This is a genomic window from Vibrio sp. 10N.222.52.C12, from assembly GCF_041474215.1.
Lineage (GTDB): Bacteria > Pseudomonadota > Gammaproteobacteria > Enterobacterales > Vibrionaceae > Vibrio > Vibrio crassostreae_C.
In genome coordinates, this window is the sequence record NZ_JBFRTR010000091.1 from 1 (window position 1) to 57,671 (window position 57,671).

A 57,671-nucleotide genomic window follows, 5' to 3' on the forward strand; every position below is an offset into this window, starting at 1 on the left:
TCATCATCAGTTGACCTTCCCACTGCGTATCCCACAGATCGCCCCAGTTTTTAACTGAAGACTTGTCTAGCATGTCTGAGTTGATACCAATACCCGTCGCACCCCAGATGTATGGGATTGAGTAGTTGTTATTTGGGTCAAATGGCTTATCTAAGTAATTTGGATCCAAATCTGCAAAGTGGCTTAGCTTGGTTTTATCAAGCTCTTGAAGCATGCCTTCTTTACGCATCTTAGAAACGAAGTAAGTAGAAGGAACCACTAAGTCGTAACCCGTACCTTGAGTTTTTAACTTAGCGTACATGCTTTCGTTAGACTCATAAGTTGAGTAGTAGACTTTAATGCCCGTCTCTTCTGTGAAGTCTTCTAGTACTTCATTTGGAATATATTCAGACCAGTTGTAAAAATACAGTTCTTGGTCAGCTGCGAAAGAGGGTGTAGAAAGTAAAGTAGCAGCACACAATGCGCCGGTATACAGTGTTTTTTTCATTACTGTTCCGTTCATTTGTTTGATTTGGAGCTGGGTAGTGAACCCAAGGTAAAGGATTTCGAAAAATCGCGCTATATTATAGCAGCGATATAATAAAATAGGCAGCCTAAGCTGCCTATTCATTGATATTCTTATTTTTAACTTATTGATTATCTACGTTGACCTGTTAAGTAAACTGGTTACTTAGCCACAGTTAGATAATAAGCTAAATTACTGACCTGCTTTAAGTTTCATGAAGTAATCTTCGTACTTCACTGTCTTATCGCCAACCGCAGCTTGCCATTCAACACGATCAAGGTCTTCTTGCGATGGGAATAGCGCAGGGCTATCTTTGAACTTCTCGTTAGACGCTTTAACGGCCGTTAGGTAGCCTGTGTCACGAGAAATTTGCTCAGCAATTTCAGGGCGAAGTAGGAAATCAATCATCTTATGAGCTGCTTCTACGTTTACCGCACCAGAGCTAATCGCAAAGTTATCAACCCAACCGATACCGCCTTCTTTAGGGAAAACCAGTTTGATTGGTAGACCTTCGTTTTGCGCTGCAGCAGCAGAACCGTTCCACAGCATACCAAGACCCACTTCACCAGACATGTAAGGCGCGCCTGGGTTGTCTGAGTTAAATACTAGAACGTTTGGCATAAGCTTTTGTAGCTCAGCGTACGCTTCGTCGATCTCTTTTTCGTTGGTTGTGTTACCAGAGTAACCTAACTTACGCAGTGCGATGTGGAACACTTCACGAGTGTCGTCCATCATCATCAGTTGACCTTCAAGCTCTGGCTTCCATAGATCAGCCCAGCTTTGGAAATCTTCTGGATCGTACATGTCAGTGTTAACAGCAAGACCTGTGATCGCAACTACGTGTGGAATAGAGTAGTCGTTGCTTGGGTCGTACGGCTTATCTAGATAGTTAGTATCTAGATTCTTGAAGTTGTTCAGCTTAGTTTTGTCGATCTTTTGTAGCATACCTTCGTCACGCATCTTAGATACGAAGTAAGTCGACGGCACAACTAGGTCATAGCCTTTGTTGTGTGTTTTTAGCTTTGCGTACAGGGTTTCGTTCGACTCGTAAGTCGAGTAGATCACCTTGATACCAGTTTCATCAGTGAACTGTTCTAGAATCTCACTGTTGATGTAAGGTCCCCAATTCATGAATACCAATTCTTTGTTATCTTTTGCAAATGATGGTGCAGATAACATTGAAAGCGCACATGCACTACCAGCTAATAGAGTAGCCCATTTTTTCATTGACGTTAGCTCCAAACTAAACGTTGCCCGAAGGCAGTAGATAGAAAAACAGAATGGCAATTTACCATTCTGTTTATGATTAACACTTTTTTTGAACTTGAAGTCTCTTAACTTCTTAATCAAGCCAGTCTCTATATAGAGTAGGAGACTTACTTGATTTTTTCTCTCGCTAATGACTGAGAAATGATCACCAGTATTAACGACACCACTAACATCACTGTTGCTAGGGCGTTTACCTCAGGAGAGATACCCACTTTAACCATTGAGTAAATCTTCAGTGGTAAGATTTCATACGTTGGGCCGGTTACGAAAGAGCTAATGATTACATCGTCCAAAGACAGAGTGAAGCTCAATAACCAACCCGCAGCAACCGCTGGCTTAGCAAGAGGCAGAATGATCTGTTTTAGAATCGTCCATTCACTTGCACCTAAGTCTTTTGCTGCTTCTAGCATCTTCACATCAAAGCCATTCAAGCGACTGTATACCGTTACTACAACAAACGGTAGACAGAAGGTAATGTGAGCAGCAAGTAGGGTAAAGAACCCAAGTTGAACACCCATTACCAAGAATAGCGCAAGAAGCGAAATCGCCATTACGATATCTGGAGACATCATTACGATGAACAGCATGCCATTTACGATGCCTTTACCTTTAAATTGGTAACGGAATAGGGCTACTGCTGTAAGGCTCCCGACAATCGTTGCGGCTGTTGCTGAGAACACCGCTACGTTGATCGAGTGCCACGCAGCCTGCATTAGGCTGTCGTTGTTAATAAGCGCGTCATACCATTTAGTGGTGAAGCCACCCCATTTCATACCAAACTTATTGGCATTAAACGAGTTAGCGATCAATACGATAATAGGTAGGTATAGAAAGGCGTATACCAGCGCCATAAAGCTGAACTTAACTGTGCGCCCCATTAGTCTAGCTCCACTTTCTTGTTCAATAGCTTACCTGCTCGGTAGTAGGCATACAGCATCACAGCCATTGCCATGGTCAGTGCGATACTCGTCGCTGCGCCAAACGGCCAGTCTCGAGCGTTGAGCACTTGGCTCTTAATCACGTTACCAATCAATAGGTTCTTAGCTCCGCCTAATAGGTCAGAGATGTAGAACATACCTAACGCTGGCAGTAGCACTAACAAACAGCCGCCAATAATGCCCGGCATTGTTAGTGGTAGTACTACTTTCAATAGCGTTTGCAGTTTGTTCGCACCTAAATCTTTAGCCGCTTCTAAATACGTATCGTCCAGTTTTTCAATCGCTGAATACAGCGGCAGAATCATAAACGGAAGTAGGATGTACACTAAACCGATCATTACTGCGGTTTCTGAGTACATGATACGTAGCGGTTTATCAATGATATCTAACGCTAACAAGCTTTTGTTCAAGACACCTTGCGTACCCAGTACAATTTTTAATCCGTATGTACGAATCAAAGAGTTCGTCCAGAATGGTACTATCACTAGGAACAACATGATTGGACGCCACTTCGCCGGCATTTTTGCCACGATGTAAGCGAATGGGTAACCAATAATCAAACAAAGTAGGGTTGCGACAATTGCCATATAGAAAGAGTGCATCAACACTTTAAAATACAGCGGGTCAGCCAAACGCACGTAGTTATCGAGAGTGAAGGTCATCTCGATCAAGTTCGCTTCATCACGAGTTAAGAAGCTAGTACCAATGATCATGATGTTTGGAATCATCACGAACAACACTAACCAACCTGTGATTAAAGCAACAATTGCGTTTTGTAAATTAAACTTCTTGCTCATCTTCTAATACCACTTCCCAGCTCTCAACCCAAGTTACTGCAACTTTTTGGCCCAGTGAGTGATCAACATCAGGGTCATCTTCGTTGAAGAATTCGCTAACCATGACACGCATACCAGATTCAAGTTCTACGACTGAATCTAATGTCATGCCTTTATAGGTTCGCTCGACAATGTGGCCAACAATACCGCGTTGCTCTGACTCTTTAATTTCTTCGATTCGAAGATCTTCAGGGCGAAGCAATACTTGCAGTTTTTGACCCGGTGTTACGTCTTTATCGTGATAGATAATGGACTCTTCACCTTCGATTGTCGCAACAATGCGTTTTTCATCTTGACGAGATTTCGCTGTCGCTTCGAATACGTTAATTTCACCAATGAAACGCGCTACAAATAGGTTCTTAGGCTCTTCGTAGATCTCTCTTGGTGTTCCGTCTTGTTCAATCACGCCATCACGCATAACAATAATACGGTCAGACATAGACAGCGCCTCTTCTTGGTCATGCGTTACAAAAATGAACGTGATACCAAGTTGGCGTTGTAATTGTTTCAGCTCGATTTGCATCTGTTTACGTAGTTTGTAATCCAGAGCAGATAGAGATTCATCCAACAAAAGAACTTTAGGCTTATTAACGACAGCACGAGCGATTGCGATACGTTGCTGTTGACCACCAGATAGCTGGTGTGGCTTTCGTTGTGCCATTTGTTCTAGGCGCACCATTTTCAAAGCATCCATTACACGAGGTTCAATCTCGCTGTTTGGAACTTTCTGCATGCGTAAGCCAAATGCCACATTGTCGAAAACGGTCATATGCGGGAATAGGGCATAGCTTTGGAATACAGTGTTTACATGCCTTTGTTCAGCAGGAACTTGGGTTACGTTTTGTTCAGCTAATAGTATTTGACCACTATCTGCCGTTTCAAAACCCGCAATCATTCTTAGCACGGTTGTTTTACCACAACCTGATGGGCCTAAAATCGTGAGAAACTCACCATGATTTACGTTTAAATCCAGATTGCCGATGACTTCCTTACCATCGAAACTTTTACTGATGCCAGTTAGCTGTACTACTGGCTTTCCTACTGATTTTTTAGCGTTCAACGTCTGTTTTTCTCCACCTTGGTTCTATTTGAGACCTGTTGCTATACACCTTTAAGGCGCGCATCATAATCACCAAAAACGTGAATTCAAAGCATTTTTTACCTTTCGAAGATAAAAAATTTCGCAGGTAAAAGTAAACATCCTTTACCATACTGTTATTTACTGGGTCTACACCCTAACAAGTGTCTAATTATTAACCATTAAGACGCAAAAGCAAGCCTTGTTACAGATTCATATTTTAGTTTGTATCCGACATATGAGTATAATGAAGGTAATTTTTTATCAATAAGTTAGGTGGCTTCGCTTAATCGGCACACCTAGGTATCAATATGAACAACGACATCGAAAAAGATTTTAATTTGGGCGGTAGTATCAACCGTGCACTTTCTGGCGATTATGAGCTCAAAGCAACGGCTGTATTCCAAGAAGCTTGGAAACATACGATAAGTCACTTTCTTTCGTTTTCCCCAGCGATTATTGCTTTGATGTTTGTGCAGCTCGCTATCTTTTATATCGCACTAAAACTACAGCTTGGTGATCCTGCGGTTATCTTGGATGCGGTTATCGACCCAGAGTCGTTCACGCCACAAATCGTTGAATCGATTTTTATTGCGAACTTTAGCTATGAAGTGATCAGCGCGCCTATCTATGCCGGTATCTGTTTAATGGCAATGAGCCACGCCGCTGGCCTACAAACCAAAGTACGCCACATCGGTAAAGGTTTGCAGTTTACGGTTCCGGTTATTCTAGTGACTTTGTTTAGCCTAATGCTTCAAGGCATCGCAGGTATGATTCTGCCGTTCTTGTCTATCTACTTCTCACTGGCGTTCAGCCATTCGATTCTGCTGATTTGTGATAAGAAAGTGCCGCCAATGCAATCGCTGCTGCTTTCTCTGCGTGCTGTCAACAAAAAAATCTTCACCGTTGCTTCTATCTACCTATTAGTAATGCTGATGTTCATCGTCGCGGCAATGATGTACGGCATTGGCCTTATCTTCGTTTTACCTTTCTTCTTCCACGTGAAAGGGATTCTTTACCGCGAGATGTTTGGCATTAAACTCAAACTGATCGCGTCAGACAGACCAAAGAGCGACGACGACCACAACGGTAGCAACAATAAAGACCCACAGGTATTCGATGCATAACAACTCTAAATTAAGCGCAAGTAAATCACTTGCGCTAAAAGTGACAGCATTAGCCTTAGTTGGCTCGATCTCGTTAGTTGGCCCAATGCTTTACCAACAAGAAGAAGAGCGCAGGCGAGCGGGGCAAAAGGCTTCAGACTCAGAGCAAAACTTTGGTGACTTGACCGTCTCTTCTGATAAGCCAGATTTCGCAGCGATTGAAGATGTAAATAAAAAGAAAGACACCTTCTTTTCTTATCTTCGCCCAAGTATCAACATCGAAAACAAGCGAATCACCAAAGAACGTGCGTTTCTAACCAAGCTTTCAGAGACGGGGTTGAACAATGTTGACTCTGAAGACGCGTCATACGCAAAGAGACTAGGGAAGCTGTATAGCCTGCCTGTACCTTCATCGGGCTTAGATGACGCTTGGCTGAAAGAAATGTTGAATCGTGTAAACGTGCTACCTGAAGCGCTTGTGTTAACTCAGGCGGCCAATGAATCAGCTTGGGGTACATCTCGTTTCGCCACTAAAGCAAATAACTATTTTGGACACTGGTGTTACACCAAAGGTTGTGGCCTTGTTCCGCTACAACGTAACGAAGGTAGCTCTCATGAAGTCGCAACATTCTCTTCAAGCCAAGAATCCGTACATCGGTATTTCATGAACCTTAATCGTAATCGTGCTTACGCCGATCTAAGAGTGATTCGTGCAAAACTTGATGCGCAAGGTGATGATCTTTTAACAACTGCAACGGCGACAGAGCTCACCAATGGCTTGTTAAAATATTCTGAGCGAGGTTCCGACTATGTGACTGATTTACAAGCTATGATCCGTCACAACGAGGTATACTGGAAAAAGTAACTCATTTTGATACCAACTTGGTTGCCTTCGATAGTCGGCTTATACCAGTAATATCACAAAAAGAGCAGCTCATTGGCTGCTCTTTCTATTTATAAACGCTCAACTTCGACAAGATTATAATAATGAAAAAGACAGCACTCGCTTTATTAGCCTCATTAAGCCTTGGGGTTTCTCTTCCTGCTTCAGCGCAAGAATACATGTTCACGTATTCTAAGCTTTATACTCAGCTGAAAAACAACACCAAAGAAGGGCATGATGATGTCAAAGTTGCGGTCTTCTTTGTTGATCAACAAGCTCAGCAAACCTGTCACATCAGCAAAGCTTGGATGGAAAAAGAAGAGCACTACGAAGAGCTAAAAGTCTCTCCGGCCAATGAACTGCTTCTACCGGTAGATCAAAACCTACGCTCAGCAAACCCTCTTATCTTTGTACAAACTCAAGAACAGGAATGTGCGTATTCTTTTGTGGTGATGACTCAAGAGCCTTTAGCTGGCACAGTAGAAGTTGCACAGATAGAAAACCTATTGCCACAGATGCAGGCGATGCTTGAAGACGTCAGCGGTATGTTCTCTGGTTGGTTCACGCCAGATATCCAAGGGTTAACGCTAGAGTTCGCTAATAAGCTGGAAGGCAACATCGAGCTTTCAAATGGCAAGCAACTACCAATCAAAGAAGGACGTGCGAAATTCACCTTAGAAGAACTGAATGGAAGTGACAGCATCACGTTGCCAGAACCAACAGTTCGCGTATTGCCGTACATTCCCGCGCAATAATTTTTAACAGAATCATTGTTAGTGAAGTAAAAGCTTAGCGGAATCATTCCCCTAAGCTTTTACGACATATCTTAAAGCAGCCTCATCGAATTAGAGCAGGCTGCTTTTCTTTATCTATGATACCAACCGAGAGCTTGTGAAGCCGCGTTTCTCTGCCGTTTAGGCGCTTATCGAACAATAAAAGCAGAATCTTTCTATTACTCAGCTTGTTTATCCGGCCGTTACTATTTCAACATCAAATAAAAATCCGTATAATCCACGCCCTAAAACAGTCCCACTAGCAATCTACAGTCGGTAATACGACGGTGTGAGAGTCGCAATGAACCAAAACGATAATAGAAAAGAAACACTTGAATTCAACAAACTTCAGAAACGTCTGAGAAGAAATGTTGGAAATGCCATCATCGACTACAACATGATCGAAGAGAATGACGTAGTAATGGCATGTATTAGTGGCGGTAAAGATTCATTTGCGATGTTAGATATTTTGCTACGTTTACGTGAAGCAGCACCGATCAAATTTGATGTTGTGGCAGTAAACCTAGATCAAAAACAACCTGAGTTCCCTGAACACATTCTTCCTGAGTACTTTGAAACGCTGAACATTCCTTACTACATCGTAGATAAAGACACGTATTCAGTGGTTAAAGAGAAAGTGCCAGAAGGTAAAACAACGTGTGGCCTATGTTCTCGTCTTCGTCGTGGTACTTTGTACTCATTCGCAGAGAAGATTGGTGCAACTAAGATCGCTCTGGGTCACCACCTAGACGACATCGTTGAGACCATGTTCCTAAACATGTTCCACGGTGCGCGCTTAAAGGCTATGCCACCAAAGCTTCGTTCAGATGATGGTCGTAACGTTGTTATTCGTCCACTGACTTACTGTCGTGAAACGGACCTAATCAAATACGCAGAACATAAAGAGTTCCCAATCATTCCTTGTAACCTATGTGGCTCTCAAGAGAATCTACAGCGTCAGAACATTAAAGCGATGCTAATTGATTGGGATAAGAAAACGCCAGGTCGTGTTGAGAAGATCTTCAAGTCAATCCAGAACGTAAGTCCAAGCCAACTGGCTGACCGCGAGCTGTTTGACTTCGTGAACCTTCCACTAGACCGTAGTGAAGACCGCAAAGCGTACGAATTCGAAGAAGCTGAAATTTCATCTTCTAACATCGATGAGTCAATGTTCATCGACGTAACGAACGTATAATAAGAATAATCGTTGTAGAGCAATAGATGCGCCTACAACAGACAAACAAAAACGCCTCAAGCAATGCTTGAGGCGTTTTTTTATAAGTTAAACTATCCCTGACCTAACCTTTCGAAAGGTTAGGGTCTAGTGGGCTGACGTAACCAGACGGTTTAAGAGCCAACACATCACAGTTAATCTTATCGATAACATGTTCCGCGGTATTACCAATAAACACGGCAGACAAGCCAGTACGACCCGTTGTACCCAGAATCACCATCGCAGCGTTATTTTCAGAAGCGACGCGAGGAATAACATCTTCTGGCAAGCCTTGTTCAACCACAGTTTGTTCTTCACACATACCGTGCTTCTGGCGCAATGCTTTCATTGCCGTTAAATGATGGCCACGAACCGCATCGGTATAAGACGTTGGATCAAACTCTGGCAGTTCAATGGTAATATTCGCAGGCGTCACAGGGTAGGCATTCACCAAGAACGGTTCCGCATCCAAACGACCGGTGATCTCTAGCAATCTGTCGACCATCGTATCGTTAAGCTCTAAATGAGCTTCTGTTTCAGAACCTACATGAACTGAAGCAAAAATCTTCGCGTGATCTGGCCAGAAATCGTTTTTAACCAATAGCACTGGGCTAGGGCACTTTCTCAATAAATGCCAATCGGTTGGAGTAAAGATGACAGATTCCAAGGTATCGTGCTTACGCGTGCCTTTGATTAAGATGTCGTGCTCACCACTGTAAACCTCGGCAATGATCGCTTCGTATGGGCGGTTGTGCCAAACCACTTGTACATTAAATTCAATAGAATCATCTAGGTAAGGTTCTGCGACTTTATTCATCCAAATTTCGCGTTGATGAATTACGCCTTTGCGCATTGCGTCTCTTTCATCGATAGAGAGCATAGATGTCATTTCATACGAGAAGTCGTATATCGACAAAAAGAAAGTGATGTGGCTTGTTGAGGTGCTTTTCTTAGCAAGTTGGATAGCACGAACTAGAGCAGGTTGCTCATCGTGATTAATGTCTGCGACAACTAAAATTTTGTTATAGATACTCATAACTAAGCCTACTTTTCAGACCGAACATATAAATAATGTAGCGTAGTTATGGAGAGATTAAGAGAAATATAAGAGGTTTTAAGAGAGAAACATGATGTAGCTCATTATTGAACTACATCATTGATATCTAGACTATTCTTTTGAAACGCCAGCAAGTTCCATCAACGCATCGTGATCTTCGATAGTGATATATTTGCCTTTAACGCTCAAGATGTCTGCTTTTTGGAAACGGCCTAGAAGACGGCTAATTGTTTCAACAGTCAAACCAAGGTAGTTACCAATATCACCACGAGTCATCGTTAGGCGGAACTCACGCGGGCTGAAGCCACGTTGAGAGAAGCGAGTAGAAAGGTTGTAAAGGAATGCAGCAAGGCGCTCTTCCGCGTTCTTCTTAGAAAGAAGCAGAATCATTTCTTGGTCACCTTTAATCTCATTACTCATCAGGCGCATAATTTGCTGACGCAATTTAGGCATTTTTCCTGATAGGTCATCAAGAATCTCATATGGGATTTCACATACCATAGAAGTTTCTAGCGCTTGTGCGAAACTAGGGTGTTGGTCACCAGTAATCGCATCGAAGCCAACAAGATCGCCCGCTAGGTGGAACGCAGTAATCTGCTCATCACCTTGCTCAGTAATCGTGTAGCTCTTGATCGTTCCAGAGCGAATAGCATATAGAGATTTAAGCTCGTCACCGGCTTTAAATAACTCTTGGCCTTTTTGAATAGGCTTTTTTCTCTCAATGATCTGATCAAGTTGATCGAGTTCAGATTCATTCAAAGTAAACGGAATACAGAGCTGGCTAATACTACAATCCTGGCAATGGATCGCACAGCCACCAGACTGAACACGTTTCGTCACAGGCTTTTCAGAAATCATAACAATCTTTCACTATTTGATATACGTCAATATTTTAGCATTCCTTTATCCAGTTGGGTAGTAAAAAAACCGGATTTAAAGAATGGCTATACGGTATAAATAATGAGCTGTAGTGCCATATAACCGGTATAGAAACCGTAAATGAGGATTAAAATTGCGCCTAGTTGGCGAAATAAGTCAGCTTGTTGCAGTTTCTTGAGGAAATTAGCACCCATACCAACCGTCAGCATCGCTGGGAGCGTCCCTAAACCGAAAGCAAGCATGATACCGGCACCGTTGTACCAACTTCCTGATACGGCCGCCCACGTAAGCATTGAGTAAACTAAGCCACATGGTAGCCAACCCCAAATAAAGCCAAACGGCAAAGCGTGGCTAGGGTGCTTCAAGGGTAGAAATGATTTACCTAAAGGAGAGATATAACGCCATAGCTTCTGTCCGACTTTTTCAAAGAACAACAAGCCGAACCACCATTTACCGATATACAACCCTAAGACGATCATGAAGCCAGCAGCAAATAATCGCAGCCAACCTAGCAGAGCGTTAAAATCGCTTAGCTGACCTATCGAAGAGATTGCACCGCCAATCACACCGCCAATCACGGCATAACTTAGCAAGCGCCCTAGGTTATAAAGTAGGGGAATAACAGGGGAAGGTTTACTGTTGCCAATCGAAAGAAGCGACGCAATACCACCACACATTCCCATGCAGTGACCTGCGCCGATCAATCCAACAACAAAGGCTCCGATCCAATCAGGCGTCATCGTTCTTTTTGTCTACGTTAGTTTGGCTCTCGCCGTTAGCTTTCTCATTCTTGACAGGTTTGCTATCAGAATGGTTGTGAGCCTTTTCGTCTTCATCAAACAGAATGTTGTGACCTTGACGTTCTAGGTCTTCAAACTGTTCGCTCTTCACCGCCCATAGAAAAATACCAACAGCGATGCACACCAGAACAATCGCAATGGGGATCAGAATGTATAAACTTTCCATTATTTACCTTGCTCTTTTAAAAGCCTTAACGAGTTAGACACAACAATAATAGAGCTGGCAGACATGCCCACAACGGCAATGTATGGAGCAACCAAACCCGCAACGGCCAATGGAAGGATGAGTAGGTTGTATCCCAATGACCATGCTAGGTTTTCACGAATTATCTTACGCGTTTTTAACGCCAAAGTACGCGACTTAAGTAATCTATCGAGCTTATCACCCAATAACACCATATCTGCAGAGGCTTTCGCCACATCGGTACCGCCGCCCATAGCAACTGAAAGGTGAGCACCCGCAAGAATAGGGGCATCGTTAATACCATCGCCAACCATCATTGTGATGTCACTTGCATCTCGAGAATTCAGGTAAGCAAGTTTATCTTCAGGTTTCGCGTTAGCAACAATATCAGTAATACCGATCTCTTCAGCAACAGGCTTCGCGTTAATCAAAGAGTCGCCAGTCAGCAGCGTTGTTTTGATGCCCGCTTCTTTAAATTGCTTAATAAACTCGATGCTTTCTTTGCGAATCGGATCTTCATAAGTAAATGTCGCGATATGGCGACCAGCCAATGACAGGTAGATACCGTTGCTTTCGGAAGGCTGAGATTCACCAAGAATGAACTCACTACTACCGATTGCTACTTCTTGACCATTCCACTCACCAGTAATACCTGAACCAATTACGTTATTGACAGACTCTACTTCGATATCATCTGAAATATGAGACTTGAACGCTTTAGCGATAGGGTGGTTAGCGTGTTGTTCCAGGCTCGCCGCTACTTTGAGACAAGTGTCTTTATCAAGTTCAGCGAAGGTTTCAACTTGGCTGATACGAATATCACCCTCAGTCAATGTGCCTGTTTTATCGATGATCAAGTGATTTACTTTGCACAAGGTTTCGAATACGTGGCCTTTGCGCAGCAAAATACCGAAGTTACCCATGCGAGAAGTGGAACAGGTAATCGCCGTCGGTGTTGCAAGTGACAGAGCACAAGGACACGTTGCGACCAATACCGAAAGCATGATCCAGAAAGCGTCTTCTGGTCGTGTTTGGTGCCAGTAAAACCAAGTGCCGAATGAGATGATTAAGATAACCGCAACAAAGTATCGAGCCACAACATCAGCAATTTCTGCAATGCGAGGTTTAGACAGTTGCGCTTCGTCTTGCAGGCGAACGATGTTGGAAATCACCGAATCCGCTTTTGATGTCATCACTTCCAGTTCAAACGACTCATCACCATTCAATGTACCAGCGTAGACAGTATCGCCTTCGTTTTTGACCACATGGATAGATTCGCCAGTCAGCATCGATTCATCGATATGAACTCTGCCAGACAATACTTTGCCATCGGCAGGAATGTGCTCACCCGGTAGAACGCGAATTTGGTCGCCAACTTTTAAGGTTTTGACTGGAACTTGTTCGCCATCTAACGTTGTTGCCATAGCAGGAACGAGCTTAAGCAGGTTACCACTAGCAGCGGCGGCTTTACGACGAGCGCGCATTTCAAGGAAACGACCAAGCAGTAGGAAGAAGGTAAACATCGAGATAGATTCGAAGAAGACTTCACCTTTCTCTGTCAACGTTGCGACCAAACTTGCAACGTAGGCAAACAAAAGAGCGATCGACACAGGTACATCCATACCCAATGTTCGACCTTTGAGGCTACGCCACGCGTTGATATAGAAAGGCAATGCAGAGTAGAGCAGAACCGGTGTTGCAAAGATTAAGCTCACCCAACGGAAGTAGCTTTTGAATTCGGGCTCAAGGTTACCAAAGACTTCAAGATAAAGCGCAACAGCCAGCATCATGACTTGCATGGTCGCCAAACCAGCAACACCAAGACGATAGAGATAGTTTTTCATCGAGCGATGATAGGCGGCTTCTTGTTGATCGGCTTCAAAAGGTGCAGCTTTGTAACCTAGTGTATGTATTGCCGATAACAACTCGCTAAGTTTCACTTGCGTATTATCCCAGCTAAGCAAAGCACGATTAGTGGTTGTATTTACACGAATACTGCCAACACCATGTTTTGAGGATACTTGCTTCTCAATCAGCCATGCACAGGCAGCACAAGACACACCATCAAGTGACAGCGTCACTTCTGAGGTGTTTTCTGAGTTACGAACGAACTCTAATTGAACATCTTCATTATCATAATGACTGAGTGCTAGAAGTTGCTCTGGCACGAGATCAGCTTTCTCAGCTGGAGCGGTGCGGTATTGATAATAAGAAACCAAACCGCTATCAACGATGGTCTGAGCTACGGTCTCGCAGCCCGGACAACACATCTTACGAGCCGATCCTAGAATCTCAACTTCAAAATCCGTTTCCGCTGGTACATCTTCACCGCAGTGATAACAGGATTCACACATAAGATTTAATTCGTTAGTTGAGTAGGTGTATCAATAGGAAAGTTCATGCGGCCTTGCACCAACCATTCAGAGTCATGCGGAGATAGTTCAATAAACCATGGACCTTGCATTTCGTGGTCTAGAGTCAGCGTATAGTTACCCTTCGCATCAGCAGTAAGAAGCTGCGTGAAATCGCGGTCAGGCAATGTTCTGTGCACGAACATAGCGTTAATAGCAGGGAAGTGGTCAAGCTTACCTTTGTCGAGAGTAATGACAACTGAGTTACCTTTCTCGTTAACGGTAGCTGATAGGCCGAGTTCCTTTGCAACATTTACTTTTGAAATATCGACGTTAATGCCTTTTCCTTTTTTATAGTAATCCTCAGTCACTAAATCGACAGAGTTTTGTGTGAACACAATCACCGTCATAATCGTCCAAATCACAACTGTCGCCGGCAACGCGATTAAGAACCACGGCCAAAACTGTTTATACCAAGGCTTTACCATAAAAAATATCTCAAAAAAGAATAAAAAGAAGGGGTTATAAAATAAAGGAAAGACAGCCCCTTAGAAAGAGGCTGTTATTGAAATGTTACTTATTATCCGAGTTGCTTAAGCTCCAAACGTACGATGCAACAAGCTGAACTTTGTCTTCGCCTAGAATATCTTTCCAAGCGGGCATTACACCAGAACGTCCGTTCATTACTGTTTCAGTTACATCAGCACGAGAATCGCCGAACAACCAATCGCGGTCTGTTAGGTCAGGTGCACCTACTGCAGGGTTACCCTTACCATCAGTACCGTGACATGCAGCACACACGACGAAACGTGCTTTACCTGCTTCAGCTTCACGTACATTAACACTACGACCAGAAAGGCTAAGAGTATAGCTAACTACTTCTTTAACACCTTGCTCGCCTAGAGCGTCTTTCCACGCTGGCATTTGACCAACACGACCGTGCATGATCGTCGTAACGATAGCTTGTGGTTCACCACCATATAGCCATGCGTCATCAGTTAGGTTAGGAAAACCTTTCTGACCACGAGCATCAGAGCCGTGACACTGAGAACAGTTTTGCAAGAATAAACGTTGGCCTACTTTGATTGCGTCAGAGTCTGATGCAATGTCAGGGACAGAACGTAAACCATTTTCGTCGTGAGCTAGCTTTTTGAACGCTTCACCAAAGTAGGTGTTAGCATCATCAAGCTCTTTCGCGTACTCATCTAATTGTTTGTTTGCTTGAGCCGCAGCGATTGAAGAGCGAGACTCTTCGATACTGCGAACTTCTTGGTTTGAACTTGTCCAACCGAGTAGGCCTTTAAAGTTGCCAAGGCCAGGGTATAGAGCAAGGTAAACCGCTGCAAACACAATTGTGCTAATGAAAAGGTATGTCCACCATTTTGGTAGTGGGTTATTAAGCTCGCGAATACCATCGTATTCGTGGCCCATATCATGACCTTCTTCTACGCCTGTTCTATCTTTAAAACACCAACGAAGTAAGACCGCACAACCAATTAGGGTACCAATCGTAATCGCACTAACCCAGATACTCCAGAATGTACTCATTACTTTGTCACTCCTTGATTTTTAGAACTTGTTGCCGGCTCGTCGTCTGCGAACACAAGGTTCGCGTCTTCGTCGAAACGTGATTTACGATTCTTGCCATATGCCCACCAAACGATGCCAATGAAACAAGCAAAAACAGTAACAGTCCAAACACTTTGAAATGTAATAATATCCATAATTATTCCTTATTTCATTGCGTGGCCAAGCGATTGAAGGTAAGCGATGATTGCATCCATCTCTGTTTTTCCTTCAACATCTTGTTTAGCGTTAGCAATTTGTTCGTCTGTGTAAGGAACACCAAATTGATTACGGAAGAGTTCAAGCTTCTGTTTAGTCAATTTGCCATCAAGTACGTTCTCAGCAAGCCATGGGAAACCAGGCATGTTTGATTCAGGAACAAGTTCTCGAGGGTCTAGAAGGTGAACACGGTGCCACTCATCAGAGTAACGATCACCAACACGCGCCAGATCAGGACCCGTACGCTTAGAACCCCATAAGAATGGGTGTTCCCAAACGCTTTCGCCAGCTACAGAGTAGTGACCATAACGTTCAGTTTCAGAGCGGAAAGGGCGAATCATTTGGCTGTGACATACGTTACAACCTTCGCGGATATAGATATCACGACCTTCCATTTCCAGAGCAGAGTAAACGCGTAGGTTTTCTACAGGTTCTGTTGTCTGCTTTTGGAAAATAAGAGGGGTGATTTCTACTAAAGCACCAAAGCTGATAGCAATAACGATCAAGATCGCTAGTAAGCCAACGTTTTTCTCGACCAACTCATGGCGATTATTTGAATTTGAGCTCATTCTAAATCTCCTTAAGCCGGTTGAGGGATAGCTTTAAGGCTATCTTTAGGTGCTGAAACAGTTTTGTACGTGTTGTATGCCAATAAGAACATACCAGATAGGAAGATGAAACCACCTAAGAAACGTACAAAGTAGAACGGGTAAGAGGCTTCTACAGACTCTACAAAGCTGTAAGTCAATGTACCGTCAGAGTTAACTGCACGCCACATCAGACCTTGCATCACACCAGAAATCCACATTGCAACAATGTAGAAAACCGTACCAATCGTTGCTAACCAGAAGTGAACATTAATTAGAGATACAGAGTACATACGCTCTTGACCAAATAGTTTAGGAACTAAGTGGTAAACCGAACCGATAGAAACCATAGCAACCCAACCTAACGCACCAGAGTGAACGTGACCGATAGTCCAGTCCGTGTAGTGAGATAGTGCGTTAACCGTTTTAATTGCCATCATAGGGCCTTCGAAAGTCGACATGCCGTAGAATGATAGAGAAACGATTAGGAAACGTAGGATCGGATCGTAACGTAGCTTATGCCACGCACCAGATAGAGTCATGATACCGTTGATCATGCCACCCCAAGATGGAGCAAACAGTACCAAAGACATAACCATACCTAGAGATTGAGTCCAGTCTGGAAGTGCAGTGTAGTGTAGGTGGTGAGGACCAGCCCAGATATACAATGACACAAGAGCCCAGAAGTGAACAATCGACAAACGGTAAGAGTAAACAGGGCGACCAGCTTGTTTAGGGACGAAGTAATACATCATACCTAGGAAACCAGCTGTCAATAGGAAGCCTACCGCATTGTGTCCGTACCACCATTGCACCATTGCATCGATCGCACCGGAGTAAATCGAGTACGATTTAAACGCAGATACAGGAACAGCCAGGCTGTTAACGATGTGCAACACGGCAACCGTGATGATGAAGGCTCCGAAGAACCAGTTAGCTACATAAATGTGCGATGTCTTACGCTTAATCATGGTTCCGAAGAACACGACCGCATAAGCTACCCACACAAGAGTAATAGCAATATCGATTGGCCATTCAAGTTCTGCGTATTCTTTACCAGAGGTTAAACCTAACGGTAAAGTAATTGCAGCGGACAGGATAATCGCTTGCCAACCCCAAAAGGTAAAGGCTACGAGAGGACCACCAAAGAGACGCGTCTGACAGGTACGTTGTACAACATAATATGATGTTGCAAACAGCGCACTTGTACCGAACGCAAAAATAACCGCATTAGTATGCAGGGGACGTAAACGACTGTACGTCAGCCACGGCGTATCAAAGTTTAGCTGTGGCCAAACTAATTGAGCGGCAATCAAAACACCAACGCCCATACCGACAATACCCCATAAAATTGTAACGAGGGTAAATTGACGGACGACCGTATAGTTGTAGTTTTGTTCAAGCTGCTTTTCTTGGCTCATTTGCATGCTTCCAATTTCTTATTTACTACACTTTACTTCCAACACGACTCACGTCGTAATGCCACCCAAATTAGAAAAGGAAATTCAGCCTATTCAGGGCTTTATTTCCACTTGCTGATTTTAAAAAAAAGTGGCATTTTCAACGCGACACTATACTTGAATTAACAAATCAATGACAGAGTAGTAACCTTACGCTTGGTCTGGAATTGGATTTTTATTTAAAAACTTTGAACTTTGTAACAAGGAGTAAAGATTATAATGGCGGCACAAAAGCTAACAAAGGGCAGGCTTGTTCAAATTATCGTCATGTTGGTTATTTTAATAGCTGCATTTACTTGGAGAACAGTAACATACAACAACGACAAGACGGTGAACTGTATAATTTCAAAACCTTGTGAATTTGGTATTGATAAACATAATGTTTTGATTTCGGGTGATAGCCTAGGGTATTCAATTGAAACATCTGAAACTGGCAAATTTATCATTAGTAATAATGGAAGCGAAATTTTAGAAGAAAAAAGCCCAACAAATTGGCTTTTACAAACTAGTGCTAAGACCTCCTCAATAACAGTTACATTTCCACAACAGGTAAGTACGTTTTCTGTAAACCTTTCAAAAGAGTAATAAGGCCAAAACTGAGTTACTCCTCGGTTCTTTTGATAGAAATATGTACCAAATCAGTGAAACACAATGCATTTAAGTGTTATAAAGAGTGCATTAATAAAGTTTCCAGAAATCTATGAAATTTCTATCAAAAGTCTCTTATGCCTTAAGTGAAAACATCGCGATAGATGAGTTGCTCAGCGGGGTCGAAAACGCCGAGGAAATTGCTTGTCTTATTTGCTACTGCACAGAAGAGTACTCGACGCTCGCTGTACAGCGCTATTTAGTAGATGCTCTTCCAAACAGTCCGATACACGGATGTACCACCTGCCACGGTATCATGACCGAAACTGGGTTCCATTCTGGACCTGTGATTGGTGTACTTATCATCTATGACTCAGGGATCAACGCTTATGGTACTGGTATTGAGCACTTTGGTGAAACCATAGAGCACAGTACCTTCAACGCCATCGATAAAGCACTACAGAACGCCAATCGAGAAGGTGAAATACCCGACCTCATCTTGCTTCACTCGACGCCTGGCAATGAAGAAAAAGTGATGACAGCGATCGATAAGAAATTCGGTACTGAGGTGCCTATTATTGGTGGAAGCGCTGCCGACAACCAGGTTTCTGGAAATTGGAGTATCTTCACCGAAGAGTCGCTGTCTATAAATGGTGTGTCTTTAACGGTAGTGTTTGCGTCTCAGTCCATCTATTCCTCTTTCAGCGCGGGTCATACGCCTACGCGGTATTCAGGCACCGTGACCAAAGTAAGAAACCGAATTTTGTTGGAGATAGACCACAGGCCAGCCGTCACCGTTTACAACGAATGGACTAATTTCCACTTAGATGGCAGTGATGATGGCTACATATTCGAAAAGTCGTCAGTCTACCCATTAGGCAGGAAAGTCGGCTCTTCTTACGATTACCCATATTTCAAATTGTCTCATTCGATCAGAGAGACGGAGTGTAATGGGATTGAGCTGTTCACAGACATCAGTGAAGGCGACACCATCTACCTGATGCAAGGGTCTAAGCAGCAGTTGATTAGCCGCGCCGCGAATATCATTCACTCCTCATACTACAACGACATGGATCTTGAAGAGAAACTAGGGGCGATCAATATCTTTTGTGCAGGCCCAATGTTGAACCTTAAACAAGATATGGATGAGGTTTGTGACCAAATAAATCAAGCACTTAATGGGCTCCCATACATATGTCCGTTTACGTTTGGTGAACAAGGCAGGCTCTCTGGTGGCGAGAATGCACACGGGAATTTAATGGTATCGTCTGCAACGTTTTATAGGTTGAAAAAGTAATGGGTTCTGAAGGTCAAGAAGCGCTGCAAGAAGCTCGTATTGAACTGCAAAAGCTAAAATCCCGTGAGCGTAAACTGGCTGAAGAGAATAGAGTGATCTTGTCTACTATCTCTGCGATCAGCAAGGCAAGTAACATATCAGAGATATTCTCAAGCTTGGAATATGTACTCAAAAAATACATTAAGTTTGATGACTTTATTGTGGTATCAAGGGTAGGGAAGGAAGGTGATTTCAAAACCCTGCTGACCAATAACAAAGTCTTCGAACAGATGTTGTGGACTGATTGTGGCAAGCTATCGCGTGTCATCAACGGAGAATGTGCCATCCTTTTTGAACCCAAATCATTGGGTGAATTCAACTCTTTGCATCCCATCGTTCTCGACCAAATTAATTCAGTTCTCATTACAGGTATTGATAGTGGGCTGACACAATCTGTTATTATTTTCGTCCATTCCAACACCAAGCACTTTAGTATTGAGACCAAAGCAACCCTAAACCGTTTTCGACCACTGATAGAGCGTGCTGTTTTCGATATTGAGAACAAAGAAAAGCTTGAAGCCACTGTTCGAGAACGTACTGCAGAGCTTGTTACAGCAAGAAAAGACGCGGAACGAGCGAACAAGGCAAAGTCTGAATTCTTAGCTATGATGAGCCATGAACTGAGAACGCCTTTAAACGCTATTATAGGATTGATTGACGCATTAAAATCCACACAGTTAAATGAAGAACAACAATCTATACTGCTTAATATGAGCACATCATCTGAGCTTCTATTAGCGATCATTAGTGACGTATTGGACTTTTCCAAAATAGAATCGGGATGTTTCTCACTTGCACCTCAATGGACCAATATTAGAGACACTGTAACTTTTGTTTTATCTGAACAAATAAAAGCAGCAGACGAAAAAGGGCTTCAACTCACCGTGACCAGCGATATCCCTGAAGGTGAACTTCATTATATTGACCCGAGCCGCTTGGCACAGATTCTCTTTAACCTAATTGGCAATGCGATTAAGTTCACTAACCGCGGACATGTTCATGTTTCTATTGAATACCGACAGAGTTCATTCTACATAACAGTTGAAGACACCGGGATTGGTATCAGTTCACAGAAACTTTCTTCATTATTTAGTCCGTTCATTCAGGCCGATAGCACAATAACTCGTAGATTTGGCGGCACCGGTTTGGGTTTGGCCATCACGAAACGACTTGTTGAACTCATGCGTGGGCGTATATCTGTAGAAAGTGAACCGGACAAAGGCTCGAAATTTGAAGTACAGTTGCCGGTACTTACTAGAGTTACGAATAATCTGGCTAACAAAGAAGACGAATCTTCACGAGAGTTAAGAAGCCGTTATTCCGTGTTAGTTGTCGAAGACAATCCAACGAATCAAATGGTGATAAAGTTAATCCTTACAAGACAAGGCCACGAGGTTTTCATCGCAAGTAATGGTGAAGAAGCGATTGGCTTTATTGAAAGAGGCAACGAATCAATAGACATTATCTTAATGGATGTGTCGATGCCGGTCATGGATGGATTAACCACAACCAAATACATGAGAGACGCAAACATCAAAACACCAATCGTTGCGCTAACAGCACACACATCAGTAGAAGACAAATGTTCGTGCTTAGATGTCGGCATGAATGATTTCGTGACCAAGCCAGTAAGAACTAAAGAGATCACAGAAGCAATTGATCGATTAATGCTTGAAGTCTAATAAACGTATTCTTAATCGAAGATTAGGAAATATGTTTATTAGGTATTTTATGGTAAATAGCCTTACTGTTAAATAGAACATCGATTTGGTAGATAAACAAGAGGCAGGGCATCGCACAAAGATACCTGCCTTATAAATACCAAACACCATTTAACATAATATACATAATACGCACCAAAAAGGAGATTGAAATCTGAGAGGTTTCAGGGCCTGTTACTCGCGTAATTATACGTACAGCGCCGCATGAATCTATCTATTTAATTACTGGCTGGCTTTGACTCCGCGTTAATTGGATTAAATCGTGATGGCTTTATCACATGTCTGCTCAAACTTAATTAAGACTTCTAATTACGGATGCCTCTCCAAAGTTAGTCCAGAGTCTCTGCTGGTTGAGTGTTAAAAGCTATTACCCTGATTTTGCTTACCAAAAGAACCTAGATGATTAACGCTTCCACTAACTCTCGGTCTATTGTCCGTACTACCAATAAACTGAAAAGACTTGGTTACTCTTGTTCGCTAGATTTAACGGTCCCAAAAGACCAAGCGAACTCCCGAATCATCTAGTCTTGTTTACCTATGTTGGCTTGTTCTTCACCAAATTGAATCAACTATCAACGTCATCAGTAACATCCGTACTCGTTTTTCAAACCACTAACTTTGAATTTTCTGATGCCCAACGGTCATTGTTACCAAACTGCGTTGCCATCCAAAACGAACTTCTATAAACGACTTGGCTAATCGTAAGTTACAGTGCAACATAAATTCTATTAACCTCTGTCTGGACTATATTAACTTGTCTCATAACTGCGATAATGACACTTCTATTACCAACAAGTCTTTAAAATCAGATCTTTAGGCTAGTTCTCAATTAGTTAGAGTATCTTTTGTTTGTTAACATATTCTGGAACAGAATAACTTATTATCTTAGAAGGCTTTACATGAAAATCAGTACAATCGCCCTATCGCTATTCACCGCTTTTTTTGGCATCAGCTCGCAGGCGCTTGCTAGTGAAAACGAAAACTCACCTAGAGAGCATGGTCATTTTTATGCTGGTGTTGATATCGGCTTTTATAATGAAACTGAATTAGAATATCGTGGCAGCGCCATTGAAGATTCATCTGATCTATCAGACTTTAGCTATAACTTGGTTGGAGGCTACGAATTCAATACACATGATGTCGTCAAACTGGGGCTAGAAGCCGAGTACCGAAAAATCGGAAAAGTTAGCTATAACGACTTAATGGATATTGAAGGCCATGCTTTCTTCGTAAACATTAAACCAAAGTTTATTGTTGAAGGTGACGTATTAGATCTGTATGTATCTTTATTAGCCGGTGTTGGCTCTATGGATATGGAAGCGAAAGCTTTTGGAGTATCAGACTCTAAGTCTGAAGCAGCCTACCAAGTTGGTGCTGAGCTTGGTGCGATGGTAACAGACAACATCGATATCCATATTGGTTACCGCTATGCAAACGTTGAAATTGAATCCATCGATGTGTCACCTCAAACCGCTTACCTAGGTGCAAGGTACCACTTCTAAACTTGATTCACTCGTAGGCTCAATACTACTAAAGCCGTCCTTTTAAAGCTCGGCTTTAATTTTAATCACCTATTTCCCTACTCGACCTCTACTTTGACAAGACAATTCAACCATAAATAAAGTTACGTTGTATCTTCTGTAAAAAGTTACAACTTGAAAGCTTTGCCCTAACGCAAAATAAACCACTTTAACAGGCTACTATTTCGTGTTTAAATTTTGATCTATCAAACAGTTATACGAATAAATTTGGTGATTAAGCAATCAAATGCTATGCATTCAATCCTTAAAAATAAATTAAAGTGTTAACATCAGGCAATTTTGTAAACTAGGTGTTTGATATGTTGCCTAAACTTTATAAGTTCAGATCGCTCCACGACAGAAACATACAATCTATTTCCGAGTGTTCGTTGTGGTTTGATTACGCTAAAACTTTTAATAACCCTTTTGAATCTAACCACGCATTCAACAAAGAGCTTCAACAAAACTTTAAGATCATGTGTTTCTCTCAGTCGAACGACCACCCAATACTATGGTCGCAGTATGGTGACAACTTTAAAGGCATGTGTATCGAGTATGATCTCAACTGCTATAACGGCGAGGCCAATCTCAACTGTTTTGAAGTCCAGTATGAAGACGAACCGAATATGTTCCGCCCGACATCGCTAAGAGGTTTACAAACATCAAGACTGGGAGCTGAGATATTCAAAATTAAGCATTCTAATTGGCGTTATGAAAAGGAATACCGCTGGGTATTACCTGATGACGAGATGATCGGAAATAGACTCTACCTTAATAGAGAGTGCCTAAGCTCGGTGATTCTGTCAGAGCACGCTCCTGCCGACAGGAAATTGAAAGTTCTGATGACTTGCCAGCGCCTTGGTATCCCTGTTAAACACGCAATAGCAAAGCAAGAGTCGTTTACCTTCGAAGTGGTCAGTTAAGTAGAGTGTAATCCTACTGTTTAGCGCCAAAACAAGACATTCACATAAAGTTACAGCGCAACAAAAAAGAGAGCGACATTAATGAGACTCTCTCTTTTTATTACATGTTCACCGTAAGCTTTCCCAGTACTTTATCTTGCATCTGCTCAATCGTCGCGATAGACATTTGAACAGTTGAAAACCAATAAGGTCGGTGCTTAACGTTAAATAGTTCACTATTATCTAACGCCTCGAAAACAGAATATTTTCTACCTTGAGCCAAAGCTGCACCATAAACCGTTCGCTCAAGTACTGGAATGTCATTCACTTCCTCTAGAAGTGCCCTCTTGATGAACTGATTTCCAGGGCTCCAATCTATAAATTCAACGAGGTTTTTTAGTAGCTTAAGCTCTAGCTGCTCGACCATTGATTCAAGAAACTGTGTGTTTGGCATCACCTCAGTACAAGCATAATATTCGTCATGCTTGTCACTTGCTTCACGATAACCAAGCATCGTTTTTACCAATGCGTCTTCAAACGTTGAAGAAAAGTGGTTACAAATTAAAAACAAAGGCAGAACTCTCAACACACCAAGTAAAATGCCTACGTTAGGATCTTTAACCGACGTTTCTTGAAGTCGAATTCGAGTCGCATTTGACGTCACGACCAAGTGTTGCCAAACCTTAGGTGTGATGTGTTTAATGTTGCCATCATTCCACTTAATCAGCTGTTGACTCATTAACAATGGGAACAATAAACGACAATTTTCTATTCCTATTTGTCGTGCTGCAACTTTTGGATCGAGAATTACCTTAGATTTCTTTCCATATTTATCTGCAAACTCTTGATTGGAAACAAACTCGATTAAACTTGAGCTCAATGGCCTACTTTTCGCGGATATTTCATGGAGTTTGGAAAAGTTTAAAGATGGCGAATACGCAACACTAGCGAACTGATTGTAATCGGGTAAGTCTGAAAACAACGAACTTATTAAGGTACCTTGAAGCTTCTCAAGCATTAGCGCAGAAGCGGCATTGCTGACATCATCGATAACGTATCGTAAGGTTTGTTGCTTCGCGTCGACTTTTTCACGATGAGCATTGACTCTATCCTGCTCGCAGCGCAATAAAATACGTTGATTGTGAGATATGCGGTCAGATTCATCAAATATGACACTATCACAATACCTATTTTCCAAACTTAGTAACGTGTCTACTGTAGATTGTGCGAGCTTATATTCAGGTGAGATTAACCATCGATTAAAGCGAGCTTCAACATTGATTGAGACCTTCCTTGAGATCTCAACTACTTCAGAGGTATAACTTTTATTTGCTAACAACAACCGTGACTTTCCTTTGCCGTAAATGCTCTTGTATCGGCATATCCTGCCTTTATAACAAAACTAATATTAATAGAAATTAGAGATTGGTTCACGAAATTGTTTCAATAAAATTAAGGATATTTAGTTATAGTGCGTTGAGAGTGGCTAGTGTGTGATATGTAGCCGGATATACTTTTCTGGAAAGCTGTATTTGAACCTTTTCTTCGTCGGTAGGTGTTTTTTCGCCTGCTTGCAAACTTTACTATCTCCAGACGTTCTCACCTTTTTGATTCTTGCGTAACCTTTAGAGTGCTTCATCTCAATCATCAGATCGCAATAACCCTCGAAATCAACATTACTCTTGTTGAGCCCTTTCATGACGGTTACTTTTATCTTTTTAGCTACAGGATTAACCAATGCATCGTCGGGAAAAGCGACTGGGGATAAAAAACATAATAGTAATACTAGATATCTCATACTGCTCTCTCTTTGTTGAGGGTGAGAACAGTATGCGGAGATTTAAGAGAAATGAAGGATTAACTTAGTATGAGGATTGACCAGCTAACGCGTAACTCTCAACGATTACGCTTTCTTTGAGCCTTTAGACTTAAAACCATTATGCGGGAACACGTTACGAATACGTTGCTGTACGTTTTTAGGAACATCTTTAGTGAACTTGAGATTGTAACCAGAACGTTTTGCATACACTTTTAGCTTGCCTTTAAAGGTATTGTTATGACCAATCTCTTGAAGGTTGTGCTTAAAGCTCGGTGGAAGATGCCCTTTAACTTGTTCGATCGCCCCGTCGCTAAATTTAATTTTCAATACCGGTCGGTCGACTGCTACTAACCAAAAAACTAATACCGCACCGATTAAGATTACGTACATCATAATGTCACCACTACTGTTGATGGTTATTTATCGTCAGAAAGGAGCTTGCTTAAGTCTTCTTTGAGGCTAGTCACCGTCTTGCTGGCCTGCTCACTACGAGACGCTTCGCTAACCAAATACTCGATGGCATCTGAGAGCGTACAACCTAGCTCGTTCGCACGTTGAGATAGCTTTTCCCATACACGGTAATCAAGGTCGATTGATTTCTTCTTTGTATGAACTTGTTCAGCATTGAAGTGGCGTTTTCGCTTAGCTCTGATCGCTTGTTTAAGCTTGTTATCGAGCTCAGGAGACATGTTGTTAGATATCCACTCAAGGACACCTGTAGGTTGGTGTTCAAGCTTCAATAAGGCTTTAACAGCAACGTCAGCTTCACTTGAATCTATGTGGCAGGTGATCGACTCGCCTTCTTTCCATTTTTTGACCAGATAGTTCCATTTCCAACCACATTCCAAGTTTTCAAGTTGCTGATATTTCATGTCTAATCTCGAGAGTTAATCCTAGTGACAGCGTAACCCAAAATAGGCTATTTAACAATTATGATCTTGAAAGAATAGACCAAGATCATACTTATATTAGCTTAGTGATTAGTAACTACAACATAGAGCTACAAGCGAGATCGGTTTTTCTATATACTCCCTACCTCATTATCATAATCAGAAACTTAAATGACTCAAGTAGATTGGCGACATGTTACGCCTCAGTACGACGAATATAGCGCTCAATTAGAGCAATTCCCTGACATCTCGCCTTTCCCGTTTTCAGATATTCAACATAGATTCAAAGATGCGTTAACCCGCTTTGTCCGTTTGTCTAACCTTTCGCGTGTTTTACTTGTAAACGCTCCAGACAATTCGATCTATCGTCAAATGATTGTTGAATCTCTAGTCACTGCTTTAGATGATCACACTCTACCGGTTATAAAAACTGAGTCTTTAAATGCTGTCTCTCTGTTTGACCAAGTTCAGTCAAAAGACGGTAAGGTTGTAGCGACAAAGCCCGGCCTACTGGCTAGAGCAAACAACGGCTATCTGATCGTTTCAGCAAACTTGATCTTGGCCAACCCAGGAAGCTGGTTACTGCTTAAATCAGCACTGCTTGGTGAAGCCGTAGAACCAATCAGCAGTAATCCAGAGCACTTGAACCAATCCCCGACTTTGCCTTTGACTTACAACATTAAGTTGATTGTTGTTGGAGACAGAGCTCAACTAGGTGACCTTGATTACCTGGACAGCGATATTCAAACCGGCTTTTGCCTATTTAGCGAAATTGAACAAGATATCAAGCTCTCTGAAGAGACTTTGACTCAATATCTTGGTTACCTTAAGTGGCTTCAACAACGTTATGAATTGGCAACCATCACGCAACAAGCGTTGACGGGCATTCTTACTGCCGGAGCAAGAGAAACGGAAGATCAAAGCTATATTCCATTATGCCCTATTTGGCACAATGCATTATTGAACGAAGCTCTGATTGAAGCCGACAATGGTGAGATTGATATTCACCATATCCAACAAGCTCAACAGCACAAATATAACCGCGAATCTTACCTACCAGAACGCGCCCTTGATGATATTCGAGATGGCCAAGTCATTATCGAAACCGAGGGCGAACAAGTTGGTCAAGTTAATGGTCTGACGGTTATCGATGTTCCAGGACACCCGATCTCTTATGGTGAACCTGCACGAATTTCCTGCGTTATTCACTTTGGTGATGGGGATATTGCCGACGTTGAGCGCAAAGCCGAGTTGGGTGGTAATCTTCATGCTAAAGGTATGATGATCATGCAAGCATTTGTGAGCAGCGCACTAAACCTTGAAGATCCGTTGCCATACGCTGCTTCTGTTGTGTTTGAGCAATCGTATTGCGAAGTAGACGGCGATAGTGCTTCTCTTGCTGAGCTTTGTTCTCTGGTGAGTGCTTTGTCTGAATACCCTATCAATCAACAAATTGCGGTTACAGGTGCAGTTGACCAATTTGGACGTGTGCAAGCTGTTGGCGGGCTAAACGAGAAAATCGAAGGCTTCTACCATGTGTGTAAGCACAACGGCTTAACAGGCGAACAAGGTGTGATCCTTCCAAGATCTAACTTAAGGCATCTTGCACTAAAGCCTGACCTTATTGAAAGCATTAAGAATGAAGAATTCCATATTTGGTCTGTGTCTAATGTAGACGAAGCAATTCCTCTCATTATGAACAAGCCATTTAGAGACGATGAACAAGAAAGCGTTCTGAGTAAAATCGCGGAACGTATTGAAAACTTTGAAAGACATGAGCACCCTATTGGAATCGTTGGACGCATTAAAAACTGGTTTGTCTAGTACTGATCGGACTTGTTTAGCGTACACCTGTTCACTAATATGCACCTATCAAAAATCGGAGTAATTGATAATGCAAAACAAACGTGATTCTTACACTCGCGAAGAGCTTCTAGCATCAAGCCAAGGCGAACTATGGCCACAAGGCCCTCAACTACCAGCACCGAACATGCTAATGATGGATCGCATCACTAAGATGTCTGAAACTGAAGGTGATTACGGTAAAGGTTTAGTTCTTGCTGAGCTGGATATTACTCCTGACCTATGGTTCTTCGATTGTCACTTCCCGGGTGACCCAGTAATGCCTGGTTGTCTAGGTCTTGACGCAATGTGGCAGCTTGTTGGCTTCTACCTTGGTTGGGTTGGCGGCGAAGGTAAAGGCCGTGCTCTAGGTGTTGGCGAAGTGAAATTCACTGGTCAAATTCTACCTACTGCGAAAAAAGTAACTTACGAGATCCACATGAAGCGTGTTGTTAACCGTCGTCTAGTTATGGGCCTTGCGGATGGTCGCGTACTTGTTGATGGTAAAGAGATCTACGTTGCTAAAGATTTGAAAGTTGGCCTTTTCCAAGATACGTCAGCATTCTAATCTAATAGTTAGATTTTTAGTAAAGCAGCCCATGGCTGCTTTATTTTCGTTCCAATAAATTTAGTTATAGTGCATTAAAGTATCCCGTATTAAGCTTGAAACAGGATAAATCCACCAGCGATACGCTTATGATAGCGAAACTAGAATGCTACATAGCTCTGGGAGTCTTTGTGTTGTTCTGAAACTAACAAGGCTCCAGCCGTTGTAATCAACAGACAATGGAGCCCTGACCTTGAATTCTTTACGCCCTATCTACTTATAGAGACCTGATTGCTTGTCATCTTTGGCGTCACGCCATCCACCTAACCAATAAGACCGAGAATCCATTTGGCTATATGGGCAAGCTTCTTGCGACCGTCCATTTAAACCAGCCTTGTAGCCTTGAGATTGTGCTCGTTCTAGTCGATCACGCTTTTGTCTCTTCATAGTGCAGTCCTCATACGGGTGTTACATTTACTAACATACAATGATTACAACTTTACGGAGTTTTTGTGACTCCAACTTTAAGAATCGAACAATTTTTTACTTTTCTCAAGGCGAAAAAAAGCCCGAATTCAGAAATGTGAACTCGGGCTCAAGAGATAAAATTATTTAAATTTTCTACGGAACCCTAATAGACCAAGAACAGTCAAAGTTAACCAACCTAGACTACCGCCTTGACGATCAACTTTTTCTGAGTCGGCACTACGAGTTTGAATATCATCTTTAGTCGCACCTGCAATTGGAACCAGTTTAACCGCAACAACCTCTTCTACCGCATTAGATGACGCACCGGCACAGTATGAGTTATGAGACGTTGTATCGTAGGCTTGTTCCTTATCTCCTCTACCATCTCCATCTGTATCAAGCATGCATTTAATAGCTGTCGCAGAAATCACACCGGCATCATTAATATCTGTCGCATCAATGATACGGAAATAGTTATTAGCGTCAGAGTAATCTTGCCCATCTGCGTTTGCACCGTTTGTTAGATCATCTATCCACCAAGCTTGGCCATTAAAGATGTCTACACGACGCTCATCTTTCGAGGAGTCGACATTGTATGGGTAGATAAAGCCTCTATGTCTACGCTCACTGCCATCAACCTCACGAGTGGTTTCTGCATCTATTTGACCGACAAACTCATTGAAGTTGTTAACGGCTTTAGCTTCACCACTTGAGCCACCAAAGAAGATACCACCAGACAAGTACGTTGCTGTTGGGTTTTTGGCATCGGTTACAACGAAAGGCTTATTACCTGCACTACCACTCTCTGGTACATAACCATTACGCTTAGAATAACCAACAGCGAACAAATTATCGTTGATGTCAGTCGCTACAGAGTTACTGTATCTAGCATCGTCATTCGATGAACCAGATTTTACCTCTGCGCCGCTGATAATTTTAGTTTCCCAAGTAGCACCGGTAATGTCTAATGAGTCACTTACAAAGACACTTGCATTCATGTCTTGTAGATCACCATTACCATTCACTGTATCGAAACCTACGCCGTATAACTTTCCTGAGTTTTCCGCAAGGCCACGCATGCTTCCCTGAGCAAAGTAGTCTCCAGTTTTGGGGATATCACCTTGCTTCCAAATAAATTGATGAACTTCTCCGTCTTTCCAGATAGCAGCTTTAGAACTGAATGTCGTATCAGAAGTATCCGTTTTAGGTCCCTGTACCGAAATGCTACCAAAATTGTAAACGATGTCTGTAGTACCATCATTAACGGTTAGAGCGCCCCAAGCACGTGATTCAGATGAGGCTGTAAGAGGCACTGTTGTAACCGCATTATAACGAATATCGTTACCGTTTGACTTAATACCAAGTGGTGCACCTGATTCATCCAGAGCAGTAATTGCTACATTATAAGGACTTATAGAGCTACCGTTATCAATAAAAGCTTTCGCGTTTACATAACTAAGGTCGCTTTCTTTACTCCAAGTAGCCCAACGATTGTCGGCCCAACTTTCACAAGTAGAATATCTAAGCTCGCGGTAGCAGTAGTTTTCAAAGTCATCACGTTCTTGAATGTATTGGAAGGGTGCATCCATAGCAAACGGAACTTCTTCGCGATAACCGATTCCATCAACTGCATTGCGAGTTTCACCAGCCAATTTAAAGCTATCACATGCAACTCCGCCAACGGTACCAGTCGTAAAACAACTTTCAGTGTCTGTAACTGTTGCTGGCTGAATCGCTACACCAAAGATTTCAGATGCACCTGTAATCGAAGGCGTTACTTCAACTACTTTGTAAAGTGCAGCGTTGGCATTGGTTGCAGCCAAAACTAGCGCTGCAACTGTTGTTAATTTAAATTTAGTACAAGTCATTATTACTTCTTAACTTTCCTGTTGTAGTGCCTCGAGCTCTTCCCAGCGCTCAAAAGCAACTTCAAGCTCCTGCTCTGCTGCAGATAGCTTATCTAAAACTGGTTGTGTCTGCTCTACAGATTTTGAAAAGAAGCTTGGATCGTTGACTTCTTCCTGAAGAGTTTCAATTTGAGTTTCCAATTCTTCCAAACGCATTGGTAGCGCTTCTAGTTCTCGTTGTAGCTTATACGATAACTTCTTAGGTTTAGCCTTAACTGGCGCAGTTTTGGGAGTTTCCTCAACTACTTTCTCAGGCTTTGATGGCTTTTCAACCTGTCGGTACTCTAATGCTTGCTTTCTTTGCTGCTGAGCATCGTGGTAACCACCAACAAATTCTTCAATAACGCCATTACCCTCAAAGATCCAACTTGTCATCACTGTGTTATCAACAAACTGACGATCGTGACTCACTAAAAGCAGCGTACCCTGATAGTTGGCAAGCAAATCTTCTAAAAGTTCCAAAGTTTCGATATCTAGATCGTTGGTTGGCTCATCGAGAATCAACAAGTTGTTCGACTTAAGGAAAATACGCGCCAATAACAGACGGTTTTTCTCACCACCAGATAGTGCTTTAACAGGAGTGCGAGCACGTTTTGGAGAGAATAAGAAATCTTGTAAGTAGCTTAGAGCATGACGCTCACGGCCACCTACGGTCACTTCTTGCTTACCATCCGCGAGGTTATCAATTACAGACTTCTCAGGGTCTAGAATTTCGCGGTATTGGTCAAAGTAAGCGACTTCAAGCTTAGTACCACAATGCAAACGACCTGAATCAGGCTTAAGCTGGTCAAGAAGCAGCTTAAGTACCGTACTCTTACCACAACCGTTAGGACCAATCAGAGCGATACGATCGCCACGCATGATGTTGAAGCTGAAGTCCTTAACAATTTCTTTGCCTTCAAAGCCAAAGTTAAGATTCTCAGCTTCAAATACAATCTTGCCTGAACGCTGGCCATCGTCGATTTGGATAATCGCTTTGCCCTGCACTTCACGACGGTTCAAACGTTCTTCACGTAGCTTCTTAAGCGCACGAACACGGCCTTCGTTACGAGTACGACGAGCTTTGATGCCCTGACGAATCCAAACTTCCTCTTGAGCAAGCTTCTTATCGAATTCAGCGTTTTGCATTTCTTCAACACGAAGCGCCTCTTCTTTCTCAACAAGGTAATTTTCGTAATCGCCCGGGAAAGAGCTCAATTTACCGCGATCAAGATCGACAATACGTGTTGCCATCGATTTAATGAACGCACGGTCATGCGAGATAAAGATGATTGAACCGCGGAAGTCTTTCAGGAAGCCCTCTAACCATTCAATGGTTGCAACATCCAAGTGGTTAGTCGGTTCGTCGAGTAGAAGCACGTCAGGGTCACATACAAGCGCACGAGCAAGTGCCGCTTTACGTTGCCAACCACCAGACAAATCTGTCAGTTTGGTTTCAGCAGTCAGCTTAAGTGCTCCCAATACGTTACTTACACGATCTTCAAAACGCCATGCATTAGCATGATCCAGTTGTTCTTGAACGCGAGTAAGGCGGTTTAGATTCTTTTCACTTGGGTCTGTCGCGATGAGATCCAGAAGATCATGATAGATCTTCAGCTGTTCGCCGATTTCAGCAAGGCCACCAGCAACATAGTCATAAACTGTACCTTGTTCATTACGCGGTGGATCTTGTTCTAGACGAGACACAACCACATCTTGCGTGATTTGCATCTTACCGTCGTCCATGATGATGTTTCCAGATAGGATTTTCATCAATGTCGACTTACCAGCGCCATTGCGCCCTACTAAACATACACGTTCGTTTTCTTGCAGCACGAAGTCCGCACGATCTAATAATGGGTGATCACCAAACGCTAATTGCCCATTATGAATTGTAAGTAATGCCATTCTTCTTTAACCAATCATTAAGTTCTAACAAGCCAAATGGCCAGTTAAGCTCTGAGCTTTGAGAAAGGTCAGAGCTTTCAAATTTGAGCACCGGAATAGTGACCCCGTAACGGGAAAAGAGCTCATCATCAAATGCAATGTCAACAACGTTGACGTGATGGCTAATGTTTAACTGTTCCGTGAGTTGGAATGCCATCTCACATAGATGGCACCCTTCTGTACTGTAGAGAGTCAGCACTATATATCCTTATACGATCTCTTAACTACTTATGTGTAATCAACCAGCAGTTATGAATGTGCTTATTGCGAGAGAAGTCCAATGGAAGTGTCTTCGCTGAGATATTCTGAGCCTTAAGACCTAACTCATCTAGAGCTTCCAAGTCCATTTTGAAGTGACGCTTGTTGTTAGAGAACACAATCGTGCCTTCTTCACGAAGAAGACGTTTAAGGTTTTCCATCAGCTGAATGTGATCACGTTGAACATCGAAAGATTGATCCATACGCTTTGAGTTAGAGAACGTAGGTGGATCGATAAAGATCAGATCATAAGAACCCTGCTCTTTAGCTAGCCATTGTAGACAGTCAGCTTGAACAAACTGATGTTGACGACCAACACGACCGTTAAGCTCCATGTTCTCTTTCGCCCACTCTAGGTAGGTATTAGACATATCAACAGTAGTTGTAGAACGAGCACCACCCACAGCAGCATGAACAGATGCACTTCCTGTATAAGCAAACAAGTTTAGGAAATCCTTACCTGCGGCCATCTCACCGATACGACGACGAGTGATCTTATGATCTAGGAACAACCCGGTATCTAGGTAATCATGAAGATTAACAATCAGCTTAACGCCATACTCGTTCACTTCTAAGTTCGATGAGTCTTGAGCCAATTTCTGGTATTGAGAACGGCCTTTCTGTTTCTGACGAACTTTAAGCACAACGTTGTTTGCTTCTACGCCTGTTACTTGAATAGAAGCACGGATGATATCGGTTAAGCGACGTTTAGCCTTCTCTTCCGGTACATCTTTAGGCGCTGCGTATTCTTGAATCACAAGATGACCTGGGTATACATCAATCGCTACATTGTATTCTGGTAAGTCCGCATCGTAGATACGGTAACAATCTAATTGCTCTTTCTTAGCCCACTTGCCAATTTTACCGATGTTCTTTTTAAGACGGTTTGCGAAGTCAGGAGCAATTAACTGTTCTTGCTCGCCCGTTGGACGTTCTGACATCGGACGATCTGAAATTGAGTAGTTCTTTTGGTGACACGGTAACGCACCGTTATTCAATTTGAACTGTTTGTCTGCACGCATGCGTAAGCAGCTCAGTAGTTCGTCTGAACTAGAGAAGATAGACGCGTTACAACCGCCAAATTCAGCTTTAAGCTGCGCGCCAAATGCTGTGTAAAGAGCAATAAGACCCGGCTCTGTACCTAAACGCTCACCATAAGGTGGGTTAGAAACAATCACACCATCAGTAAACTCGGTAGGACGCTTAAGTTTTGCAGCATCACCTACTTCGAATTCAATCAACTCTTCAACACCAGCACGACGAGCATTGTCACGCGCTGTTTTGATCATGCGTTCGTCATTGTCATAGCCATAGAACTTACATTCTACTTTCTTAACGCCACGACGGCCTTGGACGTTCGCTTCTGCTTTAACTTCAGCCCAAAGCTCAGGCTCGAAATCTTCTAGTGATTCAAAACACCACTTCTGACGTTTAACACCCGGTGCTAGGTTTGCAGCCATCATTGCAGCTTCAATCACTAACGTACCTGAACCACACATAGGATCTAAGAAAGGTTTCGTTGCATCCCAACCACTACGAAGAAGGATTGCAGCAGCTAGTGTTTCACGCAGCGGAGCACGACCTGATTCTGGACGGTAGCCACGTTGGTGAAGACCGCTACCCACCATATCAACACCAAGAATCGCTTTATCACGGTGTAGACGAACGTGAATACGAACATCTGGGTTCTCTTTGCTGATAGAAGGACGAGGCAAAGACTTCTTCTCGAAGCAATCGACAACCGCATCTTTTACTTTCATCGCACCGTATTGGCTATTACGGATTTCGTTGTTCGTACCATTGAAGTCAACAACAAAACGCTTAGAGCTATGGAATTGATTTACCCAGTTAACCGCAGTGGTTGATAGGTACAAATCCATGTCGTCCATACAAGTGAATTCAGAAAGGACACGTACAAATCGAGAAGCCAAACGGCTCCACAAACAACAACGATAAATTTGCTCATTGGTCGCTTTGAATTTAACACCTGCTTGAACAGGTTTTGCGTTTGTAATCCCTAGTTGGGTTAGTTCTTCAACTAATAAATTCTCAAGGCCGTTTGAGGTAACCGCTAGATATTGATTCATAGTGTTCTTTTATTGATAAAAATGAGTTCGATTATACCTGAATTTGTAACTAGAGCATCACACTAAACACGTCTTTTCATTGAATCTTTCGACTAACTGGCTAGCAAATGCACAGTCTTGAAGCGATCGCTTACCCACATCCCCTTAGAACATAAGACCTATCAAACCAACTTCATTTCTGACCACTTATTAACCAAAGTAGCAATGTGAATTTATATTCACCTCAAAACTGGTATATACCAAAGGAGATTTATGGATGAAATTTAGCTACAAAAGACCAAAAACAGGGAATAAAGACGGTAGATTTACTCTTCTGGCGATGAAAACGGGCAGAAATTAAGGTGAAAAAATAGTCGTAAGTTCACTATTTAAATGGTTAAGCCGTGATGTATTTATCAGGATGAGGTTTTTTAGGCACAAAAAAATCGGCTAATGAGCCGATTCTGAGGAAGGTTTATACGTTTGTGTGCTGCGATGCGTGGTTGAAATGATGTGCTAGATTAGAGGTTAACCTACCATCGCTATGTGTGTCTGATGAAGGATAGCGTTCGCGTCTACCATTCTATCGTGCATCACCTTGATTGAGTCTCCAAATCGCAGTCCTTTTGAAGGCGTTAACAGGAACTCTTCTAGGTCAACAAATGCACATAGGCTCGCACACTCTCCCACTTCTAATACAATGAAATACCCTAAGCTATGCTCGTTATTCATTTGTACAATATCCCCTTCTTGAGGATATTCATGGCCAGTACCTTGTGAGTCGAAGAACCAACTCTTAGGCTGTACAGGCTTATGGAAACGCTTTGCTGCCACACAATAGAGTGCTAATTCAGCTTGACGAGGCTCAGACAGTTCTAAGCCAGAAATTTGTTCTTTGAAGGTTTGGTATGAAGATGCGTCATCAACGGTGAATTCATTATCTCGAAACGCGCAGTCCACCAGCTTATTGCGGACCAGATTCGTTTTGAAAATCATATCCTCTCCGAGGTTTAGCATTAATGAACATTGCTGCTCATCGTAATACCAACTCCATGTATCGCTAGGTTTAAGCATCATTTCGTCTCACACTGTTGAACCATTCCATTAGGTAAAACGCAAAATTACCTTCAATTACAGTAATTTTACTGAGCAATAGGCAAAAAAAAAGAGGAAATGAATTCCTCTTTCTTATCGCTTTTCTCTACAACTCAGTGAGTTACAGTGTCTCTTTTAGTAAGACGATGCCAGATTGTCGATTTTCAAAAATAAAAGCAATTTTCAGCTTATAGATTTTTAACGATGTCGCCAACTAGGCCTGGGCCTTTGTAGATGAAACCAGAGTAAACCTGTACAAGCTTCGCGCCCGCCATCATTTTCTCTTTTGCAGCAACATACGAGTCAACACCACCTACTCCAATGATCGGCAGTTTGTCACCCAGCTCTTCGTGAAGTTTACGAACTACTTCAGTACTACGAGATTGAACAGGACGTCCACTTAGGCCACCCGCTTCATCACAATGTTTCATACCTTCAACGATTGAACGATCCAATGTTGTGTTTGTTGCGATCACACCATCGATCTTATTTTTGATCAATGATTCACAAATTTGGCGAATTTCGTCGTCGCTTAGATCCGGAGCAATCTTAAGAGCAAGAGGAACATATTTACCATGCTTCTCTTCCAGTTCAGATTGTTTCGTTTTAAGTTCAGACAATAGATCGTCTAGAGCTTCGCCGTATTGTAGAGAACGAAGTCCTGGAGTGTTTGGTGAAGAGATGTTCACAGCAATGTAACCAGCGTATTGATATACCTTCTCCATACAGATCAAGTAATCTTCAGCGCCCTTTTCAATTGGTGTGTCTTTATTCTTACCAATGTTAATGCCTAAGATGCCATCGTAGTTCGACTTCTTAACATTCTCAACAAGGTTGTCGACGCCTAGGTTGTTAAAACCCATGCGGTTGATGATACCTTCAGCTTCAACAAGACGGAATAAACGAGGTTTGTCGTTACCCGCTTGCGGACGTGGAGTCACTGTTCCTACTTCTACGAAACCAAAACCCATTGCGCCAAATGCATCAATACATTCGCCGTTTTTATCTAGGCCAGCAGCAAGGCCAACTGGGTTTTTAAAAGTAAGACCCATGCACTCTACAGGTCGGTGAGGTAATTGTTGGCGATACAAAAGATCAATAGGTGTGCCTGTGAAGCGCTTGAAATTTTGAATTGCAAGATCATGTGCCTTTTCGGCATCAAGTTGGAAAAAGCCAGTTCTGGCTAGACGGTAAAGCATTGTGCCTCCGATAGAAAAAAGCCCCGTGTAAACGGGGCGCTATTATTTACTTATTTACCCAACTATTCAATCTATTACTGTCTGTAAGGGTAAGATAATCAAGTTTGCTAACGAATGAGGTTCATTATTAAGCAAACGTTATCGTTTCTTCAAGTTATTAAGCCATTTCTAATCTCAACCTTAGTACAGCCATCAGGTCACTTAACAACAAACAACGTTTGCGTCGAAGTTTGTTCTTCAAAAGTCGTTAGGCCTATTGTTTCCACTTTACCGAAACGAAAAAGGCAGACCTTTTGGCCTGCCCTTATACTTTTTCGTCTTATCTAGTAACTAGTCTTTTGACATGCAGTTTAGATTCAACAGCATCAATTCACGCAGTGCTACTGAGAACTTAGCAAACTCATGAACAGAACCTACTTTGAATTCGTTTAGGATGCTTTCCCAACGATGTAGAGAAACAGAGTTACTTTCCATCCAGTCATCAAGCGCTTTAATCACATCGATATCTGAAGCACAACCACAGTTAAGTACTTGACCAGTTAACTGGCGTTGCTGCCAATCCAGATCTTCTCTGAATGCTGCACGCGCCAGTGCTTGCCAGTTGTTGTCTATAGCTTGGCCATTGATTTGCTTCAAGAACCAGTGCAGTGACAAACGGTCGCCTAGGTTGAAGTAAAGCTTAGACGCTTGCTGTACTGTTTTACCTGTTTCACGAGCCACTGTAGATATATCCAGTGCTGAGTACAGGCTAGACAAACGAGCCACTGAATTAGCCAGCTCAGCGTTTACACCTTGGTCAATCCATACTTGAGCCATTGCTTGATGCTCTTCTACTTCTGAAGCCACTAGGTTTTCATCCAGCTTCTCAGTAATTGCGACGACATCACCTTGGTAAAGCTCAATCAATGCATTCACTGACTGTTTACCGGTACGGTTTCTTAGCAACCAGCGTGCTAGACGACGAAGCGTACGACGTACATGGTAAAGCAATTCGTATTGAGCTTCAGAACTTGAGATGTTGTCCAGTTCACGGATGCTCTTCAATACCTTACCCAGGCCGTAGATTTCACGTGATGCCGCGTAAGCATTCGCAATATCAACAATGTTCGCGCCCGTCTCTTCTTGCAAGCGAGTCACGAAGTTACAGCCCATCTCGTTAACCATTTGGTTAGCAAGCGCAGTCGCAATGATCTCTGCACGAAGTGGATGGTTATCCATGTGCTGAGAGTAGTTACGGCGTAACTCTGTTGGGAAGTATTGCATCAGTTGTTGAGCATGGAACTCATCATTCGCAATGTCATCACTCACAAGATCTTCTTTTAGAACCATTTTACCGTAAGCGATCAATACTGATAGCTCTGGTCTTGTTAGTGCTTGGCCCTGCTTCTCACGTTCTAGCAGCGTTTCGTCATCTGGGATGTATTCCAAACCACGGTCTAAGTACCCGGCTTTTTCCATTGTGTGGATAAAGCGGATTTGCTCTTTCACTAAGCCTACACCTTGATGCTCAGTAACAGAGATAGACTCAGCTTGGCAGTAAGCGTCGTCTAGTACGATTTCACCTACTTCATCTTCCATAGATTCAAGAACTTGGTTACGTTGCTTAACGGTAAGATCACCATTAGACACCAAGCCATTCAAGAAGATCTTAATGTTAACTTCGTTATCCGAGCAATCTACACCACCAACGTTATCGACAAAGTCAGTATTAACTCGACCGCCCGTTAGAGCGTATTCAATACGACCCAATTGAGTCATACCCAAGTTACCGCCTTCACCAACAACCTTAGCTTTCAGGTCACGGCCATCGATACGTAGCACGTCATTTGCACGGTCACCCACATCGGTATGAGTCTCACTAGAAGACTTAACGTAAGTACCAATACCGCCGTTCCAAAGTAGATCAACTTTCATAGACAAGATCGCTTTGATCAAGTCGTTTGGTGCCATTGATGCTTTCTTGGTACCCAGCATTTTCTGAATTTCAGGTGTCAAAGAGATAGACTTCGCTCGGCGAGAGAAGATGCCACCACCTTGAGAAATCAGGTCTTTATTGTAATCTTCCCAACTTGAACGAGGCAGATTAAACAGACGGTCACGCTCTACCCAGCTTGATGCTGATTCTGGATTCGGGTCAATGAAGATGTGCATGTGGTTAAACGCAGCTTGCAAGCGAATGTGCTTAGATAGCAGCATACCGTTACCAAATACGTCACCCGCCATATCACCCACACCAATGGCAGTGAAGTCTGTGCTTTGACAGTTAATACCCATTTCGCGGAAGTGACGTTTAACCGATTCCCAGCCACCTTTCGCCGTGATACCCATGGCTTTGTGGTCGTAACCGTTAGAGCCACCCGATGCAAACGCATCACCTAGCCAGAAGTTGTACTCTTCAGCTACTGAGTTCGCTAGATCTGAGAATGTCGCGGTGCCTTTATCGGCTGCAACAACCAAGTATGGGTCATCTTCATCGTGACGAACAACGCTCTTAGGTGGGATAACCTCACCTTCAATGATGTTGTCTGAAACGTCTAGCAATGCACGGATGAAGCGCTTGTAACAACGTTGACCTTCAGCAAAGATCTCGTCTCGGCCAGACATCATGTGTTGACGCTTACAAACGAAACCACCTTTAGCACCAACCGGTACGATAACCGTGTTCTTAACTTGTTGCGCTTTAACTAGGCCTAGAATCTCAGTACGGAAGTCCTCTTGACGGTCTGACCAACGTAAACCACCGCGTGCTACTTTACCGCCACGTAAATGCACACCTTCAATGTCTGGTGCGTAAACGAAGATCTCAAACGCAGGAACCGGCGCAGGGATATCTGGAATCTCGCTTGGTCTCATTTTCAGAGCCAACCAAGGTTTAGACTGCTTATTCTCGTCTACTTGGTAGTAGTTAGTACGAAGCGTTGCAGTGATCATTTCCATGTAGCGACGAATGATACGATCATCATCCAAGCTTTCTACATGATCCAACTGTTCAGTGATCTTCTTAATAAGATCTTGTTGGCCTTTTACGCTGCCCTTCAGTTTCGGGTCAAAACGCTTGCCGAATAGGCTCACTAGCCCTTTCGCTAATTCTGGGTAATGAGACAATGTGTCTTCAATGTATTGTTGGCTGAATGGGAAACCAACTTGACGCATGTAACGAGCATAAGCACGTAAGATTGAGATTTCACGGCCAGAAAGACCAGCGCCAAGTACTAAGCGGTTGAAACCATCGCTGTCTAACTCACCCGCCCAGATTGCCGCAAAGGCTTGTTGGAAAAGATCGCGAGCTTCACGAAGATCAATGGTCTTATCGCTCTTGTGCAGCATAGAGAAATCAAGGATCCAATAGGTCACACCGTTGGTTTTACGCACTTCATATGGAGATTCACCGATAACGCGTAGGCCAAAGTTTTCAAGCATTGGCATAACATCAGAAAGGTGAATTGGCTCATCGCTGTGGTAGAACAACTTCAAACGAACGGCTTTTGAATCTGCCGCTTCTTCTTGAGGACGGTAGAAAAGCATACCCAGTTTGTTGTCTTCACTTAGCGCTTCTAAACGTTCAATGTCGGCAACAGCAGAACCTGGCATCATGTCTTCTTTGTACGAACGTGGGAATGCACGCATGTACTCTTTCGACAATGGAAGACCTTTGCTTTCACCGAAGTTTGCAATGATAGATTCAGACAGACGGTCATCCCACGTAGACGATACTTCCATTAAATTTTGCTCAATTGTTTTCACGTCCACATCCATGTTGTTGTTATCAACACGAACAATATAGTGCGTTCTTGCTAGCGGGCTTTCAGAGAAGTACGTTGTAAATTCAACCTCTTCTTCACAACCAAAGTACTGTTTCAAGATGCGCTGTGTTTGGCGACGAAGCTCAGTGTTGTAACGATCTTTTGTTACGTAAACCATGCAGCTAAAGAAACGACCAAACGGGTCTTTGCGAACAAACAAACGCAGGAGATCGCGATCTTGCATTTGTACTACGCCCGTACCGACTTCTAGTAGCTCTTCTTCTCGAGCTTGCAGCAGTTCATCACGTGGGTAGTTTTCAAGAATGTTGTGCAGCGCTTTGTAAGAGTATGAACCTTCACGGTAACCACTCGCATCCAAAATACGTTCTACTTTCTCGCGAACAAGAGGAATCGTTTCAACGGTTTGGTTATAAACGGCAGATGTGTAAAGACCAGTAAAGCGGTGCTCACCAATGACCTTACCGTTCTTATCGAACTTCTTAATACCAATGTAATCGTTGTAAGCTGGGCGGTGAATGCGTGAAGCCGTGTTGCCCTTGGTTACGATAAGCACATAAGGCTTTTTCGCTTCAAGACGTGCCGAATCAGAAAACTCAGATAGCTTAACGTTACGTACACGATCTGAGTTCGCAAACAAACCAAGACCTTGCTCCTTGGTCGGTTGCAGTTCAGTGTCGCCGTTAACTGAAACTAGGTCATATTCCTTATAACCCATGAATGTAAAGTTGTGTTGGCCTAACCAACGAAGAAACGCCAACGTTTCATCAAAGCGCTGGCCGTCTACTGGAATGCTCTCTTTTTGCTGTTCAACTTGATTGGTCACTTCTTCAAGTCTTTCAACCATCTTCAACCAATCGTTCACGACTAAGCTAGTGTCGGTAAAGATATCCAGCAACTCCGTTTTAAGTGCTGTCATTTCAGCTTTACTACTCAGACGGTCAACTTCGATATGGAAAAGCGATTGGAATGCACCTTCGTTATTGCTTACACCGACAACACTGCCCTTATCTGAGCGAGAGATTTGTGTTGGGTTATGAAGCATAAGGTGAGAAGAAAGGTCTAGGCGAGTCAATGCCATTTTTACGGAATCAACAAGGAATGGACTGTCTGGAACGACTATCTCAACGATAGTATGAGTAGACTGCCAACCTTGACGACTTACCGTCGGGTTGAATACGCGTACAGAGATTTCGTCGGCTTTCTTTTCATTGATGTGATGCCATAAGCTAACTACAGCACCATATAAATCGGATTCGTTTCTCTGAGTTAGATCGTCGTGAGAAACGTTACTAAACAAGTGTTGAGCAAGTTGAGTTACGAGAGGTCGATGAGCAAGGTCAAGTTTGTCTTGAATCAGCTTGTAAACTTTTTCAAGTAAAACTGGAACCACAGTTTCACGTGCGGTCATAGTCACACTCCACAATTAGAATTATATTTTATTATTAGGGGGATCACTTAATCTGGTGTTTGAAACGTGCCGTTGAGCGCTTTTCTACTAACGAGTTAAGCAAAGGTAATGCATTCATTTATTGTAAAAGCATTATTGAAAAATAGTTAATTGTTTTGGAGGTGGTAAGAGCTGAAATGTTTGATTATGTGATTAAGATTCCTTTTAACTCACTAGGCACGCCAAGGTTTACAGAGCTTCTAACTTAATAAACTTATTTTTTTGGTCAGTTGTCAGCCTAAACTGCCCTCTAACCCCTATTTGTGTAAGAAATGGTCTGAACCGAGTTGCAGGTAACTGTAAGCGTAAACCTGTTGTTGTTATCACTTGAACTTTACTTGCGGCGCCAGAATAGCTGGCCAAAAACTGCTGATATGAGATGTTAAGTTGGAAAATATAGCGATTCATACGATACCTGTATAAATATACAGTGCCAGTGTTTTTTGGCACTTTTAGATGTCTGACGGTGAAACTGAACTTGAAGCTGCTCTAGCTTATCGAAAATTCGATGAACCAGAAACAAAAAATCAGTGGCAGATATTCTCTACCACTGATGACCTTTCATTATAGCAAACAGTTTATTAGTAAACCGCTTATTAGCAAACAGTTACCTGAATGCGCGCTGACTTAAGCCTCTAGTGCTTTCGTCACTTTCTCAAACAAGTCTTTTGCTAGGTTGTCCATGTTCTTTAACGTCTCTAGTTCTTTTTTGATCAGAGCTTGGCGTTCATCATCGTACTTACGGAACTTAAGTAGCGGGTCAATCAGACGTGAAGCCACTTGCGGGTTGCTGCTGTTCAGTTCACGTAAGATCTCGCCTGCAAATGCATAGCCTTGACCAGACTTGTCGTGGAATTGAACCGGGTTCATGTTTAAGAATGAACCGACCAAGTTACGGGTACGGTTCGGGTTCTTCAAACTGAACGCCTGGTGCGACATCGACGCTTTGATCACTTCAAGTGCGTTTGAACTTGGGTTTGTACCTTGCAATGCAAACCACTTATCCATAACAAGACCATCGTGTTTCCACTTGTCACTGTAATCCACCATCAAGGTTTCACGACATGGTAGTTGTGCACTGTTTGCCGCGCCCATTGCTGCCATCGTATCTGTCATGTTATTCGCTTGTTGATACATCGCAACAACCAAGTCATTACCCTGCCCAGTATGAGCTAAGTAACTTAAGCAAACTTTACGTAGAGTACGCTTACCAATCGAATCGTGATCGATCGTGTATTCTGTTAGTGCGTGGCTGTGATAAACCGCCGCTAACTCGTCTTCAAGTTCTGCAGCTAATGTAACTTTCATCGAGTTAAGAACCGATGCGACCGCATCAATATCAACGCGCTCGTACCAACCCGATACTTCATTGTGGCTTGGTAGAGAAAGCATTTCTGCAATAAACGCAGGCTCTAGTGAATCACTCAGCAGTACGCCACGGAATGCATCAACAACAGAATCAGAAAGCTCAAACGCTTGACCCTGTTGAACCTTCTCAACGTTACTGCGGATGTACTTCGCTAATAGCATTTGACCCGCATCCCAACGAGAGAACTCATTGCGTGCATTTACCATTAGGAAGATCAGTTCTTCATCTGAGTAGTCATATTCCAATTTCACTGGCGCAGAAAATTCACGAAGTAATGATGGGATCGGTTGCTCAGAAACGTTTTCAAACACGAACGTTTGCTCTGCTTCTTTCACATCTAATACATTATGAACTGGCTTACCGTTACATTGTAACTCAACAACTTCACCCGCAGCTGTGTACAGCTCGATATCAAGAGGAATATGCAGAGCCTGCTTTTCCGTTTGCTCATGAGTTGGCGCTGTTACTTGGCGAGTTGTTAACGTGTACTGTTTCTTCTCTGCGTCGTACTTACTTTCAACAGACAGCGTCGGCGTACCAGACTGGCTGTACCATAAGCGGAACTGAGATAAGTCAACGCCCGACGCATCTTCCATTGCCGCGACGAAGTCTTCACATGTTGCAGCCGTACCATCGTGACGTTCGAAGTACAGCTTCATGCCTTTTTGGAAACCATCTTCGCCCAACAATGTGTGGATCATACGGATCACTTCACTGCCCTTTTCGTACACTGTCAAAGTATAGAAGTTATTCATTTCTATCACTTTTTCTGGACGAATTGGATGAGACATTGGGCTAGCATCTTCTGCAAATTGTGGACCGCGAATGATACGTACATTGTTAATACGGTTTACTGCGCGAGAACCAAGATCAGATGAGAATTCTTGGTCACGGAATACCGTTAAGCCTTCTTTCAGACTTAACTGGAACCAATCGCGACACGTCACTCGGTTACCTGTCCAGTTGTGGAAATATTCATGGCCGATTACTGCTTCAATACCTAGGTAATCTGTATCCGTTGCAGTTTGGTCGTTTGCTAGAACGAACTTCGAATTGAATACGTTCAAGCCTTTGTTTTCCATCGCACCCATGTTGAAGAAATCAACGGCTACGATCATGTAGATGTCTAAGTCGTATTCAAGATTGAAACGTTCTTCGTCCCACTTCATTGAGTTAATCAAAGAAACCATCGCGTGGCTCGCACGGTCTAGATTGCCTTTATCAACAAAGATTTCTAGGTCAACTTTACGACCCGATTGTGTAGTGTATGCGTCACGAAGTACATCAAAGTCACCCGCTACTAAAGCAAACAAGTACGCTGGTTTTGGATGTGGGTCTTGCCACTTCACCCAATGACGACCGTTTTCAGCTTCACCTTCATCTACACGGTTACCATTACTTAATAAGAATGGGTTCTCTGCTTTGTCTGCAATTACCGTTGTAGTGAATTTCGCCAACACATCTGGGCGATCCATGTAGTAAGTGATACGGCGGAAACCTTCAGCTTCACATTGAGTGCAGAACGCGCCACCCGACTTGTACAAGCCTTCAAGTGCACTGTTCCCTTCAGGGTTAACTTCGGTAACGATGGTTAGAGTAAATTCTTTTGGAAGGTCATTCAGCGTAAGTTGAGTTTCAGACTGCTCGTACTGAGTCCATTCGTTGCCTTCAACCAAAACAGAAACCAACTTCAAGCCTTCACCATCAAGTACTAATGTCGTGCTGTCTTTCTCCTGCTTAACACTAGAAACAGCCGTAACAATGGATGCTGAGTCGTACAAATCGAAAGTAAGATCGATTTCAGAAATCGTGTGAGATGGTGATTGATAATCTTTACGATACTTGGCTTGAGGTGTATGTGCCATGACGGGTTCCTTTTGATCGTTATACGTAATTATTTGTTAACTGTATATATCTAAAGGTTGAGCGCCAAGAACACAAGGGGAATATTAAAAAAAGGAGGCATTGTAGGAAAATGCCTCCATGTTTTGCTATTTTATCAATCAAATCAGAAAGGAACGGCTAAGAAATGAACTGTGTGCCATATTTTCAACGAGCCGATTTTATGGCTAAAACTCGTCCTTAACGTATGCGATTAAGCACCGCGAACATGTCTCCCTCTTCACCTTGAAGCGTCAAAACATCACTGTTCAATGTGTAACGAGTACCGTGTTCACCGTTCTCATAAAGCAGTACTAATTGGTCGCCCTCGGTGTAATACACACCGCGACGAATGACTTCTCCGCCTTCTTCATCGGACACTCGGAACATGAAGATAAAATCTGGTTGAAGCACTAAATCCATTTTTTGAATGTTGCTGGCACGCAAATCGCTTCCAGACAGTTCGGCGCTTGACCATATTCCAGCTAGGGCGTTAGGCAAGGCTTTGGTGAACATAACACCGTTAAGATTCAGCATATTATGATTACTACTGTACGCGTAAACCTGAGGCTCAGAAGTATTCAAACCCAAAATAATCGTGTCTTCATTAGCGTTATACAAACCTTCCCAATGATCGACACTGTAGTCTTTCTTTTGGATATCGATAGTGAATGAGTAGTTTGAATCAAGAGTGAGCTTGATCGCTCTAAAGTTTTCAGTGCCTTGCTCAGGATCAGGATTCATCAAATACCAATCACCAAGCAGCAAAGGAAGGTCAAAATGAGATAGATTACTATCGCTTTTTGATTGTTGGCTACTCGAAGCGACCTCGCTCCCAAAAGCCACAAAACTTAAACAAGATAAAAATAGTAGAATCCATTTCATAAGCGTCCCCTCGTTTTCTTTAAGCTTAGGCACGTAATGAATAGAAAGCGAAAAAATATGATCTAAGTCACTAAATTTTAAGTGCGAAGTAACTTAAATGTCATTATCACTCGAAAAAAAATACTTAAGTTTAGTTATTTTTACAGTGTACTTCACAGCCGAAAATCAAATAACAGTGGTTCTGCAGCAAGTTAAAAAGCGAGGAAGCATGCCGTTAACATGACATTATTCGAGGCAAGAACACAGGTACAAAAAAAGCGAGCCTAAGCTCGCTTTTCAAATAGTACGTCTTTAAACAATCACCTTATAACAGGTATTTTGTTTATTTCTTGATCATATCCAGCATGATAGCAACTGATTCATCAAGATAAGCATCCGGGGCTTCGTAGTCTTTTGGAATATCATCCAACGTTTTAAATGCCTCTAACTTAGCGGCTTTTTGACGTTGGTTAATACGCTCTAGACGAAGCGCATCCGCATCATCACTCTCTTGTTGACGAACCTTTTCATTAAGAGAAAGGTCATTGTCGTCTTTATCTGCCTTATATTTTTCAATATCTTGCGCGATAAAGCCAAATTCCATGTCTGTTGCGATACGAGCTTCGTGTTTAGCCGTCAACGCTGCGATCTGCTCATCGTTACGCTGTAACACTGAGTACTTCGCTTTGTCGATGCTGTCCCAAGGAAGAGCGTTGTCTTCAACACTTTCACCAGTATCTGCAGGATCAATTGGCGTTGGGTAAGCAATATCAGGTACTACACCCTTGTTTTGCGTACTACCACCATTGATTCGGTAGAATTTTTGGATTGTGTATTGAACGTAGCCTAACTCTTTATCGAACAAATCATAGATATGATTCAAAGAGCGATGTTGTTGCACCGTTCCTTTACCGAAAGAGTTTTCGCCAAGAATGATTGCACGACCGTAATCTTGCATCGCTGCCGCAAAGATCTCAGAGGCTGAAGCACTGTAGCGATTGACCAATACCGTTAGTGGACCTTGGTAACTAATTTCGCCATCAGTATCACTGTTCACTTTGACACGACCGTAGCTATCACGCACCTGAACAACGGGTCCCTCTTTGATAAACAAACCAGAGAGTTCAGTTGCTTCAGTGAGTGCACCACCGCCATTGTTTCGCAGATCAACAATAATACCTTCAACACCTTGCTCTTTAAGCTCGGTGATCAGTTTATCGGTATCTTTAGAAAGACCAACATAGAAACTAGGTACTTCGAGTACACCAATCTTCTTGCCATCTTTCTCGATAACTTCTGATTTAACAGCGCGGTCTTCTAAACGAATCTTATCGCGTACAATTGTGACAACGTGACTTTTTGCATCTTTACCGTCTGGCAAGATCTGTAGCTTAACTTTAGTCCCTTTCGGTCCTTTAATTAATTGCACTACATCGTCTAAACGCCAGCCGATAACATCAACAATCTCTTCGCCATCTTGACCAACGCCAACAATACGGTCGCCATCGCTCAATTGTTTGCTATTTGAAGCAGGGCCACCAGCCACTAAAGAACGAATAACGGTGTAGTCGTCTGTCATCTGAAGTACAGCGCCAATACCTTCTAGAGATAGATTCATCTCAGATTGGAATTGTTCTGCATTTCTTGGAGAAAGGTAACTGGTGTGCGGATCAACTTCACGCGCGAATGCGTTCATGTAGATTTGGAAAGCATCTTCGTTGTGCGATTGCGTAATACGCTTCATCGCATTGTTGTAACGCTTTTCCAAAACTTCTTGAATCTCTGGCCACTCTTTACCAGTAAGTTTTAGATTCAACGCATCGTATTTAACGCGTTTTCTCCAAAGCTCATTCACTTCAGCGATATCTTTTGGCCATTCCGCTTCACTACGATTGAGCTCAATACTTTCATCGGTATCAAACTTAATCTCTGTATCTAGCAAAGACAATGCATATTGAAAACGTTCAAAACGCTTCTGCATAGACAAATTATAAACATCGAATGCAATCTGGTTATTGCCTGCTTTCAGTTGATCATCAATTTGTGTAGATGACGCAGCGAAAGAGTCAATATCAGCTTGAGTGAAGATATTACGATTATAATCCAGCATCTCTAAGTAACGATTAAAGATAGCTTGAGAGAAATCATCGTTGAGATTGAAGTGTTTATAGTGAGAACGAGTAAATCGAGAAGTAACACGTTTACTAGCAGTTTCGTGTTGGACCTCAGGAGCGAGTAGAGGTAAATCGTCCTGATCTAATTTGGCTTCAAGAGCCTGAGCTGAAGCTGCTAGCCAAAAGCTAGCAGCAATCAGTGTCAATTTTGAACGGCATTTCATGCGTAGGAGTATCTCCTTTAAGCGCGCAAGTGCTCCGCTTTAACAACCATTTGTAGGCCGTTTGCTAACTGAACACGCACATCTTCCTTATTGATTTCAACAATGGTCGCAGCCATGTTTCCTTTACCCATGTTCACATTTACTTCTTTGCCAGCGATGAATTCGTCAGCGTTCAAAGCGCGTGTTTCTACAGGCTTTTCTACTTTTGGTGCTTTAGGCGCTTGACGACGAGGCTGTTGAGCTTTCTTCGCCTTAGGTTTCGCTTTGCCTTCTTCACGAGCTTTTTGTGCTTGTTCTTTACGACGAGCCTGAACTTTCGCTTTGCTTTCTGCAAGTGTAGCTTTAGCGTGTTCAACGTGCTCTTCTTCTAGTGTGCCACACGCGTTGCCGTCTAGGTCAACACGTTCTGCGCCAGCTTTTACGCCGTGCAGGTAACGCCATGATGATGTGTACTGTCTTAACGCTGCACGAAGCTGAGTCTTACTTACTTTTTCGTCTTCATTTAGACGTTCAGCAAGATCTTGAAAAATACCAATTTTAAGTGGCTTCGCTTCACCTTCTAGAGTAAAGCATTTAGGGAAACATTCAGCAATATATGCGATAACTTCTTTGCTGTTTTTTAACTTTTCAGTGTTTTCCATGTGGGTTCCTGGTTTTTGCGGTTTTCCGCGAGCATTAAGAAAATATTTTTACGTATTATAGAGAGATGCTTGGGAAAAACCACAGTAAGAGAATAATTTATGCCTTGTTCGCGTGCGAATTAAGCAGCTTTTCCACTTCTGCCATGAAAAATGTCAATCCGTCCTCGTCAATTTGAGAAAAACGGCCAACATTTGGGCTATCGATATCAAGAACACCCGCTATTTTTCCGCCAATCGAGAACGGAATAACGATTTCTGAGTTACTTGCAGCGTCACAAGCGATGTGACCTTCGAACTCATGAACATCATGAATGCGCTGAACTGTATTCGACGCAACCGCAGTTCCACACACTCCACGCCCTACCGGAATTCGCACACAAGCAGGTTGACCTTGGAAAGGACCCAGTACAAGTTCGTCTTTTTCCTTAGCTTGGTCCTGCTTCATTAAATAGAAACCCGCCCAATTCAAGCCATCCAATTCCATGAATAATAATGAACTGATATTAGCAAGATTAGCAGTTAGATCGGTTTCTGATTCAATTAATGCAACGGCTTGTTTGGTTAAGCGTTGGTAATGTTCTATTTTCATATTAACTTCCAATTAAATTGAGACTTCCATTATCAAGAGAACGCAGTAGAATGCGGCCATCAAACTAAATAGGACTTATTCTCATTACAATGAACAATTCAGAAGACACTATTAGCCGTTCTTGGTTAATAACTCAAGTAAAAAAACACAAGTCCAAATTACTGTTTGCTAACATTATTGCCATATTTGCAACTCTCATTAGTGTCCCTATCCCGTTGCTCATGCCATTAATGGTTGATGAAGTATTACTTGATAAGCCCGCTTCAGGCTTAGAGATGATGAACCACCTACTTCCATCTTCATTACAAACACCGACTGGCTATATAGCACTAACTTTGTTGTTAGTGATTATCATGCGCTCCGTTAGCCAAGCGTTGAACATTCTGCAAGGGCGTCAGTTTACGCTTGTGTCCAAAACAATTACCTATCAAATGCGCAGCAAGATGATAGATAAGCTTGGTCGCATCAGTATTAGACAATACGAAACCAAAGGCAGCGGCGGTATCAACGCCCACCTAATAACAGACATAGAGACAATAGATAAGTTCATTGGCTCGACTCTTTCTAAATTTATCATCAGCTTCCTGACCGTGTTCGGTACAGCGATCGTGCTGTTGTGGCTAGAGTGGCGTTTAGGGTTGTTCATTTTACTGGTCAATCCTGTTGTGATTTATTTCTCCCGTAAACTAGGCAGCAGGGTCAAACACCTTAAGAAATACGAAAACCAATCTTTTGAGCGCTTTCAAAACCGTTTGGTGGAAACCTTAGATGGCATTTACCAACTGCGCGCGGCGAATAAAGAGCGTATCTTTCTCGATGAGCTTAAGGTTCAAGCAAACCAAGTAAGAATCGATGCCGACAAATACGCTTGGCAATCTGAAGCTGCTGGCCGTGTTTCGTTTCTACTCTTCTTATTAGGTTTCGAGCTTTTCCGTGCCGTCGCGATGCTAATGGTGTTATTCAGTGACTTAACCATTGGTCAGATTTTCGCGGTATTTGGCTACTTGTGGTTCATGTTAGGCCCAGTTCAAGAGCTACTAGGGATTCAATTCTCTTGGTATAGCGCGAAAGCGGCACTGCAACGCATCAACGATCTTCTTCAGTTAGAAGAAGAGAAGCGCCCTATCAGTAAAGTGAACCCATTTACTGAAGATCAAGAAGTGACAGTCGACATCGAAGACGTTACATTCTCTTACACATTAGAAAACACTGTTTTAAATAGGCTATCGCTGCACATCCCTGCAGGTAAAAAAGTCGCTTTGGTCGGTGCGAGTGGAGGGGGTAAATCTACGTTAATCCAGTTGCTGATTGGGGTTTACCAAGCAGACTCAGGTTGCATTCGCTATAACGGTGAAACAACCGACGACATCAGTTTTGATGTAATACGCAATCAAATTGCCGTTGTTTTACAACAACCTATACTCTTTAACGATACATTAAGGCATAATCTGACCCTTGGTGCTGAATACGACGAAATATCGTTGTGGCGTGCGCTTGAAGTCGCTCAAATGCAAGATGTCATCAAGCAACTGAGCAATGGCTTAGATACACAAATTGGTAGGAATGGCGTTCGACTGTCTGGTGGTCAACGACAACGATTAGCAATAGCTCGTATGGTGCTGAGCAATCCTAAGTTTGTTATTCTTGATGAAGCGACATCTGCACTCGATACAGCAACAGAGTCAGCACTGCATAAAGCGTTGAGCGAGTTTTTGAAAGATCGCACAACTTTGATAGTGGCTCATCGATTATCAGCGGTGAAACAAGCCGATCTAATCTATGTTTTAGAAGATGGACAAGTCACACAGACGGGAACACATGGTGAATTGGTTGAACAACAAGGACTCTATCAAACACTCTACGGCAGTGTGCAATCGCACGCCTGATGTTTGTGGCTCTGAGTCTTTAAGTCGGGTTGCTAACCTAACTTACGTTTCAACTTGGGAGGTCGCGTGACCTCCCCATCCGTAACCAACCCTTTATCAACAAAACACCAATGCGACAGCAGCTCAGTGCGTCTTTGCCAGGGCTGCGAACTTCCCGTAGATAAAATGGACATCCCTTTAGGGAAATCAGCTTACTGCCCAAGATGCGGAACTCAGCTTTATAGAGGCGGTACCCCTAGCCTCTCTGGAAACCTAGCAATCGCAATTACCTGCTTATTGCTGTTTATCCCATCGCACTTTTTTGAATTCATCAGTATTCGCCTGATTGGCGTCATGATACCCGCGACGTTACCATCGGGTGTTTTTACCTTAATGGGCGAAGGCTTTCCTCTACTTGGTTTGCTGATCCTGTTCTGCAGTTCGATCGCTCCGTTGCTCGTGTGCACCTCGGTACTCATCACTCATGCATCACTGCGTCTTAAGATCTTCACACCCTTTCGTTATGCATTAGCCATTATTCAGACTCTCAAACATTGGATGATGTTGGATGTGTTTCTGGTAAGTTTGGCGGTCTCATGTTTCAAACTGCAAGATTACTCTGACATTTTCGTCGGCCCTGGTTTGATTGGCCTGATTCTTCTGCAGCTTTTCAGCGTATTACTAGTAAGCCGTATCAGTGTACGTCGCTACTGGGAAGCTTGGGCAAAAGAATCCGAATACTCTTTTGCTGAGAGTAAGAACGTACACTGTCACAACTGTCACCTATCTCAGCCTGACGGTCATACTTGTGTGCGTTGTCACCATGACTTATACCACCGCAAGCCCTACTCTATACAGAAAACTTGGGCTCTGCTATTTGCCGCATCCGTGGCTATCGTGCCAGCCAATGTCATTCCTATTTCTATTCTTATTACCAACGGTCAAAGGCTAGAAGACACCATCATTTCCGGTGTCGCTTCGCTGATTAATAGCGATATGTATGGCATCGCTGCGATCATTTTCATTGCCAGTATCGTCGTGCCAGTCGCGAAAATACTGGGCCTCGCGTACATCTTAATCTGTATCAAGATGAAGCGCGCCGTTTACCACAGGCAACGTATGACCATCTATTTCATCGTGAAATGGGTGGGGAAATGGTCGGTAATGGATCTGTTCGTTATTTCGATCATGATGACCTTGGTCGACCGCGGGCAAATTTTAAACTTTACACCAGGTTATGGTGCAGTCGCTTTTGGCGTCGTAGTTGTTCTCACGATGCTAGCAGCGGAAAGCTTAGATCCTAGGCTAATTTGGGATAACTACACCTCTAAAGATGAGTCAGTGAATGAACAACGATAACCAATCACAAACGTCATATTCACCAGAAGTAAGGAAAAACAAAGGCATCTCCCCTTTGTGGATTCTGCCGATATTAACCGTCGCCTTAGCCGGTTGGTTGGTCATGAAATCGATACACGATGCTGGGCAACGTGTGCAAATATACTTCTCAGATGCCGCAGGTTTAGTCGCAGGTCGAACAACGATTCGTTACCAAGGCTTAGAAGTGGGTATGGTGCGCGACATCACTTTATCCAAAGATCTATCGAGCATCTATGTCGATGCAGACATCTACCCTGAAGCGAAGAAGCTACTCTCAAAAGGCACTCGTTTCTGGCTTGTAAAACCGACAGCAAGTTTGTCGGGTATCTCAGGATTAGACGCACTTGTTTCAGGTAACTATATTGCTATCCACCCGAGCGAAACCAAACAAGACCCAGAAACCATTTTCCAAGCGTTAGAATCCTCCCCTTCTGATTTACTGGCTTCTGAAGGTTTGAATATTTCACTGACGACCAAAGATCTGGGTGGCGTATCTGTTGGTTCTCAAATCGTTTACCGTAAAATCCCAATTGGTGAGGTTTACAACTACCAGTTAAACGACAACGCGAAATCCGTTACGATTCAAGCGTCGATTAAAGATGAATACAGCCATATCATTACCGACCAAAGCCGTTTTTGGAATGTCAGTGGTTTAGGTGCCAGTATTGGTTTTTCTGGTGTTGATGTTCGCTTAGAGAGCCTAAGTGCATTGCTTGGCGGTTCAATTGCGGTCGACTCTCCGGGAGAAGGCCAACCCGTAGAGATGAATACCAAGTTCAAGCTCTACCCAGATTTGAAGACAGCGGGTCGAGGTATCTCTATCAAGATCGCCGTTCCCGATGATAATAAAATAAGTGCAACGGGTGCTCCGATCATGTATCGCGGCATCGAAATCGGTCAAATCACTGACTTATCACTAAGTGAAGGGCGTGAAAACGTCGTCGCATCTGCAGCTATTCAACCGGCATTCAGTGACTTTTTAAACAGCGGCAGTAAGTTCGTTCTAGAAGAAGCTGAACTGTCACTCACTGGTATGAAAAACATTGCCAATTTAGTGACAGGTAACTTTTTAACCTTGGTACCAGGTGAAGGTGAAAAGGCGCGTCGATTTACTGCAATCCGCAAAAATGAATTCAGTCAGGAACAAGAGAAATCCGTTGCGATTCGCTTAACGTCGAACAATTCGTTCGGGTTAGATGTCGGTACACAACTTCTCTACAAAGGCATTGCCGTTGGCTCTATCATCCATGTGGGATTAGTTGATGGTGTTGGTACGGGCTCTGATAAACACGAAGTCTTCATGGATGCACTTATCGATAATGAATACGCGCACCTTATCAAAAGCCACAACCGTTTCTTTGTGACAGGCAGTGCGACCGCAGAGCTAACCGAATCAGGCTTGAGTGTTACGGTCCCACCAGCAAAACAGCTTCTTACCGGCTCGATTAGCTTTGTGAGTGAAGGTAAATCTGAAGCTCGAACGGACTACCAACTTTTCCAAAGTAAGTCGTTAGCAGAAATTGCTAAGTTTAATCAGTCTGGTTCAAAGACACTTTCTTTGTTTGCCAGTGAGTTACCTTCAATTTCTAAAGGCAGCCCACTCCTCTACCGCAACCTACAAGTGGGTAATATTTCTGATTTTCAGCTTGCAGACGGTGGCGTAAGAATCAAAGTCACAATCGAAAATCGTTACACGCACTTACTCAACAAGCACACTGTTTTCTGGAACCGTTCAGGCGTTGAGGTTGATGCGTCGCTATCGGGTATCAGCATTAAAGCGGCACCAGTTAAAACCCTTATCCAAGGCGGTATTGCTTTTGACTCTCTGCCAGGAATCGACAACAAACTTGGTGACGTGTGGAAGCTTTACAAAGATTCAAAATCTGCTCGAAAATTTGGCCGCGCGATTACTATCACCTCTTCTGGCGATCAAGAAGTCAACAAGGGCATGGCGATCAAATATCAAGGTGTCACTGTTGGTGAGGTTACTTTGGTGATTCCGAACTTCAACAAGGGCGGCATTGAAATTACTGCGCGTATTTTACCTGAGTACGTCGACAAGATTGCCGTAACGAACAGTCACTTCTGGTTGGCAGAACCTGAGATTGGCCTTAATGGCATCAAAAACGTCTCTGCGCTGCTCTCTAAACACATCAACGTAGACCCGGGCAAAGGTGAAAGAAACACGAAATTTGAGCTTAGCAAAGGACCCGTGCAGCCTGAAGGCAAGATATTCCAACTGCAAAGCGAAACGCGAGGCTCAGTATCTGAAGGCACACCTATCCTATTCCGTGAGCTAGAAATCGGCAGTGTTATTGATGTTCAGTTAGGCGAGTTTGCTGACCGCATCATCTCTACGATTCAAATAGAACCAGACTACGCGTATCTAATCCGCGCAAACACCGTGTTCTGGAACGTGTCGGGCGTCGATGTCTCTATCGGCCTGTCAGGCGCAAACATCAAAGCCGGAACGGTAGACAGCTTGTTAAGAGGTGGTATTACATTCTCAACGCCACCGACAAATGAACTTCAACCAGTAGCAAGCGAAGATCAGTCTTTCTACCTCTATCCTCAAGCCGAAGATGAGTGGAAATCATGGAGAACCGCAATTCCTCGTCCATAGAGTGAACTCTCTGACGTTTCTGGAAGATTAATTCTTCATCAAAATGCAGCCATTAGGCTGCATTTTTGTTGTTTGCTGCAAATATGGTTTAGGACGGCCTCATTTTGCTTTAAACTCCCCGCATTAATGCAATAAATCGAGATACTCTTTTGCACGCTAACGTATATATTCCTGAAGAATTCCTAACGCACATCGAAGCAATCATGCCTAGTCATCTAGATATGGCTTCTTTTGTTGCGTCATGCCAAAAACCACTTCGTAAAAGTATTCGAATCAACACATTGAAAATCAGTGTTGAAGACTTCCTAGTACGAGCAAAAGAGAAAGGCTGGGAACTGGAACCTGTACCTTGGTGTGAAACGGGCTTTTGGATTACAGCGGACGAAAGTGAAGCGCCACTAGGTAATACGGCAGAACACATGTCTGGTCTTTTCTACATCCAAGAAGCCAGCTCGATGATGCCACCCTCGGCACTTTTCCAAGGCGAAGCTGATTACCAAGCGGTGCTAGACACTGCGGCTGCACCCGGCTCTAAAACAACGCAAATCGCTGCGCTAATGAATAATCGCGGTGTATTGGTTGCCAATGAGTATGCAGCAAGCCGTGTGAAAGTCCTTCACGCTAACATCGAACGTTGTGGCGTTCGTAATGCCGCTCTAAGTAACTTTGACGGTCGAGTTTTTGGTGGTTGGTTACCAGAACAGTTTGATGCTGTGTTGCTAGACGCACCCTGCTCTGGCGAAGGCACCATTCGTAAAGATGCCGATGCGATGAAGAACTGGACGTATCAATCAGTGGTCGACATTGCCGACACGCAAAAAGATCTGATTGAAAGTGCATTCCATGCTCTTAAACCTAATGGTGTTTTGGTTTACTCAACGTGTACGCTTAGCACCGAAGAGAACCAACAAGTGTGTCATCACCTAAAAGAAACCTTTGGTGATGCGGTTGAATTCGAATCTCTGGAATCACTATTCGACAACGCAAAAGCAACCACGACAGAAGAAGGCTTTCTTCACATCTTCCCACAGGTCTATGACTCTGAAGGTTTCTTTGTTGCACGTATCCGTAAACTAGCGTCTGTTACTCCACCAGAAGTTAAAAAACGTATGGGTAAATTCC

The 57,671-nt window shown here is 43.0% G+C and carries 48 protein-coding genes (1 of these 48 running past the window's edge); 15 read left to right on the plus strand and 33 right to left on the minus strand.

Annotation, left to right across the window (positions count from 1 at the left end):
• The 5 genes from AB4623_RS16385 to potA all read right to left on the minus strand — a co-directional run.
• A partial coding sequence (locus AB4623_RS16385; RefSeq protein ID WP_136975496.1) for an extracellular solute-binding protein occupies positions 1 to 487 on the minus strand: 487 nt, incomplete at its 3' end.
• Between the two features lie 210 nt (positions 488 to 697).
• Positions 698 to 1,732 carry an extracellular solute-binding protein gene (locus tag AB4623_RS16390; RefSeq protein WP_017059628.1) on the minus strand — a complete coding sequence of 345 codons (1,035 nt, stop codon included), beginning with the start codon at positions 1,730 to 1,732 and terminating at the stop codon, positions 698 to 700.
• 149 nt (positions 1,733 to 1,881) lie between these two features.
• Positions 1,882 to 2,652 carry a spermidine/putrescine ABC transporter permease PotC gene (potC, locus tag AB4623_RS16395; RefSeq protein ID WP_017059629.1) on the minus strand — a complete coding sequence of 257 codons (771 nt, stop codon included), beginning with the start codon at positions 2,650 to 2,652 and terminating at the stop codon, positions 1,882 to 1,884.
• The gene (gene potB, locus AB4623_RS16400) at positions 2,652 to 3,509 is read right to left on the minus strand and encodes a spermidine/putrescine ABC transporter permease PotB (protein WP_017059630.1); all 858 of its coding nucleotides are present in this window, start codon (positions 3,507 to 3,509) and stop codon (positions 2,652 to 2,654) included. The genes potC and potB overlap by 1 nt, the downstream gene beginning before the upstream one ends.
• Complete coding sequence (gene potA, locus AB4623_RS16405; RefSeq protein ID WP_017059631.1) at positions 3,493 to 4,608, minus strand: spermidine/putrescine ABC transporter ATP-binding protein PotA; 1,116 nt, start codon at positions 4,606 to 4,608, stop codon at positions 3,493 to 3,495. Before potA ends, potB begins: the two co-directional genes overlap by 17 nt.
• 329 nt (positions 4,609 to 4,937) lie before the next feature.
• On the opposite strand from potA, the gene AB4623_RS16410 reads away from it, so the two are divergent.
• The 4 genes from AB4623_RS16410 (at position 4,938) to ttcA (ending at position 8,583) form a co-directional block, all read left to right on the plus strand.
• Positions 4,938 to 5,753 (plus strand): membrane protein, encoded by an 816-nt coding sequence (locus tag AB4623_RS16410; RefSeq protein WP_017063864.1) that lies wholly within the window; start codon positions 4,938 to 4,940, stop codon positions 5,751 to 5,753.
• Positions 5,746 to 6,597, plus strand: a complete 852-nt coding sequence (locus AB4623_RS16415; protein ID WP_102393736.1) for a glucosaminidase domain-containing protein — start codon at positions 5,746 to 5,748, stop codon at positions 6,595 to 6,597. Before AB4623_RS16410 ends, AB4623_RS16415 begins: the two co-directional genes overlap by 8 nt.
• Positions 6,598 to 6,719: 122 nt before the next feature.
• Positions 6,720 to 7,370 (plus strand): DUF2987 domain-containing protein, encoded by a 651-nt coding sequence (locus AB4623_RS16420; protein WP_017063862.1) that lies wholly within the window; start codon positions 6,720 to 6,722, stop codon positions 7,368 to 7,370.
• A 319-nt stretch (positions 7,371 to 7,689) separates the two neighbouring features.
• Entirely contained in the window at positions 7,690 to 8,583 is an 894-nt protein-coding gene (gene ttcA, locus AB4623_RS16425) for a tRNA 2-thiocytidine(32) synthetase TtcA (RefSeq protein WP_372146874.1), read from the plus strand.
• Between the two features lie 103 nt (positions 8,584 to 8,686).
• On the opposite strand, the gene uspE is transcribed toward ttcA, so the two are convergent.
• From uspE to ccoN, 10 genes are all read right to left on the minus strand, one after another.
• Positions 8,687 to 9,637 carry a universal stress protein UspE gene (uspE, locus tag AB4623_RS16430; protein WP_017070547.1) on the minus strand — a complete coding sequence of 317 codons (951 nt, stop codon included), beginning with the start codon at positions 9,635 to 9,637 and terminating at the stop codon, positions 8,687 to 8,689.
• A 132-nt stretch (positions 9,638 to 9,769) separates the two neighbouring features.
• On the minus strand, positions 9,770 to 10,516 hold the full coding sequence (locus AB4623_RS16435; protein WP_017059637.1) for an FNR family transcription factor: 747 nt from the start codon (positions 10,514 to 10,516) through the stop codon (positions 9,770 to 9,772).
• A gap of 86 nt (positions 10,517 to 10,602) precedes the next feature.
• Complete coding sequence (locus AB4623_RS16440) at positions 10,603 to 11,277, minus strand: sulfite exporter TauE/SafE family protein (RefSeq protein WP_017070548.1); 675 nt, start codon at positions 11,275 to 11,277, stop codon at positions 10,603 to 10,605.
• Entirely contained in the window at positions 11,267 to 11,503 is a 237-nt protein-coding gene (gene ccoS, locus AB4623_RS16445; RefSeq protein ID WP_017070549.1) for a cbb3-type cytochrome oxidase assembly protein CcoS, read from the minus strand. The genes AB4623_RS16440 and ccoS overlap by 11 nt, the downstream gene beginning before the upstream one ends.
• Complete coding sequence (locus tag AB4623_RS16450) at positions 11,503 to 13,875, minus strand: heavy metal translocating P-type ATPase (protein ID WP_372146876.1); 2,373 nt, start codon at positions 13,873 to 13,875, stop codon at positions 11,503 to 11,505. Before AB4623_RS16450 ends, ccoS begins: the two co-directional genes overlap by 1 nt.
• A gap of 5 nt (positions 13,876 to 13,880) precedes the next feature.
• Positions 13,881 to 14,360, minus strand: a complete 480-nt coding sequence (locus AB4623_RS16455) for a FixH family protein (RefSeq protein WP_016767205.1) — start codon at positions 14,358 to 14,360, stop codon at positions 13,881 to 13,883.
• 85 nt (positions 14,361 to 14,445) lie between these two features.
• Positions 14,446 to 15,420 carry a cytochrome-c oxidase, cbb3-type subunit III gene (ccoP, locus tag AB4623_RS16460; RefSeq protein ID WP_010440814.1) on the minus strand — a complete coding sequence of 325 codons (975 nt, stop codon included), beginning with the start codon at positions 15,418 to 15,420 and terminating at the stop codon, positions 14,446 to 14,448.
• Positions 15,420 to 15,596 carry a CcoQ/FixQ family Cbb3-type cytochrome c oxidase assembly chaperone gene (locus AB4623_RS16465; protein ID WP_009846708.1) on the minus strand — a complete coding sequence of 59 codons (177 nt, stop codon included), beginning with the start codon at positions 15,594 to 15,596 and terminating at the stop codon, positions 15,420 to 15,422. The genes ccoP and AB4623_RS16465 overlap by 1 nt, the downstream gene beginning before the upstream one ends.
• 9 nt (positions 15,597 to 15,605) lie before the next feature.
• Positions 15,606 to 16,226 (minus strand): cytochrome-c oxidase, cbb3-type subunit II, encoded by a 621-nt coding sequence (gene ccoO / locus AB4623_RS16470; protein WP_016767204.1) that lies wholly within the window; start codon positions 16,224 to 16,226, stop codon positions 15,606 to 15,608.
• A gap of 11 nt (positions 16,227 to 16,237) precedes the next feature.
• The gene (gene ccoN / locus AB4623_RS16475; protein ID WP_008221953.1) at positions 16,238 to 17,671 is read right to left on the minus strand and encodes a cytochrome-c oxidase, cbb3-type subunit I; all 1,434 of its coding nucleotides are present in this window, start codon (positions 17,669 to 17,671) and stop codon (positions 16,238 to 16,240) included.
• Positions 17,672 to 17,923: 252 nt separating this feature from the next.
• On the opposite strand from ccoN, the gene AB4623_RS16480 reads away from it, so the two are divergent.
• From AB4623_RS16480 to AB4623_RS16500, 5 genes are all read left to right on the plus strand, one after another.
• Positions 17,924 to 18,289 carry a hypothetical protein gene (locus AB4623_RS16480; RefSeq protein WP_016767203.1) on the plus strand — a complete coding sequence of 122 codons (366 nt, stop codon included), beginning with the start codon at positions 17,924 to 17,926 and terminating at the stop codon, positions 18,287 to 18,289.
• A gap of 115 nt (positions 18,290 to 18,404) precedes the next feature.
• Complete coding sequence (locus tag AB4623_RS16485) at positions 18,405 to 19,589, plus strand: FIST signal transduction protein (RefSeq protein ID WP_372146878.1); 1,185 nt, start codon at positions 18,405 to 18,407, stop codon at positions 19,587 to 19,589.
• Complete coding sequence (locus tag AB4623_RS16490; protein WP_372146880.1) at positions 19,589 to 21,310, plus strand: ATP-binding protein; 1,722 nt, start codon at positions 19,589 to 19,591, stop codon at positions 21,308 to 21,310. Before AB4623_RS16485 ends, AB4623_RS16490 begins: the two co-directional genes overlap by 1 nt.
• A 938-nt stretch (positions 21,311 to 22,248) precedes the next feature.
• Complete coding sequence (locus AB4623_RS16495) at positions 22,249 to 22,851, plus strand: porin family protein (RefSeq protein ID WP_017059668.1); 603 nt, start codon at positions 22,249 to 22,251, stop codon at positions 22,849 to 22,851.
• Between the two features lie 338 nt (positions 22,852 to 23,189).
• Entirely contained in the window at positions 23,190 to 23,792 is a 603-nt protein-coding gene (locus AB4623_RS16500) for a DUF2971 domain-containing protein (RefSeq protein ID WP_372146881.1), read from the plus strand.
• Between the two features lie 100 nt (positions 23,793 to 23,892).
• Here the strand turns inward: AB4623_RS16500 and AB4623_RS16505 are convergent, their stop codons facing one another.
• The 4 genes from AB4623_RS16505 to matP all read right to left on the minus strand — a co-directional run bounded on the left by AB4623_RS16505 (position 23,893) and on the right by matP (position 26,462).
• A complete protein-coding gene (locus AB4623_RS16505) occupies positions 23,893 to 25,113 on the minus strand; it encodes a hypothetical protein (protein WP_171733513.1) in 1,221 nt (406 codons plus the stop codon).
• A gap of 144 nt (positions 25,114 to 25,257) precedes the next feature.
• A complete protein-coding gene (locus AB4623_RS16510) occupies positions 25,258 to 25,569 on the minus strand; it encodes a hypothetical protein (protein ID WP_017059671.1) in 312 nt (103 codons plus the stop codon).
• 105 nt (positions 25,570 to 25,674) lie between these two features.
• Positions 25,675 to 25,983 carry a DUF3634 family protein gene (locus AB4623_RS16515; protein ID WP_372146883.1) on the minus strand — a complete coding sequence of 103 codons (309 nt, stop codon included), beginning with the start codon at positions 25,981 to 25,983 and terminating at the stop codon, positions 25,675 to 25,677.
• Positions 25,984 to 26,006: 23 nt separating this feature from the next.
• Positions 26,007 to 26,462 (minus strand): macrodomain Ter protein MatP, encoded by a 456-nt coding sequence (gene matP, locus AB4623_RS16520; protein ID WP_017059673.1) that lies wholly within the window; start codon positions 26,460 to 26,462, stop codon positions 26,007 to 26,009.
• Between the two features lie 189 nt (positions 26,463 to 26,651).
• On the opposite strand from matP, the gene AB4623_RS16525 reads away from it, so the two are divergent.
• Together AB4623_RS16525 and fabA are read left to right on the plus strand one after the other, a co-directional pair.
• Positions 26,652 to 28,304, plus strand: a complete 1,653-nt coding sequence (locus AB4623_RS16525) for an AAA family ATPase (RefSeq protein ID WP_372146885.1) — start codon at positions 26,652 to 26,654, stop codon at positions 28,302 to 28,304.
• 70 nt (positions 28,305 to 28,374) lie between these two features.
• Entirely contained in the window at positions 28,375 to 28,890 is a 516-nt protein-coding gene (gene fabA / locus AB4623_RS16530; RefSeq protein WP_017059675.1) for a bifunctional 3-hydroxydecanoyl-ACP dehydratase/trans-2-decenoyl-ACP isomerase, read from the plus strand.
• Positions 28,891 to 29,142: 252 nt separating this feature from the next.
• Here the strand turns inward: fabA and rmf are convergent, their stop codons facing one another.
• From rmf to AB4623_RS16600, 14 genes are all read right to left on the minus strand, one after another.
• Positions 29,143 to 29,316: a ribosome modulation factor gene (gene rmf, locus AB4623_RS16535; RefSeq protein WP_017059676.1), complete on the minus strand. Its 174-nt coding sequence runs from the start codon at positions 29,314 to 29,316 to the stop codon at positions 29,143 to 29,145.
• 161 nt (positions 29,317 to 29,477) lie between these two features.
• Positions 29,478 to 31,205, minus strand: coding sequence for a DUF3466 family protein (locus AB4623_RS16540; protein WP_372146887.1), 1,728 nt, complete (start codon positions 31,203 to 31,205; stop codon positions 29,478 to 29,480).
• Positions 31,206 to 31,214: 9 nt separating this feature from the next.
• Entirely contained in the window at positions 31,215 to 33,131 is a 1,917-nt protein-coding gene (locus tag AB4623_RS16545) for an ABC transporter ATP-binding protein (RefSeq protein WP_372146888.1), read from the minus strand.
• Positions 33,109 to 33,369, minus strand: coding sequence for a glutaredoxin family protein (locus AB4623_RS16550; protein WP_019823251.1), 261 nt, complete (start codon positions 33,367 to 33,369; stop codon positions 33,109 to 33,111). The genes AB4623_RS16545 and AB4623_RS16550 overlap by 23 nt, the downstream gene beginning before the upstream one ends.
• A gap of 25 nt (positions 33,370 to 33,394) precedes the next feature.
• Entirely contained in the window at positions 33,395 to 35,515 is a 2,121-nt protein-coding gene (gene rlmKL, locus AB4623_RS16555; RefSeq protein ID WP_372138239.1) for a bifunctional 23S rRNA (guanine(2069)-N(7))-methyltransferase RlmK/23S rRNA (guanine(2445)-N(2))-methyltransferase RlmL, read from the minus strand.
• 507 nt (positions 35,516 to 36,022) lie between these two features.
• Positions 36,023 to 36,571 (minus strand): cell division protein ZapC, encoded by a 549-nt coding sequence (locus AB4623_RS16560; RefSeq protein ID WP_017063848.1) that lies wholly within the window; start codon positions 36,569 to 36,571, stop codon positions 36,023 to 36,025.
• Between the two features lie 206 nt (positions 36,572 to 36,777).
• Positions 36,778 to 37,788 carry a quinone-dependent dihydroorotate dehydrogenase gene (gene pyrD, locus AB4623_RS16565; RefSeq protein WP_017063847.1) on the minus strand — a complete coding sequence of 337 codons (1,011 nt, stop codon included), beginning with the start codon at positions 37,786 to 37,788 and terminating at the stop codon, positions 36,778 to 36,780.
• Between the two features lie 330 nt (positions 37,789 to 38,118).
• Complete coding sequence (locus AB4623_RS16570) at positions 38,119 to 42,960, minus strand: NAD-glutamate dehydrogenase (RefSeq protein ID WP_017066961.1); 4,842 nt, start codon at positions 42,958 to 42,960, stop codon at positions 38,119 to 38,121.
• A gap of 228 nt (positions 42,961 to 43,188) precedes the next feature.
• Positions 43,189 to 43,407, minus strand: coding sequence for a DUF2835 domain-containing protein (locus AB4623_RS16575; protein ID WP_004733645.1), 219 nt, complete (start codon positions 43,405 to 43,407; stop codon positions 43,189 to 43,191).
• A gap of 219 nt (positions 43,408 to 43,626) precedes the next feature.
• On the minus strand, positions 43,627 to 46,233 hold the full coding sequence (pepN, locus tag AB4623_RS16580) for an aminopeptidase N (RefSeq protein ID WP_136982183.1): 2,607 nt from the start codon (positions 46,231 to 46,233) through the stop codon (positions 43,627 to 43,629).
• 217 nt (positions 46,234 to 46,450) lie between these two features.
• A complete protein-coding gene (locus AB4623_RS16585; protein WP_017630022.1) occupies positions 46,451 to 47,134 on the minus strand; it encodes a hypothetical protein in 684 nt (227 codons plus the stop codon).
• Between the two features lie 322 nt (positions 47,135 to 47,456).
• Positions 47,457 to 49,451, minus strand: a complete 1,995-nt coding sequence (gene prc / locus AB4623_RS16590) for a carboxy terminal-processing peptidase (RefSeq protein WP_372146890.1) — start codon at positions 49,449 to 49,451, stop codon at positions 47,457 to 47,459.
• 17 nt (positions 49,452 to 49,468) lie between these two features.
• A complete protein-coding gene (gene proQ / locus AB4623_RS16595; RefSeq protein ID WP_017057223.1) occupies positions 49,469 to 50,092 on the minus strand; it encodes an RNA chaperone ProQ in 624 nt (207 codons plus the stop codon).
• A gap of 97 nt (positions 50,093 to 50,189) precedes the next feature.
• A complete protein-coding gene (locus tag AB4623_RS16600) occupies positions 50,190 to 50,681 on the minus strand; it encodes a GAF domain-containing protein (RefSeq protein WP_017066966.1) in 492 nt (163 codons plus the stop codon).
• Positions 50,682 to 50,770: 89 nt separating this feature from the next.
• Here AB4623_RS16600 and AB4623_RS16605 point away from each other — a divergent pair, with 89 nt between their 5' ends.
• The 4 genes from AB4623_RS16605 to rsmF form a co-directional block, all read left to right on the plus strand.
• Positions 50,771 to 52,567 (plus strand): ABC transporter ATP-binding protein, encoded by a 1,797-nt coding sequence (locus AB4623_RS16605; RefSeq protein WP_372146892.1) that lies wholly within the window; start codon positions 50,771 to 50,773, stop codon positions 52,565 to 52,567.
• Between the two features lie 54 nt (positions 52,568 to 52,621).
• Entirely contained in the window at positions 52,622 to 53,905 is a 1,284-nt protein-coding gene (locus tag AB4623_RS16610) for a paraquat-inducible protein A (RefSeq protein WP_102321147.1), read from the plus strand.
• Positions 53,892 to 56,549, plus strand: coding sequence for an MlaD family protein (locus AB4623_RS16615; RefSeq protein ID WP_372146894.1), 2,658 nt, complete (start codon positions 53,892 to 53,894; stop codon positions 56,547 to 56,549). The genes AB4623_RS16610 and AB4623_RS16615 overlap by 14 nt, the downstream gene beginning before the upstream one ends.
• A gap of 149 nt (positions 56,550 to 56,698) precedes the next feature.
• Positions 56,699 to 57,671, plus strand: the 5' portion of a protein-coding gene (rsmF, locus tag AB4623_RS16620) for a 16S rRNA (cytosine(1407)-C(5))-methyltransferase RsmF (RefSeq protein ID WP_017063836.1). Its footprint extends 449 nt past the window's final position; the window shows 973 of its 1,422 coding nt (coding positions 1-973); its start codon is at positions 56,699 to 56,701; its stop codon lies off the right edge, out of view.

Bases quoted from the DNA above. Each gene is read 5' to 3' on its own strand.
- AB4623_RS16390 (WP_017059628.1), bottom strand. From the start codon at position 1,732: ATGAAAAAATGGGCTACTCTATTAGCTGGTAGTGCATGTGCGCTTTCA.
- potC (WP_017059629.1), bottom strand. From the start codon at position 2,652: ATGGGGCGCACAGTTAAGTTCAGCTTTATGGCGCTGGTATACGCCTTT.
- potB (WP_017059630.1), bottom strand. From the start codon at position 3,509: ATGAGCAAGAAGTTTAATTTACAAAACGCAATTGTTGCTTTAATCACA.
- AB4623_RS16410 (WP_017063864.1), top strand. From the start codon at position 4,938: ATGAACAACGACATCGAAAAAGATTTTAATTTGGGCGGTAGTATCAAC.
- AB4623_RS16415 (WP_102393736.1), top strand. From the start codon at position 5,746: ATGCATAACAACTCTAAATTAAGCGCAAGTAAATCACTTGCGCTAAAA.
- AB4623_RS16420 (WP_017063862.1), top strand. From the start codon at position 6,720: ATGAAAAAGACAGCACTCGCTTTATTAGCCTCATTAAGCCTTGGGGTT.
- ttcA (WP_372146874.1), top strand. From the start codon at position 7,690: ATGAACCAAAACGATAATAGAAAAGAAACACTTGAATTCAACAAACTT.
- uspE (WP_017070547.1), bottom strand. From the start codon at position 9,637: ATGAGTATCTATAACAAAATTTTAGTTGTCGCAGACATTAATCACGAT.
- AB4623_RS16435 (WP_017059637.1), bottom strand. From the start codon at position 10,516: ATGATTTCTGAAAAGCCTGTGACGAAACGTGTTCAGTCTGGTGGCTGT.
- AB4623_RS16440 (WP_017070548.1), bottom strand. From the start codon at position 11,277: ATGACGCCTGATTGGATCGGAGCCTTTGTTGTTGGATTGATCGGCGCA.
- ccoS (WP_017070549.1), bottom strand. From the start codon at position 11,503: ATGGAAAGTTTATACATTCTGATCCCCATTGCGATTGTTCTGGTGTGC.
- AB4623_RS16450 (WP_372146876.1), bottom strand. From the start codon at position 13,875: ATGTGTGAATCCTGTTATCACTGCGGTGAAGATGTACCAGCGGAAACG.
- AB4623_RS16455 (WP_016767205.1), bottom strand. From the start codon at position 14,360: ATGGTAAAGCCTTGGTATAAACAGTTTTGGCCGTGGTTCTTAATCGCG.
- ccoP (WP_010440814.1), bottom strand. From the start codon at position 15,420: ATGAGTACATTCTGGAGTATCTGGGTTAGTGCGATTACGATTGGTACC.
- AB4623_RS16465 (WP_009846708.1), bottom strand. From the start codon at position 15,596: ATGGATATTATTACATTTCAAAGTGTTTGGACTGTTACTGTTTTTGCT.
- ccoO (WP_016767204.1), bottom strand. From the start codon at position 16,226: ATGAGCTCAAATTCAAATAATCGCCATGAGTTGGTCGAGAAAAACGTT.
- ccoN (WP_008221953.1), bottom strand. From the start codon at position 17,671: ATGCAAATGAGCCAAGAAAAGCAGCTTGAACAAAACTACAACTATACG.
- AB4623_RS16480 (WP_016767203.1), top strand. From the start codon at position 17,924: ATGGCGGCACAAAAGCTAACAAAGGGCAGGCTTGTTCAAATTATCGTC.
- AB4623_RS16485 (WP_372146878.1), top strand. From the start codon at position 18,405: ATGAAATTTCTATCAAAAGTCTCTTATGCCTTAAGTGAAAACATCGCG.
- AB4623_RS16490 (WP_372146880.1), top strand. From the start codon at position 19,589: ATGGGTTCTGAAGGTCAAGAAGCGCTGCAAGAAGCTCGTATTGAACTG.
- AB4623_RS16495 (WP_017059668.1), top strand. From the start codon at position 22,249: ATGAAAATCAGTACAATCGCCCTATCGCTATTCACCGCTTTTTTTGGC.
- AB4623_RS16500 (WP_372146881.1), top strand. From the start codon at position 23,190: ATGTTGCCTAAACTTTATAAGTTCAGATCGCTCCACGACAGAAACATA.
- AB4623_RS16510 (WP_017059671.1), bottom strand. From the start codon at position 25,569: ATGAGATATCTAGTATTACTATTATGTTTTTTATCCCCAGTCGCTTTT.
- AB4623_RS16515 (WP_372146883.1), bottom strand. From the start codon at position 25,983: ATGATGTACGTAATCTTAATCGGTGCGGTATTAGTTTTTTGGTTAGTA.
- matP (WP_017059673.1), bottom strand. From the start codon at position 26,462: ATGAAATATCAGCAACTTGAAAACTTGGAATGTGGTTGGAAATGGAAC.
- AB4623_RS16525 (WP_372146885.1), top strand. From the start codon at position 26,652: ATGACTCAAGTAGATTGGCGACATGTTACGCCTCAGTACGACGAATAT.
- fabA (WP_017059675.1), top strand. From the start codon at position 28,375: ATGCAAAACAAACGTGATTCTTACACTCGCGAAGAGCTTCTAGCATCA.
- rmf (WP_017059676.1), bottom strand. From the start codon at position 29,316: ATGAAGAGACAAAAGCGTGATCGACTAGAACGAGCACAATCTCAAGGC.
- AB4623_RS16540 (WP_372146887.1), bottom strand. From the start codon at position 31,205: ATGACTTGTACTAAATTTAAATTAACAACAGTTGCAGCGCTAGTTTTG.
- AB4623_RS16545 (WP_372146888.1), bottom strand. From the start codon at position 33,131: ATGGCATTACTTACAATTCATAATGGGCAATTAGCGTTTGGTGATCAC.
- rlmKL (WP_372138239.1), bottom strand. From the start codon at position 35,515: ATGAATCAATATCTAGCGGTTACCTCAAACGGCCTTGAGAATTTATTA.
- AB4623_RS16560 (WP_017063848.1), bottom strand. From the start codon at position 36,571: ATGATGCTTAAACCTAGCGATACATGGAGTTGGTATTACGATGAGCAG.
- pyrD (WP_017063847.1), bottom strand. From the start codon at position 37,788: ATGCTTTACCGTCTAGCCAGAACTGGCTTTTTCCAACTTGATGCCGAA.
- AB4623_RS16570 (WP_017066961.1), bottom strand. From the start codon at position 42,960: ATGACCGCACGTGAAACTGTGGTTCCAGTTTTACTTGAAAAAGTTTAC.
- AB4623_RS16575 (WP_004733645.1), bottom strand. From the start codon at position 43,407: ATGAATCGCTATATTTTCCAACTTAACATCTCATATCAGCAGTTTTTG.
- pepN (WP_136982183.1), bottom strand. From the start codon at position 46,233: ATGGCACATACACCTCAAGCCAAGTATCGTAAAGATTATCAATCACCA.
- AB4623_RS16585 (WP_017630022.1), bottom strand. From the start codon at position 47,134: ATGAAATGGATTCTACTATTTTTATCTTGTTTAAGTTTTGTGGCTTTT.
- prc (WP_372146890.1), bottom strand. From the start codon at position 49,451: ATGAAATGCCGTTCAAAATTGACACTGATTGCTGCTAGCTTTTGGCTA.
- proQ (WP_017057223.1), bottom strand. From the start codon at position 50,092: ATGGAAAACACTGAAAAGTTAAAAAACAGCAAAGAAGTTATCGCATAT.
- AB4623_RS16600 (WP_017066966.1), bottom strand. From the start codon at position 50,681: ATGAAAATAGAACATTACCAACGCTTAACCAAACAAGCCGTTGCATTA.
- AB4623_RS16605 (WP_372146892.1), top strand. From the start codon at position 50,771: ATGAACAATTCAGAAGACACTATTAGCCGTTCTTGGTTAATAACTCAA.
- AB4623_RS16615 (WP_372146894.1), top strand. From the start codon at position 53,892: ATGAACAACGATAACCAATCACAAACGTCATATTCACCAGAAGTAAGG.